The following is a 45,013-nucleotide window of genomic DNA, read 5'->3' as shown; positions in this document are numbered from 1 at the left end:
TTTATTATTTATTTAATCATTATTTGGCATGTCGCTTCCCACAGGGAAGCGTGGATTGAAATATTATGTGTCATCTCAAATATTTCATAACTACCTGTCGCTTCCCACAGGGAAGCGTGGATTGAAATAATTTAGAAACATAAGGAAAGAAATTGTCAATGGCAATTTGGCCGAATCACCACCTATCTACAATACAAATTGGCAACAATTCATTAAACCCTTTTCCGATCTGCTATTCCAAACTAAAATCAATCATAAAGACGGCTATCTTTACCTTCTTTTTGAGCATAAAAGCTACCCCTCTCCCAAGATAGCCCTCCAATTGTATCTATCATGGCTTTTAATCAGCTGGAAAACCAAGGCAATGGGCGGAATACTTTGAGACTTTTATCCGTTACATCATGAATGCCAGGAATGATTTGGAATTTCGGACGGTCTACGAGCTAGCTAAAGAGATTTCTTTGGAAAGGAGTGAAGTCGTTATGACTATTGCGGAAAAGCTAATCACAGAAGGCATGGAAAAAGGCATGGAAAAGGGTATAGAGAAAGGCATAGAAAAGGGCATGGAGAAGGGTAAGCTGGAAGTGGCAGAAAATTTGCTGAGGCTAGGTATGGGAATCGATATGATTATAAAGGCTACAGGACTGAGTGAAGAGGAAATTAGAAAAATCATGAATTGACCACAGAAACTAAATTACCCTGGGCTGCACTAAGCAGCCCAGGGTAATTTAGTTAAGAACAGTTGTGGAGGTTGTAGCCACAATTTTTTATGGGCCCGCGTATTGCCACATACTCTTATTTTCCAACAGGACATCATGGGCCAAATTCTTCAGGCAGTGCTTGTGATTATAACATACAAAAATTGAAAAAATAGACTATTTGTTCCCATTGGCTACTGCTATAATGGGTCAGCGAAGGTTAGCCATCCCTCAAGATATTTAATGAAGAATTCAGTGACAAGGTAAAGATGGATAAGGGTGATCTTGTGGGAGAAGATGGATTGTATGATCAAGATAAGGTTAGAATACTGGTTATCGGCAATTTAGCGAAGAATGAAGTAACAACCACCCTACATTCATATGGAAGTAATTCCAGACTACCCCTTGAAGTGTGAATTGGTACCGTACCTCAGAAAGGTTAGAGACTTACTTCACATCATGAAAGTAGGAATCGCAAGGTTTAGATATAGCAAAGAAACCAAAAGAAATGTAATGGTTAGGAGAGGTATGGAATGAGTTCTCTTTTGCTCCTTGGCGGAAAAGGCTCAAATTTAGGGGAACTAACAAAAATCCATGGCATACAAGTACCGGAAGGATTTTGTGTTACTACCCAGGGATATCAAAAAGCCATGGAAGAAAACGAAAGGTTCCAAGCTTTGTTGGATCAACTAACTCTGCTCAACGTAGAGGATCGAGATCAAATTGGTGATATCAGCAGGAAGATTCGACAAATCATTAGGGAAGCAGAAATCCCTGCCGATGTTGTGCAAGCAGTTGCTCACTATCTCTCCCGATTTGGGGACGAACATGCTTATGCAGTGCGCTCCAGTGCGACTGCTGAAGATTTACCTCAGGCCTCTTTTGCCGGTCAACACGAACCTATTTAAATATTATCGGAAAAGAAGCAATCCTCAAGCATATCAGCAAATGTTGGGCTTCCCTCTTTACAGATCGTGGGGTAATCTAACGAATACAAAACGGATTTAACCACAGCCAAGTATATTTATCCGTTATCGTGCAAAGGATGGTTTTTCCACAGGCTTCAGGGATTTTATTTACCGCTGATCCCCTTACTTCTAGCCGAAAGCTGCTATCAATCGATGCTGGTTTTGGACTGGGAGAAGCCCTGGTCTCAGGCTTGGTCTCTGCCGATTGTTATAAAGTACGGGAAGAAGAAATCGCTGCTAAGCTGATAGCAACAAAAAAACTGGCCATCTATGGACTAAAAGAAGGCGGAACAGAGACCCAGCAGATCGATCCTGATCGGCAAAAGACTCAAACACTCACCGACCGGCAAATTTTACAGTTGGCACGCCTGGGAAGACAGATCGAAGCTTATTTCCGTTGCCCCCAGGACATTGAATGGTGTTTGGTTGATGATACATTCTTCATTGTCCAGAGTCGTCCAATCACTACTTTGTACCCCATCCCTTCAGCAGAGACCCAAGAGAATCACGTCTATGTATCTGTCGGTCATCAACAAATGATGACTGACCCCTTGAAACCATTGGGAACGTCCATATTCCAGTTAACATCGTTTGGACCCAGGTTTACAGCCGGAGGCAGGATGTTTGTTGATGTTACACCTATGCTGGCTTCCCCTGACAGCAGAAAAGCATTATTGAAGACTATGGGAGAACACGATCCCCTTATGAAAGACGCACTCATGACCATCCAAGGAAAATCAGGAACGGATCTCTTGGATTATATTCTGGAAGATATCCATCAATTGAAGAAGATTCTATTTGACCCCAAAAGTACGAGCGTGATTATGGCTGCTATGGATGCCAGCGTCTGGCTCAATGAAAAAATGAATCAGTGGTTAGGTGAAAAAACCCAGCAGACACACTTTCTCAATCTGTGCTCAACAATATTACATCAGAAATGGGTCTGGCGCTAATGGATGTGGCAGATGTGATTCGTCCTTATCCGGAAGTCACTGCTTTTCTTAATCAATACGGAATGCGCTGTGCAGGAGAAATCGATATTACCAAACCGCGTTGGAGTGAAAAACTTAGAGCCTAAGGCCGGCCAGCGGAAATTTGCGCAAGGGCAGCGTGTTGCTTTGCAAAAAGAACAGGAGTTATTGGGATCGATTGAAGCAGCTGCCGGAGGGTGAAGAAAAAGCCCAAGAAACCAAAAGTATGATCGACCTAATGCGGAATTACATCGGTTATCGTGAATATCCAAAATACAGCAGGATTAATCGCTACTTTGTTTATAAGCAGGCTTTGCTGAAAGAAGCCAAAGAGCTCCTCCAAGAGGGCGTTATTCAGGACAAAGAAGATATTTACTACCTCACACTTGAGGAACTTCGTGAAGTCGTAGACACCCAGAAACTGGATCCCCGGATACTAAGCCTTCGAAAAGACGAGTACAAATTCTATGAAAAACTAACTCCCCCCCGGGTTATCACCTCTGATGGTGAAATCATAACAGGGGAGTGCAAGCGAGAAAATCTCCCAGCGGAAGCTCTTGCAGGTCTGCCTGTTTCTTCCGGAGTTATAGAGGGCCAGGCACGGGTGATACCAACGGAAGTGTGTCCGATAAAATATAGCAGGGTTTTTTTAGCGTAGTTCATGAATATCCTCCTCAAAAAGAAATGCTTCTTCTATTGTCAAATGAAATATTTGAGAAATTTTGTGGGCAAGGAAAATGGAAGGGTTATAGCGGCCATTTTCTAATGAAATAATCGTTTGTCGAGTGACAGTGCATAATACGGCTAATTCTTCTTGCGTGATGCGTTTATCTCTACACAGTTTTTGAATACGGTTTTTCACCAGTGGATCCTCCAAAAAGTAAAGTCAACTTTACGTATAATGTCAAGTGAATTTATCATTATGTTAGGTAAGAACCTTTTTATATTGGAGAGACAAAGTTCCCCCTATTTCGCAGAAAAGTTATGAGATGATTAGGCATATAGCGCAACGTCTGCCAAGGAAATTAAAGTAGAGGAGTTGTCAGCAACCCCGTCCCGGGACGACCTGTAAGGAAGAAACCACCAGCGAATAGACTTTGCAAGGAGAGTGATTTCATGCGTTATGAAGGAACGGTCTATCGTCCACCCAGTGAAGCCGAAAGTTTGCTGATTCAAGCGACTATTGGCTGTCCCCACAATGATTGTACATTTTGTGGTATGTATCGGAACACAAAGTTTCGAATCCGGTCCGTGGCCGATATAAAAGAGGACCTTCTCATGGCCCGAGATTTTCATGGCAACAAAGTAAGGTCGATTTTTTTCCCCGATGGGAATACGATTTTGATGAAAACAGATCAGCTTTTAGAGATTCTTCACTATGCTCGGGAAATGTTTCCCTACTTGAAACGTATGACCGTCTATGGCTCTGCGAAATTCATGAAGTTAAAAAAACTCAATGAGTTTCGCCTTCTGAGAGAGGCAGGCTTAACCCGTATACACTCGGGAATGGAGAGTGGGGATGACGAAGTTCTTCGTAGGATTAAAAAAGGCTTCACTGCAGCTGAAATGATCGAAGAAGGTCTCAAGGTGAGAGAGGCCGGTCTTGAGCTGAGTGAATATATCCTCCTTGGGATCGGTGGACGTGAGCGTACTCAAGAACATGCTTTAGAAAGTGCTCGGGTTCTTAATGCCTTTACCCCGGATTTTGTTCGGTTCCGCACTTATGTTCCTTGGAAAGGGACGCCCCTTTATGAAGACTACCAACAAGGGCGATTTCACCTTCTCAGTCCCTACGAAGTATTAAGGGAAACCCGTCTTCTGATAGCTAACTTAGAAGGTCCTTTCGAGCTGCTCAGTGATCATATCTCGAATTATGCTCCAATTAATGGGAATATACCTAATGATAAGCCAGAGATGATTGAAAGCATAGATAGACTTTTAGTGGTACCAGAAGATAACTTTAAACAAATAGATTCCGGTCTTCTTTAGGTGGGTTGAACAAGAACATTGCAGCGGCAGTAAAAGCATACAATGGAATTTACTCCTTCAATGCCGAAGATAAAGTATTAAAAATGAGCATCATCCTAGAGTGTTAATGGGTGTGCACTTTTTAGCCCTGAAGAAGCCCTCGCCATGGGACTCTTTGTTTCCTAGATTCAGAGACTTGGCACAGGGCTGGGATTTTCAGAGCAGGGGTACCGGGTGGTTGTGGTGACGGTTGACATGTTTCCGTGGGCGGTGCACGTGGAGTGTATAATAGTGGTATATGTGTGATTCCTGAAAGTCATGGTATGAGCAGGTTTAAGAGCACGATTGTCTTTTTAGGGTGACAGAGCGTAGGGGGGGAACATATTAAGCCAGGTCGTTTTTAGTGGGACGGTCTGGCATTACTGTTTCTTGGAGGAAAAATAGGACTAATACTGTTTTTTGGAAGGAATATTAAGAAAGACGTAGAAAGGTTTCTACTGACATTCAATAAGTTCGGTCGGGCTCGAATAAAGCTAAATGTGTATTGCAAAGATGAAATTAAGCTGTTAGCAAAATTTGAAGGACAGTACGTAATGTTTAGGTAGCTATAAGGGTATTATAGATTTTGTCATAAGCCCCGTAAGGCATTGCAGATATGACAATTGCTAAGGTTTTGGAATTTGTAGGAGCACGATAACCAGATGTACTGAGATTAATCGAAACCTACCAGTGTGAGTAGTCCCCGCCGGGGTGGATGTCTTGTTAACAGGCTCGTTTGTATAAACTAAGGTTATTAGTATTAGTCATAGAACGATGCAAGATTTCGCAATCTGTTCAGACCATCCATGGGTGCTTCTTGTGGAGTGCGTGGTAGTGCTTATTTGTGATTTCTGAAGGCCTTGGTATGAGCGGGACTGACGATGGCTAGAAAGATAAAAGAATAAGCCGTGAAAAATATCCGTGCCCTAAGTGCGCTAAGTATTGAAATCGAACATTAACCCAGTTAAATTAATCTTTTATTAACGCTTATGGTGGGGCAAATGGGAATAAAATCAATATTCTTTATGAGGGCAATAGCTATATGCTTAAATTCCCGCCTGTCCCAAGTCGCAATAAAACCATGAGTTACACCAACGGATGTATCAGTGAATACCTTGCCTGCCATATCTTTGCATCCCTCAGATTCAAAACCCAGGAGACCCTGTTCGATACCTATACTGATCCACGGGGGAAGGAAAAATCAGCTTCGGGACTTCTTTTGGGATATGTTTATTGCCGATGCACTGCTTGGTAATTTTGACAGGTACAATGGAAACTGGGGCATTCTTGTAGATGAACAGTCTAAGACGGCTGAAATTGCCCCCGTTTACGACTGTGGCTCCTGTCTCTACCCGCAGCTTGCAGCCAAGGATATGGGGGATGTCCTGAACAGTGAAGATGAGATTGACAGGCAGGTTTATGTTTTTCCTGCCTCGTCCATTGAGGAAGACGGAAAGAAAATTTCTTACTTCGAAATTATCTCTTCCCTGAGAAATCCAGACTGCACGGCGGCTCTAAAAAGAGTTTCTGCACGGATTGATATGGGAAAAATTCGCATGCTCGTTGATAAAACACCGACACTGCTTCCAGTACAAAAGGAGTTTTATACTGTAATAATTTCAGAGCGAAAGGCAAAAATCATTGATTACAGCATGGAACAACTCATGAAACTGGACAGACAGGAGCTGGGGCGAGAGGATTGAAGCAGTTGCCGGATGGATCCATAAAAGGCCTGGTCACCGAAGTTGGGGGACTGATGACCCATAGAGCAGTGATTGCCCGGGAATACGGCTTACCGGCAGTTGCTGGAATGGAAATTATACCAAACTGATCAAAGATGGGCAACGGATTCGCGTCCATGGAACAGAAGGGTATGTAGAAATCCTATAAAGTGGAGAAGATGTCGTCTTCCTCTTCCAACTGATATTTTACCTCACAACATATTTTTCAAATTAGGTGACAATACTACAAAGAAAAATATGTTGTGAGGTATATTGTGGATAATAAGTTATCTAAAGATGCATATGGCGGCGTAGCCGGAAAAGACTATGTACCTTTCATTTCCGGCGGTTCTAAAAAATCTGGTGGAAACGCCGCAGTATTAACAATCGGCATTGTGTTGGCGGCTTTGTTTGCAGCTTCTACTGCCTATTCAGGGATGAAATCGGGTCTTACAGTTGCAGCCGGTATTCCAGGTTCGATAATAGGCTCCGCACTTATAGCTGCCTTTGCCAAACAAAAGGGTATTCTTGGGAAGAACCTAATTCAAGGGATGTCAAGTGGCGGGGAATCAATTGCCAGTGGGATGATATTCGTTTTACCGGCCATTATTTTAATAGGTTCAAAAGCTTCTTTTTTAGAAGGTTTTGTTGTTGGGGTAGGCGGCGTCTTATTCGGTATAGCCATAGCTTCCCTAGTTCATAATTACTTAATCGTTGAAGAACACGGTGAATTAATGTACCCTGAGTCAATGGCTATCTCTGAAACACTTGTAGCTTCAGAAAGCGCCGGAGAATCTCTTAAGTACATGGGAATAGGGTTTGGAATAAGTGGTGTCATAACTATTATAACGGGTTCATTTTTAAATGTCGTTAACAACGTTATAAGCTACGTCAACGAATCCTTTTACAAGTGGAGATTTCAAGTTGAAGTTAATCCCTTATTATTAGGCATCGGATTCATAGTTGGCATGGAAGTTTCTTTAACCATGTTTGCTGGTTCGATTTTATCGAACTTCGGTATTTTGCCTCTAATTGGTTACTTCTCTGATCTGGCAAAAGGTGGCGTAACCGTATGGAATAATCCTGGAGTTGCGATAAACGCTATGAAAGTTAGTGATATAGCCGGTAGTTATGTAAAATATATCGGCGCAGGTATGATGCTTTCCGGCGGTATAATTGGTGCTGTAAAGTTAATACCTACTATAATATTTTCAATTAAAGAAACTCTCAACGCTAAGTCAGCAAACAATGATGATAGCTCATCTGCCACAAACTTAATCCTACTTTGTGGTATAATCGTAGGTCTTATTGCAGGTTTCCTGGTATCCGGCGGTAACATACTAATGGCCGTAACCGCTTCTGTTTTATCATTATTCTTATCATTATTATTTGTCATTGTTTCAGGTCGTTTAACAGGTACTATTGGAACTTCCAACCTTCCTGTATCTGGTATGACTATAGCTTCTTTAGTTCTTGTAACCTTTTTATTCGTTGTAATGAAATGGACAAATCCTGAAAGCAACAGGTCTTTACTTCTCTTTGGTACATTCATCGTTACAGCTATAGCAACAGCCGGCGGTTACTGCCAATCCCAAAAAGTTGCTTTCATAATAGGCGGAGACAAAAACGAAATGCAAAAATACTTCGCCATAGCGGGTATCGTTGGCGTTGTAGTTGTAACCGGTACTATATTATTACTTTCCAATCAACTTGCCATGACCGGTGATAACGTTCCCTTTGCCCTGCCTCAAGCTAACTTAATGGCAACCTTAACAGCTGGTATAATCTCAGGAAAATTACCTTGGGTCATGATTATTTTTGGTGTTATTATGGGAATCGTTTTATTCTTTCTAAACCTGCCTATAATGACAGTTGCTATAGGATTCTACTTACCAATTTCTACAACTTCCATAATTTTAGTAGGTGCCTTAATTCGTTCCCTCATAGAAAGAACTTCCACATCGGAAAAGGAAAAAGAAGTTAAAGTATCTAATGGAATAAGCTTATCTTCCGGGCTGGTAGCTGGTGGTTCCATAATAGGACTTATTGGTATAATACTTCAAGTATTAGGTGTTATAAAAGGAAGTGAGCCAAGGGGCTTCGCTGCTTCTAACGGTATGGCAAGTATGATATTAGTGATTCTGGTAGTTGCCACCATAATACCTATAATTACCAGTAGGGTGAAAGACGCTAAATAACAACGAAGGAAAATCAAGTATCAACTTCAAAATTTGGAAAAACGGTATGGTTTCCTCATCTTAAGAAAATGAGAGCTATGTCCAAATTATAGGGTAACAATTCTGATTTAAGGGAGGCTTAGTCCTATGAAATTCTGCTGGAGCACATTAAGGGTCGCAAATCTAGAAGAATCTTTAAAGTTTTATCAGGAAATAGTGGGCTTGAAATTAGTTAATAGGTTTTCTGCAGGACCGGGGGTTGAGATAGCCTTTTTAGGAGACGGAGAAACAAAGATTGAATTGGTCTGTAACGCAGCCAATACGAAAATTAATTGTGGGACAGATATTTCTTGGGGATTTGAAGTAGAGTCTGTGGATGAATTTATGACATTCCTGAAAGAAAGAGGAATAGAAATTCAAAGCGGACCGTTTCAGCCCAATCCTCACACAAAGTTTTTCTTCATTAATGATCCCAATGGATTCAAACTTCAATTTGTAGAGAATAAGTAATTTAGTCAATTCACCCCGTGAGGGTACCATGCCCGAGGTTCATTGGTTAAAAGGAGAAGACCTTTTGATCAAGATCGAACAGAATAATTGAGGGTGAATAAAGTGCTTTCGAATTTCTTTCTGCGAAAGAAACTAAATATACTCGCACGTTTTAAAGACCGGCTAGGCATAACAACCTAGTCGGTCTTTCCTTTTTACATTGTGTCACCAAAGGCATACTATGTTAACTTTTTTCCTTGATTAATAATCTCTTATAGATCTAATCTCCACATGCCTCCAAACTCACGGGCAAATGATTTTTCAGAAACCTTGAGCGCTTCGATTTTTCAGAAGATGTTTTTGAAAAGCTGAAGGCTGTCAGAATGGTGCTGGTTGGAATGGGCGAAGAAGCAGTACCCGATTTACAAAAGCTTGATAACCGGGAGGGGGTGCAAAACTGTGATGAAAAACTATGATGAGGCTCACGCCTCCAAACTTCATAAAAAGGTAAATATATAAGTTTGGTTGAGAATTAGTTGTAGCTTTTGCTATGTTCGGAATTACACTAATGAAACAAAGAATTCAGTAACTGCAATGGTGGAATAAAAGAAAGACAAGCATTTTAGGGTTTTAGTCACCAGATATTAGCGTGAGTAAGCCTTCTCTGTGGGAAGATTTCAGTAGGCTTCGGATGAATGCCTGAAATAGACGTAGGAAATAACGTTATCGCTATAACCTCCATAAATACACAAATAGGATAGGAACCAACATTTGTCGTTGCATGGGGATTAGTCTCTTGTACCAAATAACTATCACAATGGACAAATACGCAATCATCGCGTTGCGCTAATACGCGTGAAAGATAACCTATAAACACCTCCCAACTCACCAAATTGTCTTTCTATGAATAGAGTATTATTTTAAGTTCTGAAAATATTCAGATGTTGTCCTGAACATAAAAAAGGAAATAATTGATGATTAACAATAATGTTAAAGTAAGCAAAACACGTAGTGACGGTATGTCAGTCAAAATTAAACCTTTTCTTTATTGCTGACAATAAATTGCGTTCGATATTGTACATATAGCATATCTCCCAAGGAGTGTAAAAAGGCAGGAATTTCGAATGAATCAAACGAAATTCTCTGCTTTTTTTGTTTCTATTGGTATAAGGTGGACGATAAAAATTAACTTTGTCTACGTTAACGTTTACAAAACTGGACCACCCATCTCTTTAGCAGTCGAAGGGTGGTATGCTTGATGACTGTTGACCTGATTGCCCAATCACAGACAGGTGATAGCGGCGCGACCTTAACGCTATTAAAAAAATTCGATCCGTTGCTAAGAAAGTATGCTTATAAACTCTATTATGACGATGCCTATAACGACCTTCTTTTTGATTTCGTTGAATTTCTCTATTATTTTCGGCTTGATCGTATGCGCAATATAAGCGAAGGGACTCTGGTTTCCTATATATGCACATCTATACACAGCAACTATGTAAAACGATTAACAGCTTTAAAAAAACGTTGCGATTTTTTTCCGTATTCGGCCCTTAGTGACAGCCAACTATATTATGCTGAAGCTACATCATCTACCACTGACACATATTTCGAACTCGAATTGACAGGTATTGAAAATGCACTGACTGAATCGGAAAATTCAATTGTCAAAATGATCTATCTTTTGGGCTATACCGTAACCGAGACCGCATTTATTCATAGAATTAGCCGACAAGCAGTAAACCAAACAAAAAAGAGAGCTTTGCAAAAATTAGAGAAATGGTTTGAACAATCTTCGGACAAGGATTGGAGGAGGGATTAAAGTGGATACGGTTTTAAGTAATTTCAAAACATTGGTTGTTCTGTTAGGAGGCGTTTTGGGATGGTTATTAGGTGGCTTTGATTCTCTTGCTTATGCGCTGGTTGTGTTTCTAGCAATTGATTATATAACTGGTGTTCTGTTGGCAATTTATGAAAAGAAAGCTTCGAGTGATATCGGATTTAAAGGCATATGCAAAAAAGGAGTAATATTTACCCTTGTTGCCTTGGGGAACATTATTGATCAATACATCTTTGGTTCAGGCAGTGCTTTCAGGACAATGTTGATTATGTTTTATCTGTCCAATGAAGGCATCAGCATACTTGAAAATGCCGCAAAAATGGGGGTGCCGTTTCCACAAAATCTGAAAGATGCTCTCCTTCAGATTGCCGATACAGATAAAAAATAAAATGTTCTTAGAATAAGTCCGGCAGGCAATGATTTAATTAGTACGTTTAATGCTAACTCAAATCTGTAGGTCTTGAATTATGCAGTAATGACCAACTCTCTGCCTGGATTGCCTAAAAAACATTGGTTTTGCACAATTGTTATAATTAAATTATGTTATTATTAGTATCAAAGGAGTGATTTGATGATAATCGCCGCACTGGAAGACGATGACGATAAGACATTTATGCTGAACTTATATCAGGACTATTACGGTCTCATACGGAAGACCGTTTACAGTATTACACATGATGCGGACAATGCAGAAGACCTGATCAACGATATTTTTGTAAAACTGATTGAAAAGGTTTCTTTAATTCGAACTCTAGACGGCTGCAAAACAGCAACTTATGTTGTCTATACTTCTAGAAGTGTGGCAATTAACTTTATAAAACACAGAGACGTACAGAAAAAGCATGTGTACTACGGAGAGGGCGTTGGCTTGGCTGAAGCGATTTCTGGCCCTGAAGACACCATAGAAAACGGGATAATTCAACAGGAAGAAATAGAAGAAATGGGGAATGCCATATTAAGGCTTCCAGAGAAACAAAAAGATTTGTTATATTTTAAATACATATTGGAAATGGATGACGCGGAAATAGCAGAAATTTTAAAAATATCTCCCGATAGTGTCCGACAGTATTTGACAAGAGCCCGAAGAAAAGCAAAAAAGCACATAGATAAGGAGATGAGAACGTATGCCGAATAACAGTTCTGAACAAATTAGGAAAAAACTTTATGAAGAATATGAAGATAGTATGTTTAGATTGGTCATGCACGACGCTGCAGAAAAAGAAGGAAAGCTTTTTCTGGCAGAAAAAGAAAAGCTAAGAAATGCTCCAGAGTCTCTACCTTCCGAGGAAACATTTAAAAGATTTAGCAAACAACTGGAGGGTCAGTTAAAAAAGCATAAGGCTTATGCCAGAAGGCGGCGCATGTTTAAGGCATTGAACAAAATTGCTGTAGCCATGCTAGCTGTGATTGTTATATTGTTTACCACCGTGGTGACCGTGCAGGCAGTTAGAGTCAGGGCGCTGAATTTTTTAATGGATATCCAACCGAAATATACGTCGTTTCAATTAAAAGAAAGCGACAGCGGTTCGGACAACGGAGGTTCGGTTGTAGGCTGGACCAATGCTTATGTTCCCACCTATATACCGGATGGATATAAAGTCAGTAATAGTTCTAATGGCAAACTTTTAAAGAAAATTGAATTTAAGAATCAGCAGGGCTCACTTATCACTTATACGGAATTAAGCGAAGGCAGCAGCCCTGCATTAGATACGGAAAATGCTTCCGACTTTGAAACAGTGAGTATTAACGGGCATAAGGGAACGCTTGCCGTGAAGAACTCCCTAGTTACAATTATCTGGGAAATGAATAACGGCATGTTTATGATTCGAGCACAGACGAGTAAAGACACGGCGATGAAGATGGCAGAAGGAGTAAAATATGTAGATTAAAAAATTTGTTACCAAAAACCTTCTTTGTTGTCTTTTGTTATTGAAAAATACGAGTAGGTAATTTATTATTATAAGTTTTATCGTCAAATAGCCCTTTCTGGTGCATGGATTTCAATAGAGAGAACAGCGAACAAGTCTATACTCTGGATGGTTCTCAAATTGATTCCTTTATCGTGTATAACAACAGGGTATACACGGAGGAGTATAATAACACGTTTTTTCGTATGTATATTTCGGTTGATTTGGAGGGCGGGGAAAGCGGCGGATCTTTAATTATCGGAGCCTGGGAGGCGGGGGACAGGAAGGTAATTTCAACGGCGCGATGGATGGCATGCACATCATGGGCATAAATGTGACTCCAGTCTATTATAAGGAGTCTAAAGAAACAAGCCCACCAAAATAGGTAGGCTTGTTTCTTGGAATTTGTAGACTATTTTAGTAGATTTTCCGAACCCTTAATTTTTTATTTTACTTTGCATCAGGATTTGAAATTTTTATTTTTGGTTTCATACCATCGATAGGAATTTCTGTCTTATTACCCTTTTCATCCTGATAAATTACTTTGGTAAAAGTCTCTTCATCAGCATCCACTTGTAATAGTTTTCCTATTTTAAATTCTCCAGGACTATAAAGTTCATTTTTTTCTTTAGCATATTGTTTTGCTACCTCACGGGTCATTTTATAAGATTTTTCAATTGACTCATCTGTTTTTAAGTCATAAACTTTACCGGATGATCCGACGAAAGCTGCAATATATCCTTTTGGAACAAATGCTCTATCTTTACCGTTAATATTTCCAAAGCTGATCAATACTTCTGCTGTTTTAAATTCAGGGTCATCTTGAAATGGCTGTGAACCAAATGATATTTGTGTAACAGTAAGTTTCATGTCACTTTTGGTCATTTGATTTGCTTTAACTATAACGTTATCATCATTTGAAGCACTAGCAACAATTGGGTCGTTTATATTGGCATTAATGATGATTGCACTAGTTAAGAAAAAAATCCCTAAAACGGGAACAATAAAGATTTTTACGATTTTAGATTTCATAATTAACCTGCCGCCTTTCATTTAATTTATGATAGTGGGTTTAGTTGAAGGTAATAGTTGGATGGTGAAGTTGTCCTAAAGTTAGTGTGAACAAATACAGTTCCATCAGAATCAAAGTCATAAGCTGTCACATATATACCTCCTGAATAGTAGTTATAAAGTCTTAGATAAAGAAGGTTGGAATAAAGATACTGCCCGTACTCACCAACATTTATTGAAGCATTGGTTGGTACTTCATAGCCTGATGGAGTTTCACTTTCTGATCTGTAAATGTTTAAAGCAACTTTTGCTCCTACAGAACCAGCTGAAGCGATATTGCCATTCGACCAACCATTTACAATCGAAGATGTTGTATATTTCCATCCTCTGAGCTTTTGCCAATTACCAGAGTAATCGAGATATGCAAGAGCTTCTCCTAAACCCATAGACATAAGTACAGTTGAGCTGGAATTAGCATTTTGATATAAATTAAGACCATTATTATAAGTCATTCTCAGAGGACCATCTTGAGCAGCATAAACAGGGAGTACTTGTGATAAAAGAATGAATACAACAGAAATCATTGTTAATAAAGCTTTTTTGGATTTCATTTTTCAACAACTCCTTAATTTTCAAACAATAAGAAACTAGTACCTTCCTTGTTTTATATGTTGACCCTGGAACAAAAGCCTATACTCTCAGGGTTATTTGATTTGTAGGAGAACCTTTGAAACAATGTCAGCTACTACTTTTAATTTTGTTTTATCTATTCTGGAAATCTCGTCTGGTAAATCTTTTCCGGTTTCGTCTATAACCGGATATTGAGCAATGGTTAAGGCGGGAATGTCTGCTTTCCAAAAAGAAATATAATCACTTGTCGGGCCTTTTTGGATTGGCATATCATAATTGGCGAATAACTTGGAAACTTCATTTTCTTCGCCATTGACAGTTCCTAGAATGGCTTCGTTAGCACCCTCTTCACCGATGCAATCTAAGTTAATATTAGCAATTATATGTTGGCGTTCATCGTCTGTTAACTCGTTCACATAGTACCTGGAGCCATACAAATAATTCTCTTCTCCGGAAAATAACAAAAAACGCACTTCTTTTTGACTAGAATAATTTACGATTTGTCTTGCTATTTCCATTAATACAGCTACGCCAGATGCGTTATCTATGGCGCCTGTACTATGGATGGTTGTATCATAGTGCGCACTTACAATTATAATATCTGCACTATCTGGGGTAGCCGGTTTTTTTATTGCTATCAAGTTTTGACTTGTCCCATCGGGTTTGTCAATATTAAAGTCGAAGAACTTGCCGTCTCGAAAAGGGATATTATTGAGTTTCAAGCTTTGCAATACATAGGGAAACTCTTGAACTTCCGTAGTATAACCGTATGACTCCAACTCTGACTTCAGATCCTCACAGGCTGCTTTTTCTTCTTGGGACCCAATTGGGCGGATCGTTCGAGTTAGCTTTACTATAGTATTCATCATTTTATTTTCATCTGTGGACAAGGAACTGATATCATCAGGACTTATCAAAGACGATTTATCGGAATTTACTGTAGCATTATTTGAGTTAAGCTCAACATTTTTGGAGGAATTGCTACACCCGGTGATCATGAAAATAAGGACTGCCAATACTATGATAAATTGTGGGAGAATAAATTTATTCGTCACCATGGTTTTATTCAAAAGATTAACCTCCATATTTTGTTTTACAATTTCATGGCAAGTAAAAAAGCTACTTGGCTCCTCTCCTTTTGGGTAGTTTTCTGGAAAGCAAGACAGGTTTTGTTCAACTTTTTAATCTGGTTAGTGTGAAGAAGAGACAAGTAAGCTAACGAATATTAGAGAAGGAACTTCCTCCTTACCTAATATGCTAAGAATCTTTAATATTCCTGTATATAATTCTCATCTACATATCCCTGTAAAGTTCCCTTGTAAATAGGTGTCCATGGAGCGGGAACATCCCATGGCAATTCAGAATTATACCATACTACGTCGCCCTTATATACTTGGCCAACTATTGAATAACTCGTCCCTGGACCACTCCTGACATTCAAAACTGATGCTGTGACATGATAATGAATACTGAGGATACCTGTTGGATTGCTTGTGCTATTTTCAATTACTGAACTGACAGGGGCTGCCGTTTTATCGGTTCCGTTACTGGCGAGAGTTTCTGCCATAGCAAGGGGTGTCGTTCCCAATAATAGAGCTGAACAAAATACACCTGCAGCAATTTTATTTTTAACTCCATTTTTCATTATTCTAATCCTCTCCTTTAAAATAATTTCCAAGTGAACTCAAATTGTAGTTAGCGAGTATATCAAAGCTTCTAAAGTTCTCCATGCCCTTGATATGGGAAGCAACCGAATTGGTCAATTGATGATCGGAGAAGCACGGCTGAGTAAGTGTGATTGCATCCCCACATCGACTCCTATCCTTATGCCGGAATCTGGATTTTTTGTTTTCATGTTAACACCCCCTTAGATTATATTTATCTTAATCAAAAGCATATTGGCCTTTGATAAGAACAAAGAAACTTCTATTTTCCACCACAGTTCTGGGAGCATCTGTTTGAACGGAGTGTACATGATTCAAAAAATCAAACTGAAGCAAGTCTAGTTAGTTCCGATATGTAATGTTTTCCATAATAGGTTTTCTTATCTATAAAGACAATCTAGAAAAGCTTTTGCAACACTTATTTCTGAAAATTTTTTATCAAGTTATAATTAGCTATTTTAATAATGTCATTGTATTTTTTGCCACCAATTCTCGTCTGGATGTCTGTGAATCCTTTATCGTATCGATAAGCTATCGCTTGAATTTCTGAATCAAGGAAGCAGATAGAAATGTCAAGCACCTCAACCGTTTATCATGGACCTGATTCCAGCAAATATGCCTCTGTCGGTAGTGTAGGTCTTAATGAAGCCGTTCAAGTTTATGACATGGAAAAAACTGGTTTTTTTATCGAATACTTTGTTGGTAAATTAACCAAGAAAAGAGGCTATGTCTCGTATAAACCAGATTAACAATTCGCCAACTGTAGCTGGTAGTGTCCCCACAAGATCATTTACGGGCTATGCCGATGTTTCCAACCAAATGCTCACGGTCTTTACCGGTCCCGGAACGGCAATCGTATACCCCTCTCCGGGTACAGTCTACTCTGGTGAAGGATTCACCCACTTCAACGAGACCAGTCGCAGCTACACCTATGTTGAATACAGCACTTCATCGGGCACACAAAGGGGATATGCCCTAACCAGCCAACTAGCGGACAGAAGTATAGGTGTACTGCCCAACGTTGCATCAACTTCAACCACAGTTTTTATCGCACCCCACAACAGTTATGGAATGCTTAAAAAGGCCGTACTAGTGTGTTATGACGCTAGTACGGCCTTTTTTATACTTTAAAAGATATCCGACTAAAATTCCTTATACCGCTTCAACTGCCCATTAACCTCACTCTGGCACTCGTAAACCTTCATCTTATTCTCGGCAAATTTTTCTTCTGATATTCTGAGGACCCGCTCCACTTTGACCACATTTGCCGATGAGTCTCGTAAAATTTTAAAGACGCGGTTTACAAATACCAGCAGTCTCTCTCTTTAACAATTGAATTAGCTAATTCAAAACAATTAGTGGAAAGAAGGAAAATGAAAATGTCTACAAATGTATACGGTGGTCCTGGAAAAAAAGCATATGCTGTTGTTGGTTATTTAGATCTATTCGATTCCTACACTGTCTTATGGAATGAATATGGATGGAAGTATATTGAATATCCATCCGGAGCTAAGAAAAGTAGAGCCTACCTTGAAGGAGGCACTCAGGATCCTTTCCCCAGTTCTTTTGCATCCGGTGTTGTAGGCACAATGAGCTCGAAGCAATATGTTTATGGCGGTCCAAATATTACGACCTATACCCAAACCGGTTCTGTTTCAGCTAATGAAAAAGTAACGGTGCTTATCCCAAATACATCGAATTTTGCATTGATTGAATATAGCACAGGCAGCGGTACTAAAAGAGGTTATATACAGACTGGAACCTTTACTACAAGCACTACCGCTTTGGCTAAAATGTTACAGGATTCTCCGACCTATTCAGAACCCTATATGTTCGGTTATCAGACCGGTTTGCTCTACGAGGAAGAGTATGTTGTTATTTTACAACAAAACGATATAATGTCCTACGTTGAGTATAATACCAACAGTGGAAGAAAGCGGGCTTATGTTTTCACGTTTAGACTAGATAAAATTAATACTTCAGCCCAGGTGCCAAGCCTTGAAGTGACTAATGATTATTTCTATGCGTTTTTGGTAAACCAAGCAGACGTTTATGGTGGCCCAAGCCAAAGCAACTATGCCCTGATAGGATCTGTTGGCCCCCAAGAGGATATTGGTATGATTCATAAGGAAAACGAATGGATATATATACAATATGCAACTTCTGGAGGAGCAAAACGAGGGTATATTCAGATTTCTTCAGATTTAAGATTTTATTCTGGTCAAGGTACAGTTGCCGACCTCTTTGACAAAACTAACAGTTATACGGGATGGGCTGATCTAACAAATGCTGCGACGCAGGTATATGCGGGTCCAAGCACAAGTTACGCTTCAATTGGCAGCTTGGCAGCCAATGAAGGCGTTGCGGTTTTTGCGGGTGCAGAAAATTCTTTCTACCAGATCGAATACACAACTGCCGCTGGCCCGAAACGCGGGTTTATTCCAAACAGCGCTTTGAATCATTACAATTTGGGCGGACTGGCTATTGTTAATGACGATACAATTGTCATATATTATACCCCCGATTTGGTTTCAACAACTCCCCAATACGGGGCAATAGGCGCGGGAGAATATGTTGTTATCCTGGAGAAAAATGATAGTAGATGTTATATTGAATATAACACCTCATCCGCCAGGAAGCGGGGGTACACGACTGCTGCAGGGTATACCTTCAAAAACATGGGAAATGTTGGGCCGCTCCCCAATCTGTCAAGCGACACATATATGGCAAACGCTGACATCCCTGTCTATGCTGGGCCGAGCAGTGCCTATTCCCAAGTCGGTAGCCTAAATCAGTATGAGCCTGTCATTCGGTTAACGGCTAATGTATTGGGCTATTCCTATATTCAATATACGGGGTCAAACACAACCAAACGCGGCTATGTCCTTTCATCTGGTTTATCCTCTTATCAAGTAGTTATTCCTGATTTCACCTGTGCGAATGTTACTAAAGGGGTCTACGGGCAAAGTGGGGCCGGAAGGAATTTGGAATACTATCAGATTGGAAACGGAAATAAACGTCTGTTCTTAAACTTTGCTATCCATGGATTCGAAGACAATTTTAATCAGGATGGAGCCGAATTGGTTGATGTTGCGGGTGGTGTAATCGAGATGCTTTCCGAGAATATTGCTTCTGTAAATAGCCATGATTGGACAGTGTTTGTTATTCCAGTTGCTAATCCTGACGGGCTAATTGACGGAACTACAAATGACGGACCTGGACGCTGTACGACATGGCGTTACGGGGATACACGGAATGTACTCGTACAAGGCGGAGTTGACCTGAACCGAAGCTTTGATATCAATTTTGTTGTCAACACCAGCTCACGAAACTACACGGGGCATCAAGCAAACTGGGCAAAAGAGTCAGAAGCACTAAGAGACTTTATTATTGCTCATAAATCTATTACCGGCAGGAATGTTTTCATTGACAGTCATGGATGGTTGCAACAGATTTATACTGTAGATGGAAGTCAGGCTTATTTGTCTAGGCTCTTTAAACAATACTTTTCTCAAAATTCTCAGCTCCTATTAAATGGTGCCAATGGCTATGTATCTCTTTATGCTTACTCTTTAGGAATGGAAGCTTGTTTATTTGAATTTCCAACAAACGTAGCACATCATGCGGATATGCAGGTATTGGGCTACAAAACTGCTTTCGTAAATGCCATTTTGGACCTCGTTAACGAAGCACCATATTAATTCACTCTTAAGTGTATCCTAGATGTTTTCTTGGATGTATCCCTAAAGGGACCCTTAACAAGGGTCCTTTTCCTATCGTTTTCACCCTAAGCCTTGCTATATATAATCTCTAAAAGTCTCCTGTATCTGGAAGCTATGCTATAATATAATTATTAACTGTTGCAAAATCCGAAAATGGCTGTCTTTATAGATGGAAACAAAGATTAACCATAAGGGAGGAAACATGGATATAAATAATAATAAGAGAAATAGGCAGATTTTTAGTATTTACATAATGCTGATTTTCACTTTAATCTTTGGAGCTATTGGCTGCCAAAATTCTGGCCAAGGTCAAACTGCTTCAAACAGTAATAATTCGGGATCAAATACAGCCGCTCCACAGGAAAATGACGAAAACCTACAAGGCAATATTCCAGGTAATTTAATAAGAAACAGTTATGTGGTAGAAAAAGGAGATACGCGCTATTTTCTATCACGTGACGGCGACAGATCGAACTATCTTACACATACTGGGCTTTACCTGCAGAGTGTCGACGACAATGCTGCAAAACGGCTCATTTATGACTATATCCGAAACCCTCAAATAGCAGGAGATTTTGTCTATTATCTTAGCGATAAGAATCAATTGTGCCGTGTTAATACTAAAACCAAGGAGCCGAAACAAGAAATAATACAGCAGGGAGTCTATTTATATTCGCTTTATGACCATTGGGTTTACTATTGGAACAAAAGCGATACTTTCCTCTACCGTCTGGATTTGTCAAATATTCAGTCTGCTCCCCAAAAAATGACTGAATCTAAAGAAATGGACACTCTTATAGCGCGAGGGGATTATATCCTAGCGGTAGAAAGAAATACAGAAAGAAGCTCTCAAAACGTTAATTCAACTTTTCAGGCATGGAAACTGTCTCTCGATGGAACGAAAAAAGATCTTTTTCTGAGCATTCCACAATCAGAGCCGAACCTTATTCAGCCGCATAAAGACCAATTGTATTACCTGCAGAGTAATATTATTTGGTGTACAAATTCTTCGGGGAAAAATAAGAAACAAGTCTATTCGCCGGAAAATTCTAAAATCACTTATTTCATTATTTACGATAATCGAATCTATACAGAGGAATTTACCGATAAAGATCGTCATACGTATGTTTCAGTGGATTTACAAGGTAAAGATAAACGTCTTATCTTTACTTACCGAAGCCCCATAGATACAAATGGATCTACCGTAAATGGGACAATGGACGATATGACCATCTATAACTTTAATGTGACTCGGGATTATCTCTTTTTAACTGGAGCTTCCTATTATCACGGTGAAATCCTTACAACCCGCTTACCGATTGCCGGTGATGCCGAAGGGAAAAAGGAAGAAGTTTTTTTAAACGGAGCTTGGAGATCAATTGAGGATTATGTCGAGGAAATTGATCGTGTACTGGTTTCTAAAGGCTTAAAACAGTAAAGCTGGATTTTGGTAAGGCTGGTTTATCACTTATGTGAATTAAGCGAAGGCAGCTGCTCTGCAAGAGACACCCCTTTGAAAACAGGGTGTATCAATAACAGGTATCGGGGATCGCTTGTAGTGACAAACTCCCTAGTTACAATTATCTGGGAAAATGAATAATCGGATGTTTTTGATTCGGCACAGCCAAGTAAAGACACGACGGTGAAGATGGCCGAAGAAGTGAAATATATAAATTCAAAAAACTTGTTGCAAAAAACCTTCTTTGTTGTCTTTAGTTATTGAAAGATATTTAAAGGAGGTTTTTTGTTTATGAAAAAATTTATTAGCATGAGTCTTATTGTCCTTATAGCCCTTTTCTCCGCCGTTCCGGTTTACGCAGCTGACGAGACAAAAAGCGCAGGAACACAAGGAGAGGTAACCCCTCAATTCACCTACATTTCTTTTTTAAGTCCGGGCCTATCTATCGACTCATCAGGGAAAGCTACCAGTGTTGGGGCTGCTGCAGGCTACGATAACTTGTACAGAACAGATTTGACTGTCCAATTGCAAAAATCCAACGGCGGTGGCTGGACCGTAATCAAGACTTGGACTGCGTCAGCGACCGGGGTTTCAATCGCCGACGTAGAGGGCGATTACTACGTTGTCAGAGGCGCCTATCGAGTATGTGCTACCGCTAAAATTTATAACACTTCCGGCACTCTGTTGGAAACTCAATCATTATATTCCGTTACGGTAACATATTGAATTAGCTTTCAATGATGTTGAGTTGAGCTCCATAAATTACACGTGGTACACTATTTAAAATGTAGAGAGCCAAAAAGGATTAACAGCAAGAGTATTTGCTAATGCCGGAGAACAATCCGCCGACCTTTTATAAATTAAATAAATTATCAACGCTAAGGGCAAACCTGCCAAAAGACAGGGACGCAAAGCCATAGGGTCTAAGGTGCTTACAAGCAGCAGAGACTATATGTCTAAAACCTGCCCTTATAGAGGCAGGTTTTTTATCTAAGGGGCAACTGGTACCGATTGAAAAAGGAAATTCTGTTTCATTTTCTGGATTTGAGAATCTTAGAATAGGGAACAAGTTAAAAACTATATCTTATTGCGGTCAATAAATCGCGTTCCATAACGTACAAATAGAATACTCCAAGGGTGTGAGAAGGCAGGAATTGCGGTCGAGTTGACGCAATTTCCTGCCATTCTTGTTTTTATTGGAGAAGGTGAAAATGGTGCAAAAAAACTAATTTTTTAGGTTTATAAAGTTGGACAGCTCCTCTCTTTGACAATCGAAGGGTGGTATGCCTGATGACTAAGGACCTAATTGTTCAATTACAGACAGGTGATAACGGTGCAACTTTAACACTCGTAAAAAAATTCGATCCGTTGTTACAAAAGTATGCTTATAGGCTCTATGATGATGCCTATAACGACCTTCTTTCTGATCTCATTGAGCTTCTAAATAAAATTAGGCTTGATTGCATCCGTGGCACAAGCGAAGGGATCATTGTTTCATATATATGCACATCTATCCGAAACAGCTATATAAAAAGATTAATAGAGCTGAAAAAACTTCATAATTTTGTACCTTATTCGGCCCTTAGTGACAGCGAACTTTATTATGTTGAAGCTGCATTGGCTACCTCTGACCCATATTTCAAAGTCGAATTGACAGGTATTGAATCTGTACTGACTGAATCGGAATTATCAATTGTCAAAATGATCTATCTTTTGGGCTATACAGTAACCGAAACAACATTTATTTATAGAATTAGCAGACAAGCAGTCAACCAGACAAAAAAGAGAGCTTTGAAAAGATTAGAAAAATGGTTTGAACAAGCTTCGGACAAGCATTGATCTTAAAAAAAGACTTGAATAAAAAATTCCTCAAAAATAAATGTTGCAAAAGTTTTTTCAAATTGTCTATATAGATAAGAAAACATTTAAAAGAAAAAAAGCGAAATATTGCATATCAAAACTATTTAGACTGTTCCATTTTGATTCTATGAATCATCTATTATTCGAAAACTATCCGTGTGTTCTATGCGAGTTACTGGCATACGGATTGTTTAATATTAAAAGGAGGAGTTATCATGAGAAAAAAAATTCTAAGTTGTTTCTGCGCATTAGCTTTATTGTTGTCTTTGGCTGGGCCAACAATAGCCTATGCGTCTGAAAAGACAAGTTCCACAATAACACCTCGATCAGCACCAGCTACCTTCACTTTTGCTCTTAAAAGAGGCGCTGCATCTTCGAAGAGCGATCTCGCTCCGAAAAATGATACTACAGCCGCAGAAGTATATGCTCAAGGTGGGTATATGGCCACAGGTGATATAATTCACTTCCGAGTAAGAACCAGCGATGGCGTATCAGCTACTAATTTGTATGATATTGAATCTCCGACAGAATCTATTCCTGCCTTGTGGTACATCAATAATTTAGGAGTACCAGGAAACTTCTACTTATATGCCAACGCAGATGCTAGTAACTACAGCCAAACGGTTAATGTCCATGGGACATGGTATCCGTGATAATCAAAACGAAACGATACTAATACAAATCACCGGCATACTCGCTGCTGGTGATTTGACGAAAAAGGGGATTATTAAAAGATGCTAAGAACAAGATCATTTTTATGGCTTGCTATTATATTTTTACTACTGGTGTGTACGGCCTGCCAACATCAGAATACTGACAATTCCGCACAAAGCTCTATTGCGGCAACTTCCGGGAACGACTCCGCGCAGCACATCCAAAGAACCTTGGACACTAATTTAAGTATAAACGCCGAAGTGAGCGCACCCTCTAATGTTGAAAAACTTAATACACTCCTCGTTAATCCGCTTAAAATGAATACTCAACAGGTGCAGGCTCTGAAAACTCAACTTATTTCCAACAGTAACATCACACAAAATAATCACGGATTCATTCAGACGGTTGACGGAAAAGAATTATTTAATGGTACCAATAATTTGAATTTCCATACAAAAAAATTCACATATATTAAACCTGTATTCTGCTTTCTTCCCAATGAACTGTATTATAACGCCGACAAATTCAAGCGAAATCAGGATCTGTCTTTTATGCCATATCAAAAGGCAGTTGAGGAAGTAAAAATAGCTCTTACTTCCCTGGGCATTTCTTTGGATGACAAAGTGGAAACGTACTCATTGGATTACCAAACGATGCAAGCTCAGGAAAAAATAAAAAAAGCGAACGGCGAATTGACCGATCCCAGAGACGGCAGTATCACGCTTAAAGATCGTTGGAGTGAGGAAGATAATTGTTATTTTATGATTTTCCGCAGCAGCTTAGATTATGTCCCTGTTTATCCAAAAAGTCACGGACATGTTGAAAATAATACATTGGTGTCAAGTGACTATATCTATGCCTGTTATTCCAAAGATGGATTAGAGTATCTTTCAATTAATTTTCCCTATCAAAAAACTTCTATTGATCAGAAAGACATGAAGATTATCAGCGTTGAAGAAGCACTGGCTGCGGTTAAGCGTAAATACAGCAATGTTATCCTAACCGATCCAACTACCATTACCGACATTGAGCTTTATTATGTGCCAACGCTCATTAGTCAGTCAAGAGATGAATTTCGAATGGTACCCGCCTGGTGTTTTGAACTGGGAGAAGGAATTACATACGGAGATGGTACACATCAAACAGTTCCTAACACTGTCATTATTGACGCAAATACTGGAGGTGAAATTCTTTGAAGAAACTGTTTGGCAATATTAGAATAGACTTCTGCCGGGCCTTTTTTTCCGTCAGTCTCTTACTGGCAGCCGTGGGTATGTGTGCAGCCCTGTTCTCCAGCATCAGTACAGAAGTCAGTTCTTTAGCGCACGGCGAAAAACTAGATGTGTTATATCTTTTCAGGGTTGCCGGAATGCAAGGATTTTCCTTGCTTTCAGTAATTTTTGCCACTCTGCCTTATTCGACAAGTTTTTGTACGGATTGGAGCAACCAGTTTATCCGCTCATCCGTCATCAGGACAAATATTAATAGTTATAGCATTTCTAAAGTATTCACCTGTGCTTTTGCCGGTGGCAGTGCGGTGGCTATTGGTGAGATTCTTTTCATGCTTATACTGCATATGAAATTACCGTTGGTCGACAGTGAAAGCCATATGTTTGCAAATGCTGTTTCAGCCCCGATATATGGCAGTCTGCTTTCAGACGGGAATTATATTGTTTATTTTGCTGCTCAGATTGTCATTGTTTTCTTTGCGTCTGCCTTCTTTGCTGTTTTGGCTTTATGTATTTCTACTTACCTTCCCAATGTGTTCGTTACAATGGCTTCGCCTGTACTCTTTTTCTATTTCTTTATCAGAATACCTCAGCTAATGGGACTCTCGACATTATGGTTTCATAAGGCTTTGTTTGGAACATTTTATCCAGGCAGACCATATTTATCTCTTCTGTATTCCATTTTCATCTGCAGCTTATTGTGCGTTCTGATGGGAATTCTGATTGTGCGACAAATAAAAAGGAGGCTGGAGCATGGGTAACGTTAGCAAAATAATCACTTGTTGCATCCAGAACTTACGTAAATGGTCCGCTAACCCCCGGCTTTATGTACTTGGATTGCTTATTATCGGGTTTTTGTGTGATTATATCCCTCCGATCACCAAATTTTCTATGGCTGTTCAAGTACCGGCTACCCCATGGGTTTTTCCCTATCTCACACTTGATGCTATGTTGCTCTTTATGCTTATGCTGGGGATTGTCCTGCTGTTTTGTGATGCGCCTTTTATCGATGCCCATCAGCCTTATGTTATCATCCGCTCTGGTAAAACAAATTGGCTGTTGGGTCAAATAAGCTATATAATGCTGGCTTCAGCACTCTATTTCCTCTTTATCGTTTTTGTTTCCGTTTTGATGCTGCTTCCCAATTTGACCTTTTCTTTTGAATGGGGAAAGATTTGGGGAACCTTGGCGCTAACCAATGCGGGAAATCAATTTAAAATCATTTTGCCCGTCAGTTATCAGCTACAGCTTAACTATACGCCAATTGCGGCTATGGCCTGGAGCTTCCTTCTAAATTGGCTGATCGGCACATTTTTGGGGTTGCTCATCTTTGTGCTTAATATGCGTTTCACGAGGGAAATAGGAGTTATTGTCTCTTCCGCCCTGGCTTTTTTACCGTACTTTTGCTTTGATGTAAACAGCTTTTTATTATTTAGGCTATCACCGGTATCTTGGGCAAGTTTGGGTATTCTTGATACCACTCATACTACAGCTTTACCATCCATCACTTATGCGGTCAGTGTTTTAATCGGGCTAAACCTTATTCTAATCTTACTGGCGAATATGTTCATCCGTAAAAAGGATATTAATGTATTGCCGCCAGTTTAAAAGGAGTAGTGAAAAATGGCTGAAAATATACTGGTTATTAAAGACGTGACGAAGAAATTTAAAAATGACACAGCGCTTGACAATGTATCTATTTCCTTTGAAGCAGGGAAAATTCACGGCATCATCGGACGCAATGGTTCGGGTAAAACCGTTCTGTTTAAATGCGTTTGCGGCTTTATGCCTCTTACCTCGGGTCAAATTTATGTGGAAGGCAAACAAATCGGTAAAGAAATTGACGTGCCCCAAGATATTGGCATCATCATCGAAGCTCCCGGGTTCCTGCCCCATTACAGCGGCTTCAGAAATCTTAAGCTCCTATCGCTAATCCGCAGGAAAGTTGATGACACAAGAATTAATGAAACAATGAAACGAGTAGGCCTAGATCCTGACAGTAAAAAGTGGGTTAGCAAGTATTCACTCGGGATGCGGCAACGACTAGGAATCGCCCAAGCGATCATGGAAGACCCTTCGATCCTTATATTAGATGAACCAATGAACGGTTTGGATAAGCATGGAGTAGAAGATATTCGGCAACTAATACTGAATCTTAAAGCGGAAGGGAAAACCATACTAATCGCTTCGCATAGTTCTGAGGATATTGCAAAATTGTGTGATACGGTATGTGAGATGGATGCAGGGGTATTGACATTCATTCGATAATGTTTTTTGAATTCCTATTTGTATATCATGGATGAACACATTATGTAATCTAAGTGATTTTTGCTAATTTTAAAGGCCGGACGGGAACCCGTCCGGCCTTTAAAATTATTATTGTTACATTGCTATTGTCAAACGCAAAAGCATATCGATTTCCTTTTCAATCCAAGGCCCATAGCTAGGCAGAAGAATGATCCTCCATACGTTTTGGTCTTGAGCATCCTGAATCCCCAAAAAACCGTTGTCATGATTGTTAGGATCTATATAAACTATCAGATCCTTATGTTCCCAGCCATTCATTCCTTGGTCAGGTGTAAAGGGTTCATAATTAAGCCTGATCCAAACATCCTTATTGCCACCCGTGTCCTCAAACCAAATATCTCTATTTATGCCAGTAGTTTTATTGCTTTCCTGAATGACGGGAAGCTCCGTAACCTTTTTTTCCTCTGTTTCGCTATCTAAACCTCCACCACCACGGGATGCTATCCACAGCAGATTTTCAACATCGGATACAATTCCATAATGTCCAAATGTTTTTAGTTTATCAGAAGAATCATTTTGAAGGACTACACGCACACCATCCCGCCCTCTCTGGACAATAATATAGTTCAGAATTTTCTGTTCATGCGTTGCGTTTTCTGTAGACTGCACTGGTGCTGACGCATCTGAGGATGATAAGGGCGTTTCCCCAGTGGTATTTAGTGTATTTTGAGTTTTGCTGCAGGCAGTAAGAAGTGTTAGGGTAAATACCATCATCAAGAATAACGATAATATTTTTTTCATGACAAGTTCCATTCATTTCGCTGTGCTCAAGGCACAAAAATTTATTGAAAGTGTTCCCTCACCGCTTCTATGTAGGCTCAATGTATTTGGATAAGCAGATACACTATAGAGCACGGGGCGGTGAGTGGTGCAGTTACGATCTTCTTTTTGATTTCATTGAGCTTCTAAATAAAATTAGGCTTGATTGCATCCGCGGCACAAGTAAAGGAGGTCACGAACATGGCAACAGGTAAGGCAGTTAACCAAACTTCGGTCTATTATGGGCCGAGTAGCAGCTTGTACCCATCTGAGAGCAGCTCCGTAGGCCCCAACGAGACAGTGACCATCGTGTGGCAGGAAGGCAGCTGGTATTATATTGAGTACTTTGTGGGTACTACAACCACTAAGAAAAGGATGTATATCCCCACCTCGCCCTTATCCAGTATTAGTGGAAGTGTCACCTCCAGAGGTCTTTCGGGTACTACCGAAACATCAAGCCCTGCAACCACTTACGCAGGTCCTGGACCGGGTTACCCAGTGGCTGGTTCTGTGGGCACAGAGCAAGTAACCGCCTATAATGAAACGGCAGGAAATTACACTTTCATTCAATGTGACATCTCCGGTGGCCAAAAGAAGAGAGCGTATATTAAAACAATCTTAGTGGCGACGGAAGCTCATTGGATGATAGCTTAGGCAATATTCTTGCAAATTTAAATGATAGCAGTTGTTATGGAACAACAAACTGCAACGGAAAATTCAACCAATATCAATGCACTTGGTATTGCTGGGGAAGAGCAAAGGAGAAAACCAGAAAGAGTCTCTCGTTTAATGGAAGTGCAAATGGATTTGAATGGTATTCAAATATTAACACATCAAATGTTTCAAAACGAGCCGCTTCTTTAGATCCAGCAAAAAACTCTATTGCTTCATTTAGCGGCGGGTCACAGGGTTATGGTCACGTCCTTTTCATTGAAGATGTTGCCAATGGCTATACGTACTTTACAGAATACAACTTTGTCCAAAGTCAAAATGCTAAACTACAAAAAACACCAACCTCAAGTTTTGCAACCTTCCGGTTCAATTTCACACTAAACGGTTATATTGTGATATGAGAGTAATGTACTAGACTATCAGACAATTAGGAAAGAACCGTTGCAATACAGTGGTTCTATCCAGTTCATAAAAGCAGATCAGCATTAGATTTTTACAATGGACAAATATTGGTAGCCACTCGCTGTAAAGCAAATCGTATAAACTTTTGTATAATTTACATTTTTGTAAGTATCATCATAAAAGTCAGCGGTTACTCTCAATGTGTTATCTGAGATTGTTTCTTTTTTGGATAATTTAGGAAAACGCTCGCCGCCAAAGCCTTGCAAGCCAGTTACTATCTCCTTGGTTTTCGCATTGTAACCGTTAATCTTCGTAGCATCAGAATTAATGCCGTTAAAATATTTATTCAAAATATCTGTAATTTCGCTCACTGGTACATGGAAATTATTATCGGCTTTGTTGTACCATTTACTGACATAATCCATCCTATATTCTTTGCTGGACGTGATATAGTTGAAAAATGTGAACAATCAGGTATCCCAACAAAGCTCCTTTTGCGAATCCATCTTTTGTGTTTAAGAATTGAATTTGACAAGGTGATATTCTTGAAGCCTGTACCGTTTCAAATTGCCTTGACCAGTTTTTACCTCCGTGTTCAGTTGATAAAATACAATAGTCTTTTTATAATTTCTTCTTATTTTTTAGCATCAATCGTTTTTGCGTCTCTCTAGATAAGGGTGTAATCGACAAACGGTAAATGTATTAAAATCAATAGAAGGAATCGAAGATGTCTATACCCCGTATCATTCTTAGGTATTTGACAGATACTCGGTACCTTATTTATAATGGTGCTCTTGAATATTGTGTAATATGTAACAAGGAGAAGGGAAAATAATGAAATGCTAAATGGTTATCTATTAATAATTCTCGCAGCTATAGGCTATGGGGCTTTGCCCATATTCGTAAAATGGGGGTATAACCTGGGTTTAACCATGGATCTCATGTTATTTTCGCGATTTTTCATAGCCAGTAGCTTAATGGTTTTTATCCACTTGGTCAGTCGAAAAAAGGGCTTAAAAATATCCAAATCATGTCTTTTTCTATTAACCCTCCAGGGATTACTGTTTTTTGGCTGTTCATATGCCTACTTCCTATCCATTAAGTATATGTCAGCCACCATTACTAATATATTACTTTACACCTATCCTCTAATGGTTGTACTTATGTCCGCCATGTTTTTTAAAGAGAAAATATCCTTGGTTAAGGGCGTAACTTTACTTATTGCCTTTTTCGGTTGCTTGCTGGTTGTAGATGTTGTAAATATATCAGGGCAAAAAATCAGCATGCCGGGCTTTTTTTATGGCGTTTTATCTGCGCTATTTTATGCGTTATACAATATCCTTGGACAGTATCTTTCCGAAAAGGCGGATCCATTGACCGTATCCGCTTCTACAAGCATCATATGTTTGTTGGCTACTATGGCCATTTATCCTCCGACCAATGTCTTTTCAGGTCACTCCCAGTCAGCCCTGTGGATCGTAGGTCTTGGAACAGCAATATTATGTACCGTTATCCCTCTTTTTTCTTATCAAAAAGGGCTATCCCTTTTAGGGGCCAGCCAAGCTTCTATTTTAAGTACCATGGAACCGGCAATAACCATCGTATTAGCTGGCTTCATTCTGGGAGAAACACTGACAAGCAGCCAACTGCTAGGAGGCTTGCTTGTGATATGCGGAGTATTGTTGCTTAAATTAGATAAATTGGAACGACCCTATCCGTTCAAACGTCATTTGAACCACAAAGCATAATAATTGGCTACCATTTCAAATGGTAGCCAATTCAACCTACACGTTTAGAATATGACTCCTAATGCAATAAGAATTAAAATAGCAATCGCGATAATTCCTGCACCGACTCCGCCTCCGCCATACCCATAACCAGCGACTGGGGCAACGGGAGGAGGACAGCATACATTACTCATTCCGTACATAATGTTTCCACCTTTCTAACTTAAATTAGAATACAATTCCTAATGCGATGAGAAGAAGAATTATTATTACAACAGCTGCAATGCCAGCTCCAAATCCTTTTCCATGATCACAACCGCAAGCGACTCCATCGACGTTACCAAATGCTATTTAATTTACCCCCTTTAACTTTGACTCAATCCATATCCCTGTGGATTACAATTTCCAGTGCTTTTATTCCAAAATCATAGCTATATAGCTTATGGGAAATTTAAGAGTCAGAGCAGCTTCTTTCTTCTAACATTGTTGGTCTTGTTTACACTCTGTTTAAAAACCTATATTATCGTAAATATGTGTTTTAGGAAATGAGGTGTGGCAATGATTAAAATATTGGTGGTTGATGACGATGCTTATATTCGCAGACTGGTAAGTACCATATTGAAGGATGCCGGTTTCGAGGTTTACGAAGCTACAGACGGCCGGGACGCACTTCTGAAACTCGACGAAAAAAGAATAGATCTTTGCGTTGCTGATATTATGATGCCTAATATGGATGGTTTGGATTTTTGCCGGAATGCCCGCAATTATTACAAGGATATGCCGATCCTTATGTTGACGGCGAAAAGTGAAATAGGCTCAAAAATTGAAAGCTATGGAGCGGGTGCGGATGATTACCTGACAAAACCTTTTGAAGCGGAAGAATTGTTACTCCGCAGCAGAGCCCTGCTGAAACGCTATAAAATCGCTTCCCAACAAACCATTGGGATAGGCCTTCTTACCGTGGACAACACCAGCCATACAGTTTCCGTCAACGGAGAACGCCTAAGTATTCCCCTGCGGGAATTTGAACTTCTTTTTAAGCTGGGCAGCTTCACGGGAAAAACCTTATCCCGCAATCAGCTGCTTGAGGATATATGGGGGTTCGATTTTGACGGCAATGAACGCACTTTGGATGTTCATGTCGGACGGCTGCGGGACCGATTTCCCCCCGAAGGATTCGGCTTTCAAATTCTCACCATCCGCAGCTTGGGTTATCGTCTGGAGGTGATTTCTTGAAAGAAAAGAGCTGGTTGCAAAATTTGCTCTGGCTGTGTTTTGTTGCGTGCATGCTGGCGGCGTGTTTTGTGGCGAGCTATCTGCTGATGCTGCTGATTTACCGGTTCATAGGAAGACCGCCGGAACCGTGGTCGGATATGCTCTACGGTACTATCAATTTAGTCCTAATTGTCGGAAGTATTATGGTAGTGGCTATTATACATAAAGACGATCGGTCCCGCCTTGCGCGGAGAACCCTTGAAGCTTTGGAGAGAATAGCCCAGGGTAATTTTGATGTGTTTATTGAGCGGGATAAACATGGGCATTTCCTTGAAATCACTGACAGCATCAATAAGATGGCCAAAGAACTCAGCTCCATGGAGCAGCTGCGGCAGGATTTTATCTCCAACATATCCCATGAGTTTCAATCGCCCCTGACATCCATCAGCGGCTATGCCGCCCTGCTGCGAAAGAACGGCGCGGCGACTCTTAAGCAGCAGGAATATGCTACGATCATCGAAGAGGAAAGCAAGAGATTATCTAAACTGGCGGATAATCTTTTGCGGCTGTCGGCCTTGGAAGGGGAGGGCAGCTCGATCACGAAAGCCTCGTTCCGGTTGGACAGACAACTTGAAAACGTTGTCTTACTCTTAGAACCGCAATGGAAAGCCAAAGATATTATTCCCGAAACAATCTTGCCTAAAATAACCGTCTGTGGAAACGAGGATCTGTTAAAGCAGGTTTGGATCAACCTTTTGGTGAATGCTCTAAAATTTACTCCTGAAAATGGGGAGATTAACGTCAGCTTAGAACAAGAGGGTGAAACCGCGGTTTGTATCATTTCCGATAAGGGTATCGGTATAGGGCCAGCTGAGCAGATGCATATTTTTGAGCGATTTTACAAAGTAGATAAATCCCGTGACCGCTCATTGGGTGGAAATGGGCTGGGACTTGCCCTGGTGAAAAAGATTATAAATATACACCAGGGTAAGGTTACTGTGGAAAGTGAGTTAGGAAAGGGAACAGTATTCCAGGTTAAATTACCCATCAATAAGTAAACAGAAAATCGGGCGAAAACGGCGCAGGAACTGTCCTGCAGCCGTTTTTTTGTTAAATCAGAAAGTCAAAACTTTCGTAATTTACTGCAACAAGGTTAACTCGTGCGAAGACAGTGTCTGCAAGAAGGGTTAATCTGTGCGAAGACAGTGTCTTCGCATGTGTGTGGGGGGGGGCTCCAAGTTTCTTTAGTTATAAAAGCTTTTCGGAAATTGTATTTCCGTTTACGCTCCGTTTAAATTCCTATTCTATGCTGAGTTCAGGAATGCGCCGATTTTCGAGGGGAGCGAGTTACGGTGCTCAAACTAGTGTTCAATTCATACAGGGAGGAGTCAAACAATGCTAACGAAGAAAAAAGTGATTATTTCTATTGCTGTTTTGGTTGTTCTGATGACAGGTGTTATGTTGTTAGGCAATCAGGAGGGAGCAGCTGAAGCGGAAAATAAGCAAGTTACTATTGAAGCTGTAAATAATAAGGTTTATGTCATAGTTCAGCAAGTGAATTTTATTGAAAAAGCAGCAGAAATTGAATTCAAGGCTTCCTTGGAAGCGTCGGAGGAAGGTATCGTAAGCAGTAAAGTCGCAGGAAAGGTTGAGCAAATTCTGTTTGAAGAGGGTGAGTACATACATCAGGGAGAGCCTCTGGTTAAACTTGAGGAAAAGGAGGCCAGAAATAATCTTAGAGCAGCAGAAAGTCAACTGTCTGCCGCTCAAGCAAGTTTGACAAGTGCGGAAGTGAATTTGGAATCGGAACAAGGTAATTTTGAGAGACTGAAAGTACTATTTGATCATAATGGAATTGCTAAGGTTGAGCTGGAAAACTCAGAGATAGCTGTAAAGGTGGCGAAAGCAAACCTCGAGGCTTTAAAAGCAAATGTCCTTACAGCGCAGGTCAATGTGGAAAGTCTTACGGATTCTTTAGCCTATACCACTATTAGTGCACCAATCAGCGGAATGATGGATGAAAAAAGTGTGAGTCTGGGTCAGAATGTAGATTCGGGAACTATACTTGGGAAAGTTAAGAACATTTCCCCGATTAATGCAGTTATAGAAGTGAAGCAGACAAACCTGGAGGATATCAAAGTCGGGCAAAAGGCTAAAGTAACCATCGGGGAGAGGGATCCATTAGTCTATGAGGGGACGCTGAAAAGTATTAATGGGTCCGCTGACCCATCTTCACGGGTTTTTAAAGGCCAGATTCAATTGGATAACCCAGACCAGGCCCTCAAGCCCGGAAGTTTTGCCAAGGCGGAAATAGTTAATGACCAAAAGGTTGAAATAGCTACAGTTCCCCTTGCAGCTTTAGCAGGCAATGAAGACAGCTGCTACGTTTACGTTAATGACCAAGGGATTGCCCGTAAACGCAGCGTAATCATTGGTGAAACGGAGGAAAATGTGGTAGTCATCAAATCCGGTGTGCAAAAAGGCGAGAGCGTAATTTGTACTAATGTGAACACATTGCAGGATGGAGACGCTATAGCGGTAGTTGAGGAATAGGGGGGATAAGGATGATTTTAGCTGATGTCAGTATTAAGCGACCTGTTTTTATTACGGTTATTTTTGTAGTCCTCCTGGTAGTTGGTATTCTCTCCTACAATAGGTTGACGGTCAATGATATGCCTCAGGCGGATATACCTTACGTTACAGTAACTGTTGAGCAAAGGGGAGCATCGCCGGAGCAGCTCGAAACTAAGGTGACGAAGATTGTAGAGGAAGCAGCAGGACAGATTTCCGGAGTAAAGCATATAAGTTCAACCATCACTGAGGGAGTGTCTAATACAGTCCTGGAGTTTTCTATGGATAAATCCGCAGATGTGGCGGTTCAAGAGGTGCGGGATAAAGTTGGCTCCATACGAGGGCAGTTGCCTCAAGAGGTTGAGGAGCCGGTTATTGCCAAATTTGATATGTCTGCCGAAGCTATTTTTTCTCTGGCAGTATCCGGGACAGGAGAAACTGAAGAGTTATCTCAATTGGTCAATGATGTTGTAAAAAAGGGTCTCTATACGGTTAAAGGCGTTGGTGCAGTAAACATCCAAGGTAATACAGAACGTGAAATACATATTCTGCTGGATAAGGAAAAGCTTGCTTCCTTTGGCTTAACTACGTCAGAAGTAGTCAATAGCCTGCAAAGTGATAATCTTGAGATGCAGGGCGGTAAGGTGACGGATGCAAGCACAGAAATTTCCCTTAGTACAACCAGTAATATCAATAAAGTTGAGGATTTTAATAATATTCTGATTGCCAAACGGGCCGGATCTGAGATTAGGGTGGGTGATGTAGCAGAAGTGAGGGATGGAATGAAGGATAGGGAATCTCTTTGCTTTTATCAAGGCAAGCCGGCCATAGGGATTGATATCATCAAACAATCAGGTGCCAATACAGTGTTGGTATCAGAAAACGTTAAAGAAGAATTGACGCGGATTGCCGGACTGCTGCCTGAAGGAGTAAAGGTTGACATTGTTCGTGATAATTCCCAGGCAGTAAAGGACACGGTCAACAATGTTAATAAAACTGTCCTGGAAGGGTGTATCCTGGCAATTGCCATTATCTTTCTCTTCTTGAATAAATGGCAAAGCACCTTGACCAGTGCAATTTCTCTTCCTATCTCCATCATTACCACGTTTATTGCCATGAAGCTCATGAATTTTTCCATTAATACCATGTCAATGATGGCCATATCACTATCCGTCGGACTTTTGATCGATGACGCAATTGTTGTCATAGAAAATATAGAGCGCCATCTGGGTATGGGTAAATCTCCCTTTCAAGCAGCCCAAGATGCTACTTCTGAAATTGGTCTGGCAGTCCTGGCCACCTCCCTGTCCGTCGTCGCTGTCTTTCTCCCCGTTGCCCTGGTTAGCGGATTTATCGGGAAACTATTTATTGAGTTTGGCCTGACCGTCGTTTTTAGTATGTTGGTTTCATTGTTCGTTTCCTTTACTCTGGTACCCATGATGTCTGCTAAACTGCTTAAGGCAGAGGATAAAAAGGAGAAATGGATCATTGGTAAGTTTTTAGGGTGGTTTAACCAAAGGTTTGATAAACTTGCCGGAAATTATTCACAATTACTTAAGGTAGTCCTCCGCCACAGGCTGAAAACCCTGGTCTTGGTTTTCGCTATGTTTGCGGGAAGTATCGCTTTAGTTCCCGGGCTGGGGTTCACCTTTCTTCCTGCCACAGACTTGGGGGAACTTACCATTGATGTGGGGCTGGACTCAGGTTTATCACTGGAGGCGGCGGGACAACAAGCTAAGGACCTGGAAAGTATTGCTTATAAATATCCTGAAGCACGGAGTATGTATACTACAGTAGGAAAGGATCAAGTCTCGATTTTCGTAAAGCTGTCTGATAAAAAGGAACGAAAGGACAGTACCAGAGAGATCGCTGAGAAAATGAGAAATGACTATATAAAAGTTCCCGGGATAGAGTTTGCCATTTATACAGCTTCAATGGGGTCGGGCACCGAAAAAGATGTCACCTTTAATATCCGGGGGAATGATTACGAGCAGATGCAAACTATTGCCCTTGCAGCTAAAGGAATATTGAGGGAGGATCCCAGTGCACGGGATGTAAGCCTTAGTTATAAGGCAGGCAAGCCTAAGCTACAGCTGGATGTGGATCGTGATCAGGCAGCAGATCTGGGAGTCAATCCGGCTGCAGTAGGAGAAACCCTAAATACCCTCTTTGACGGTGTCGCCGTGAGCAAGTTTAATGGAGCAAAAGACCGCTATGATGTGAGGGTTTCCCTGGAAGATGATCAGCGCGTGGACTTAGGCAGCTTGAGCGGGATCTATGTCTCAGGATCAAATGAGCGTATGGTTGCCTTGGATCAGGTGACCCGCAAGGTTTTTGCAACCACCTCTTCCACCCTGCAGAGGTATGACAGGACTGGACAAATTGAACTCTCAGCCAATGTTACAGGGATTTCCATCGATGATTTTTCAGCTTCAAATTTGAAAAAGCTCAATCATGAACTACAGATGCCCAAGGGTATTTCTCTTGTGCTGGCTGATGATCCAATGGGAGATGGCTTTATTGAGCTGGTGATAGCCTTGGGAATGGGGATTCTCTTTATATTCCTGGTTATGGCAGCCCAGTTTGAGAGCTTTATTGACCCGGTAGCGATTATGTTTGCTCTTCCATTGGCTATTATCGGAGCAATACTTGGACTATTTATTGCCGGCAGTCAGCTCAGCGTCATGTCTTTGATCGGGGTCATTTTGTTGATGGGCCTGGTTGCCAAGAATGCCATTTTGCTTGTTGACTATGCCAGACAGAGGAGAAGCGAAGGAGCAGAGATCAATAATGCCTTGGTGGAAGCCGGACTGGTAAGGCTGCGTCCCATCGTGATGACCTCTTTGGCGATGATTTTCGGCATGCTGCCTTCAGCATTTGCTCATGCAACCGGCTCGGAGATGTACGCACCAATGGCGCATGCGGTTATTGGGGGATTAATTACTTCAATGATTCTTACCTTGTTTGTAGTACCGGTTATTTACACCTTGTTGGATGATTGCAAAAAGGTGTTCAGAAGGGAATCCTCGGTAATCAGTGTGAAAGGATAAGTTGAAAAATATACCGGACGTATTAGTTCGTTCATGAAGGAATTAAAATTCGACGGGTTTGAGGTGACTAATCTAGATTAGTCACCTCAAACCCGTCGAATTTTTAAATTAAAGAAAAAGATTTTAAAGGCTACCATTTTTAAATGGCAGCCAATTCAACCTAGAGTTTTAGAATATGACCCCTAAGGCGATAAGAATTAAAATAGCAATCGCGATAATTCCGGCACCGACTCCGGCACCGACTGCGCCATACCCATAACCAGCAACTGGGGCAACCGGAGGAGGACAGCATGCTTGACTCATTCCGTACATAATGTTTCCACCTTTCAAACTTAAATTAATTTAGAACACAATTCCTAATGCGATAAGAAGAAGAATTATTATTACAACAGCTGCAATGCCAGCTCCAAATCCTTTTCCTTGATCACAACCGCAAGCGGCTCCATCGATGTTACCAAATGCCATTTAACTTACCCCCTTCAATCTTAATCTAATCCATAATATGGGAATAACGGCAATTTGAAATTTGTCTAAGTAGAAATATTTGGATCAGTGAAGGATCTGAAATCCTAAACGAAGATTTAAACCCACCTATGTAAAAATGTGATGAGGATGATCTACGAAGGTTGCTCTTGACAGACTAAGTGAAAAGTTCTATATTAAACAAAGTAACTAACTAGTTACTTACTTACTTACTTACTTCCCTGGACATTAATTAATAAGCGAAAGCAATCTATAGCAAATGAAAGTGGTGACATGAAAAGTGAAAGGTAACCCGACACATCCACTTAATCCTGAAAAAAGTGGTGACCTTACTCGTTCGGAGGAAAGTAAACAACGAATACTTTTAGCCGGAACAGCGATTTTTGCCCAAAAAGGACTGGAAGGTTCAAGAGTTGATGAAATTGCTGATGAAGCACATATTAATAAGCGCATGATCTACCACTACTTCGAGAGCAAAGAAAACTTATATGTGGAAGTACTCCGTTACAATTATACTAAGCTCTATACAAGAGGGTCGTCAGTAATCCAGTCTGGAACCGACCCTGAAATAGTGATTAAGCAGGCCATTCGGGAATACTTCTATTATTTGGCAGAGCACGATGAGTTTGTGCGTCTAATGAGCTGGGAGGCTTTGAACCAGGAGAAATATGCCAACAGAGTCCTTCCTCAACTAATAGACCCTGCTGAGCCTGTGCTTCGCCAGTTTTTGCAGGTAGGCCAGCAGGCGGGTCTGATACGTAAGAATATTGATATCCGTCATCTTCTGGTGAGTGTTAATGCTCTATGTCTAGTTTATTTTTCAAGACGGGAGATGCTTCAGACCTTCTGGAAGGAGGATATAATGGCGCCTTCTATGCTCGAAGAGCGCTTGACACATATCCAAGACATTATCTTTAATGGAATACTAAATTATGGGGAGGAAGAAATGTGAGCATGCAAGACATTAAAAAAGTAACAAGAGTCATTGGTTTGTTGATCTTGACTGCAACCCTGACAGGGTGTGCTTCCTATTTTCCGATAGGAGTAGCTATTGCTAATCAACAACAATCCGCTACAGATTTCACTGGAAATGCAGAAGCACAAGAAGTTAGCGTTAATACCAAAATTCCCGGCCGGGTAGTCAAGTTAAATGTCCAAGAAGGTCAGCTGGTCAGGGCGGGAGACATAGTGGCCCAAATAGACGACAGTGATCTTAAAGCAAAGGAAGAAGCAGCACAGGCTGCGGTAAAGGTGGCTCAGGGAGACATTATCAAAGCAACAGCCGCAATGTCCGCTACAAACAGCGCAACCACTGCTGCCATCACTAAAGCACAAGTTGGAGTTGAGAAAGCTAAAACCGACGCGGAATTAGCTCTGAAGACATATCAACGGATGCTAGATCTACATAAAGCAAAGGTTATTTCGGATCAAGATATGGATGGAGTGGAAAATAAATATAAGCTGTCATTAGTAGGGGTGGAAGCTGCTGAAGCCGACTTAGGAATGGCTCAGGCGGCACGTGCGCAACTCGACGTTTATGCTGCAGATATTCAAAGAGCACAGGCTTCCCAGGCTGCTGCCGAAGGGCAACTGAAGGAGATCGAAAATAATCTTGCGGAGGCTCAGATCAAAGCACCTTGTGATGGGACAGTTACTTCGCTTAACGTAAAAGAAGGGGAAATGGTCTCCCAGGGACTGCCCCTTATGAGTGTCACGAATTATTTGGACAATTGGGTTAACGTGAAGGTAAGTGAGAGTGTGTTGACTGATCTAAAGTTAGAGCAGGAAGCTGCCATTTTGATCTCCAGCCAGGAGGATAAGAAACTTAGTGGGAAAATTATAGACATTAGCCGCAAACCAGAATTTGCCACCACCCGAGCTACCAATGACCGAGGGGAAAAGGATATCGTTTCTTATAATGTTAAAGTTCAGGTTAACTCGCCAGACTTAAGGCCGGGTATGGAGGTTAGTGTAAAATTTAATTAGGGTGAGGAGTCTGAACAATGGGTATTCTAAAAGTAGCCCTCCGTGAACTCAAGTATATTATTCGAAACAAACGAATGTTGGTAGTGATATTCATGATACCGCTGCTATATATGATACTATTTGGTCTGATGTATAGTACTCATGTGGTCAAGGACATCAAGACTGTAGTTCTGGATTATAATAACACGGCCACTAGCAGGGCTATCGCCCAGGGGTTTCGGGATTCTGAGAAGTTTGATGTTGTTGGCCAGGTGGCAAGTGAGACTGAACTACGCAGCGAGATGGAGAATCGTAAAATCACTGCGGGCATCGTTATCCCAGCCGATCTGGATGCTAAGATAAAAACCGGGGAAGGCAGTACCGTTTTAGTGATTGTCAATGGAACGAACCTATTATTCAGTAATGCTGTACTTTCTGCGGCTAATGAAATTGTAGGCACTTTTTCCGCAGGGGCAAGTATCAAGGCCCTGGAGAGCGGAGCCGGCCTGCTTCCGGACCAGGCAGCCTCAGCCGCCCTGCCCGCGCGATTGGCTCTTAGAATATGGTATAATCCAACCTTCAACTATGCGAATTTTTTGCTGCTAGGCTTAGCGGGTACAGTGGCACAGCAGATTGCCTTACTCTATGTAGCAAGTGCTTTGTCAAGAGAAAAGAGCCTTGGAACGATTAATGAACTGAGGCCTTATAATGCAATCGAAGTAGTCTTGGGGAAGTTAACTGTCCACTTTCTGCTTAATATGTTGAGCGCTAACTTAGTCTATTATCTCTGCATTAGTTATTTCCAAGTGCCCTATCACGGCAGCATATGGACCTTTGAGCTGCTGATTTCCGTCTTTCTCCTGACCATCATGTCCTTAGGAGTGATGCTATCTATTATTTGTAAAAACGAACTTGAAGCCACCCAATTAGCTATGCTTTTTGCGGTCCCTTCCTTCCTGATATCCGGCTTCACTTGGCCCCTTCAGGCAATGCCTGATTTTGTGCAGATGATTTCGAAAGTTCTTCCCCTTACCTATTTCGTCTCGGAAGTTAGGGATTTGGCCTTGATGGGAATTAGTTTGGAGCAGGTTCTACCTAACATCTGGACACTGCTAAAGATGACAGCGGTCTTTCTGCCGGTAGCCATAGGATTAGTCCATCGTCAACTTAAAAAGGAATTTCGGCAGGTAGAAGAAAAGTTCACAGAAATAGCGGGATAGATGCGAGGCCCTTGAAATATGTTGAATCCAACATATTTCAAGGGCCTTAAGGTAGCATTGGCTAATACAATTATATAGAGATGGGAATATATCGGATAGTTGATGTCTGAAATATCCCGACTTGACTATGGATAAGTACTCTGGGCTTTAACTATTGTCAGGGAGGGATATTTATAATATAATACTGCTTTATTATCAAACAATAAGTCATTGTAACTAAATTTGGAGGATGGGAAAATTCAACGTCAGGTGGGTGGGGATAACCTTGTCAATACTCTTTAAATGCCTCTGATAAATCTATACGTATTGACCCAGATATCTCAAATTGTATTATATCAGTTTCGCAATAGATGTCGGGGCGACCGAATTTTCCTTCTTTATCCAATTTAAAAACTACGACAGTTTTTTGTTCGGGGTAGATTATCCAATATTGATTGACCCCCGCTTTTTCATAGAGATAAAACTTATCCTTAATGTCTTTACGTAGAGTTGATGGAGATGTTACCTCAATAACGAGATCAGGGCCACCAACACATCCATGATTATCCAGCCTATTTCGATCACAGATAATAGCTAGATCAGGTTGTACAACAGTGAAGATATCGTCACTGTTTTTTTCCTGTTCTGGCAATCTTACATCAAAGGGGGCACCAAAAACTTGGCAAGGACTGTCTTTAAGGGCGTTGTAAAATTGAGCTATGAGCGTAGTAACAATTTTCTGGTGTTGTGTCGATGGAGAGGGAGTCATATTATAAGGAATTCCGTTAAGGAGTTCCCACTGTTCTTTTTCCGACCAAGTTAGATAGTCTTTATAAGTGAATTTACGGTCAAGATTCTGTTTAGGTCGGCTCATCAAGGATCATCTCCTAAGAAGTAGATTAAAGAGTTCTATTTCTATTCTGTCAAGTTCCACATTTTCCCTTAATTAATCATAACATAGAGGTTACCTAGCGGCAAGCGCCAAAATTCGGGTCCATGCAACACAAGGGTATGTAGAAGTATTCTAATTGCGCCTTATGAAAATCATTCATTATCATCCTTCTAATCGAAGAAAAGAGCAGACATAATGATGCAAACAAGTTAGAATTAAACAATAGAATTTAAGAAGGTATTATTTTATACTTAACTCAAATTATTAAGCACCTTATGAGGAAGGGCCTTAAATGATATGCTTACAAAAGAATTACTAAGTTACATACTGGATATTGGAGAGCAAATGCTTGTCAGCGGTGCTGAAGTAAATCGCGTGGAGGACTCCATCAGTCGTATCTGCAAAGCATATGATGCAAGGCGGGTGGATGTATTTACTATCACGTCTAGCATCGTCGTATCTATTCAGTTGAAAAGCGGAAATACCCTCACTCAAACCAGGAGGATCTTAAAATACTCAACGGATTTTGATAAGTTAGATGGGCTTAATAATCTTTCCTACTACGTTTGTAAACACACACCCGAGGCAGAATATATTAGAAATGAAATAGAACAAATCGGTATTACACGCCTATATGATTGGGTTGTCCAATATTTAGTCTATGGTATGATTGCTGGATCCTTCACGATTTTCTATGGAGGCGACTTGAATGATGTAGCTGTTTCTGCGGCTATCGGTATGATATTGAAATTTGCGATCACTTTTATCCAAAGAGTTGATAAGAATGTTTTTTTTGTAAATATACTGTGCTCCTTCGTTGTAGGCATTCTGGTGTTTCTGCTAGTTAGAATCGGGATAGGTCATAGCTTCGATAAGATTGCAATCGGAAATATCATGCTGCTGATACCTGGATTGGCTCTCACAAACTCAATAAGGGATATTATAAGCGGAGATACGATAGCAGGACTACTGCGCCTTTCTGAAGCTATTCTTATAGCTTTGTCCATCTCTTTTGGATTCGGTTTGGTATCAGTTTTTGTTGGAGGCATGGTTAAATGATTCATACATATCAAATCATTACAGCTTTTATGGGTTCACTTGGTTTTTCGATTCTGTTCAATATTAAAGGAAGGAAAATAGGGTATGCTGCTTTCGGTGGTATGTTAGCATGGGTGATATACTTACTCGGTGGTCTCTGGCTAAGCGGGGAAATGATGCAGTACTTCATATCCTCCATTATAGTAACCTTTTACTCGGAGATCTGCGCCCGCATCGAGAAAACGCCAGCTACTACTTTTTTAACAGCTGCTATAATTCCACTGGTTCCTGGTCGGGCCTTATACTACACAATGAGCTATGCGATCAATGGTAGGTTTGGAGATTTCGCCGAATATGGCTCTTATACGGTAAGTATTGCAGTTGCCATAGCAGCCGGTATTATGGTCGCATCTTCGCTGTCCAGAGTTTTTTTCGCATTACGCTCTTATGAATTCCGTCATCACTCAATGTAAAAAAGAGGGACTTTTAATGCTTGGTTGTGCTGCGATTATTAGCTAACTTTGAGATAATTGTTGACTGATTAGCTAAATATATGCATAATGGAATATATATAGCTAAAATGGAGGGATTATTTTGAGAGTTCCTTCGACGGAAGTACAGAATAATTTTGGCAAATACTTAAAATTTGTGGAGGTCAACGAAGAAATAATTGTGACCAAAAATGGAAGGGATATTGCCAGAATACTGTCATGCGATGACCCGAATAAAAGCTTCGTGGTTGAAGGTGCTGCAGAATATCAAACTCGTGAGGGAAAGGTGACTTATGAGGAGTTTCTGGAGCTCGTGGAAGCTTCCGAGCTGCGGTTTGAGCTGATTGACGGCGTCATATATAATCTCTCATCGCCCTCTTACGAGCACCAATATGCTGTAAACGAAATTCATGGCACCTTTTATAACTGGTTTAAGAATAAAAGTTGTATCCCCCTCACTTCGCCTTTTGATATTACCCTTTTTAAGGCAGAGGACAACATTTGTGTTGTTCAACCGGATATCATCGTTATCTGCGACAGGGACAAAATAGGCAAAAATGGTAAGTACAAAGGAGTTCCAACCCTGGTGGTTGAAGTCCTTTCACCCTCTACCAGAAGTAAGGATACGCTCAAGAAGTTGGAGCTTTACAAGCAATGCGGTATTAAGGAATACTGGATGGTTGATCCCAAAAATAATCTGGTATATATTTATATGCTTGATAAAAATGAAATAACCGACAGCATCGCCTTTCAAAAAGATGCCTATGAATATGTTGAATCAGCATATTTCAAGGGTCTGAAGGTAACATTGGCTGATATGTTTTTATAGAGATGGGAATCTCGGATAGTTTAGGTGTTGAGAAATCGGCACCTTTTTTTGGGTTTTGGGTTTGTCACTCTTTTCCAACCAGTTCATATGATGAAACATGGACTAGCTTTTACTCATAAGCGTTTGCCGCCGCTGGAAGAGACGATTGCCAAGCAGAGATGGGGAAAGGAGAAAATAATGTCTATCAAGTCAACACACGCTGAAACGGCTATGGTGGTGCGCTATCAGACCGGATTGAATGCCGAGGGCCAGCCTCTTATCCGCCAGAAATCCCTGGCAAAAGTAAAAGAAAGCGCTGCTTTAGAAGAGGTTTACGCCGTTGCCACAGCACTTTTCAGTTTACTGGAATATCCCATTGTCGAGATACGCCGCAACAGCAGTCATATTCTCACCGAAGAATAAGTGT

47 protein-coding genes, 3 pseudogenes and 1 riboswitch are annotated in these 45,013 nt (G+C 40.6%); of the genes and pseudogenes, 39 read left to right on the top strand and 11 right to left on the bottom strand.

Going from position 1 to position 45,013, the window contains the following annotated elements:
* Positions 1-166 precede the first annotated feature (166 nt).
* The 4 genes and pseudogenes from LJE72_RS21590 to LJE72_RS21575 all read left to right on the top strand — a co-directional run.
* Positions 167-382: an Rpn family recombination-promoting nuclease/putative transposase gene (locus LJE72_RS21590; protein WP_229250054.1), complete on the top strand. Its 216-nt coding sequence runs from the start codon at positions 167-169 to the stop codon at positions 380-382.
* Positions 383-482: 100 nt separating this feature from the next.
* Complete coding sequence (locus LJE72_RS21585) at positions 483-680, top strand: RpnC/YadD family protein (RefSeq protein ID WP_229250053.1); 198 nt, start codon at positions 483-485, stop codon at positions 678-680.
* A 287-nt stretch (positions 681-967) separates the two neighbouring features.
* Positions 968-1,114, top strand: a complete 147-nt coding sequence (locus LJE72_RS21580; protein WP_229250052.1) for a hypothetical protein — start codon at positions 968-970, stop codon at positions 1,112-1,114.
* A gap of 117 nt (positions 1,115-1,231) precedes the next feature.
* A pseudogene (locus tag LJE72_RS21575) lies at positions 1,232-3,247 on the top strand (phosphoenolpyruvate synthase); the annotation flags it as partial.
* 39 nt (positions 3,248-3,286) lie between these two features.
* Here the strand turns inward: LJE72_RS21575 and LJE72_RS21565 are convergent.
* Entirely contained in the window at positions 3,287-3,499 is a 213-nt protein-coding gene (locus tag LJE72_RS21565; protein ID WP_229250050.1) for a helix-turn-helix transcriptional regulator, read from the bottom strand.
* Positions 3,500-3,753: 254 nt separating this feature from the next.
* On the opposite strand from LJE72_RS21565, the gene LJE72_RS21560 reads away from it, so the two are divergent.
* The 10 genes and pseudogenes from LJE72_RS21560 (at position 3,754) to LJE72_RS21515 (ending at position 13,110) form a co-directional block, all read left to right on the top strand.
* A complete protein-coding gene (locus LJE72_RS21560; protein WP_229250049.1) occupies positions 3,754-4,626 on the top strand; it encodes a radical SAM protein in 873 nt (290 codons plus the stop codon).
* A gap of 997 nt (positions 4,627-5,623) precedes the next feature.
* A pseudogene (locus LJE72_RS21555) lies at positions 5,624-6,347 on the top strand (CtkA family protein).
* A gap of 17 nt (positions 6,348-6,364) precedes the next feature.
* Positions 6,365-6,534 (top strand): annotated as a pseudogene (locus tag LJE72_RS21550) (PEP-utilizing enzyme); the annotation flags it as partial.
* Positions 6,535-6,640: 106 nt separating this feature from the next.
* On the top strand, positions 6,641-8,563 hold the full coding sequence (locus LJE72_RS21545; protein ID WP_229250047.1) for an OPT/YSL family transporter: 1,923 nt from the start codon (positions 6,641-6,643) through the stop codon (positions 8,561-8,563).
* Between the two features lie 126 nt (positions 8,564-8,689).
* Entirely contained in the window at positions 8,690-9,052 is a 363-nt protein-coding gene (locus LJE72_RS21540; RefSeq protein ID WP_229250046.1) for a VOC family protein, read from the top strand.
* A 1,237-nt stretch (positions 9,053-10,289) separates the two neighbouring features.
* On the top strand, positions 10,290-10,853 hold the full coding sequence (locus LJE72_RS21535; protein WP_229250045.1) for an RNA polymerase sigma factor: 564 nt from the start codon (positions 10,290-10,292) through the stop codon (positions 10,851-10,853).
* A 1-nt stretch (position 10,854) separates the two neighbouring features.
* A complete protein-coding gene (locus LJE72_RS21530) occupies positions 10,855-11,259 on the top strand; it encodes a phage holin family protein (RefSeq protein WP_229250044.1) in 405 nt (134 codons plus the stop codon).
* A gap of 183 nt (positions 11,260-11,442) precedes the next feature.
* Positions 11,443-12,006 carry an RNA polymerase sigma factor gene (locus tag LJE72_RS21525; protein ID WP_229250043.1) on the top strand — a complete coding sequence of 188 codons (564 nt, stop codon included), beginning with the start codon at positions 11,443-11,445 and terminating at the stop codon, positions 12,004-12,006.
* The gene (locus LJE72_RS21520; protein WP_229250042.1) at positions 11,996-12,760 is read left to right on the top strand and encodes a DUF4367 domain-containing protein; all 765 of its coding nucleotides are present in this window, start codon (positions 11,996-11,998) and stop codon (positions 12,758-12,760) included. The genes LJE72_RS21525 and LJE72_RS21520 overlap by 11 nt, the downstream gene beginning before the upstream one ends.
* 104 nt (positions 12,761-12,864) lie before the next feature.
* Positions 12,865-13,110 (top strand): hypothetical protein, encoded by a 246-nt coding sequence (locus tag LJE72_RS21515; protein ID WP_229250041.1) that lies wholly within the window; start codon positions 12,865-12,867, stop codon positions 13,108-13,110.
* 118 nt (positions 13,111-13,228) lie between these two features.
* Here the strand turns inward: LJE72_RS21515 and LJE72_RS21510 are convergent, their stop codons facing one another.
* The 4 genes from LJE72_RS21510 to LJE72_RS21495 all read right to left on the bottom strand — a co-directional run bounded on the left by LJE72_RS21510 (position 13,229) and on the right by LJE72_RS21495 (position 16,064).
* Entirely contained in the window at positions 13,229-13,810 is a 582-nt protein-coding gene (locus tag LJE72_RS21510; protein ID WP_229250040.1) for a hypothetical protein, read from the bottom strand.
* A gap of 26 nt (positions 13,811-13,836) precedes the next feature.
* Positions 13,837-14,400 carry a hypothetical protein gene (locus LJE72_RS21505; RefSeq protein ID WP_229250039.1) on the bottom strand — a complete coding sequence of 188 codons (564 nt, stop codon included), beginning with the start codon at positions 14,398-14,400 and terminating at the stop codon, positions 13,837-13,839.
* A 93-nt stretch (positions 14,401-14,493) separates the two neighbouring features.
* Entirely contained in the window at positions 14,494-15,489 is a 996-nt protein-coding gene (locus LJE72_RS21500; protein ID WP_229250038.1) for a M28 family peptidase, read from the bottom strand.
* Between the two features lie 197 nt (positions 15,490-15,686).
* On the bottom strand, positions 15,687-16,064 hold the full coding sequence (locus tag LJE72_RS21495; RefSeq protein ID WP_229250037.1) for an SH3 domain-containing protein: 378 nt from the start codon (positions 16,062-16,064) through the stop codon (positions 15,687-15,689).
* A gap of 588 nt (positions 16,065-16,652) precedes the next feature.
* Here LJE72_RS21495 and LJE72_RS21490 point away from each other — a divergent pair.
* The 11 genes from LJE72_RS21490 (at position 16,653) to LJE72_RS21440 (ending at position 27,275) form a co-directional block, all read left to right on the top strand.
* Complete coding sequence (locus LJE72_RS21490) at positions 16,653-16,832, top strand: hypothetical protein (RefSeq protein ID WP_229250036.1); 180 nt, start codon at positions 16,653-16,655, stop codon at positions 16,830-16,832.
* Positions 16,810-17,214 (top strand): hypothetical protein, encoded by a 405-nt coding sequence (locus LJE72_RS21485; protein ID WP_229250035.1) that lies wholly within the window; start codon positions 16,810-16,812, stop codon positions 17,212-17,214. Before LJE72_RS21490 ends, LJE72_RS21485 begins: the two co-directional genes overlap by 23 nt.
* A 248-nt stretch (positions 17,215-17,462) precedes the next feature.
* On the top strand, positions 17,463-19,784 hold the full coding sequence (locus tag LJE72_RS21480; RefSeq protein ID WP_229250034.1) for a M14 family zinc carboxypeptidase: 2,322 nt from the start codon (positions 17,463-17,465) through the stop codon (positions 19,782-19,784).
* Between the two features lie 223 nt (positions 19,785-20,007).
* On the top strand, positions 20,008-21,243 hold the full coding sequence (locus LJE72_RS21475) for a DUF5050 domain-containing protein (RefSeq protein ID WP_229250033.1): 1,236 nt from the start codon (positions 20,008-20,010) through the stop codon (positions 21,241-21,243).
* A 312-nt stretch (positions 21,244-21,555) separates the two neighbouring features.
* Positions 21,556-21,990, top strand: coding sequence for a hypothetical protein (locus LJE72_RS21470; RefSeq protein WP_229250032.1), 435 nt, complete (start codon positions 21,556-21,558; stop codon positions 21,988-21,990).
* Positions 21,991-22,137: 147 nt separating this feature from the next.
* A riboswitch (cyclic di-GMP riboswitch) is annotated at positions 22,138-22,200 on the top strand.
* 354 nt (positions 22,201-22,554) lie between these two features.
* Positions 22,555-23,103 (top strand): RNA polymerase sigma factor, encoded by a 549-nt coding sequence (locus tag LJE72_RS21465; protein WP_229250031.1) that lies wholly within the window; start codon positions 22,555-22,557, stop codon positions 23,101-23,103.
* A 236-nt stretch (positions 23,104-23,339) separates the two neighbouring features.
* A complete protein-coding gene (locus LJE72_RS21460; RefSeq protein ID WP_229250030.1) occupies positions 23,340-23,777 on the top strand; it encodes a hypothetical protein in 438 nt (145 codons plus the stop codon).
* An 81-nt stretch (positions 23,778-23,858) separates the two neighbouring features.
* Positions 23,859-24,974 (top strand): hypothetical protein, encoded by a 1,116-nt coding sequence (locus LJE72_RS21455; RefSeq protein WP_229250029.1) that lies wholly within the window; start codon positions 23,859-23,861, stop codon positions 24,972-24,974.
* Positions 24,971-25,768, top strand: coding sequence for a hypothetical protein (locus LJE72_RS21450; protein WP_229250028.1), 798 nt, complete (start codon positions 24,971-24,973; stop codon positions 25,766-25,768). Before LJE72_RS21455 ends, LJE72_RS21450 begins: the two co-directional genes overlap by 4 nt.
* The gene (locus LJE72_RS21445) at positions 25,761-26,615 is read left to right on the top strand and encodes a hypothetical protein (RefSeq protein WP_229250027.1); all 855 of its coding nucleotides are present in this window, start codon (positions 25,761-25,763) and stop codon (positions 26,613-26,615) included. The genes LJE72_RS21450 and LJE72_RS21445 overlap by 8 nt, the downstream gene beginning before the upstream one ends.
* A gap of 15 nt (positions 26,616-26,630) precedes the next feature.
* Positions 26,631-27,275, top strand: coding sequence for an ATP-binding cassette domain-containing protein (locus LJE72_RS21440; RefSeq protein ID WP_229250026.1), 645 nt, complete (start codon positions 26,631-26,633; stop codon positions 27,273-27,275).
* 114 nt (positions 27,276-27,389) lie between these two features.
* On the opposite strand, the gene LJE72_RS21435 is transcribed toward LJE72_RS21440, so the two are convergent.
* Entirely contained in the window at positions 27,390-28,055 is a 666-nt protein-coding gene (locus LJE72_RS21435) for a hypothetical protein (RefSeq protein ID WP_229250025.1), read from the bottom strand.
* Between the two features lie 219 nt (positions 28,056-28,274).
* Between LJE72_RS21435 and LJE72_RS21430 the strand changes: the two genes are divergently transcribed.
* Together LJE72_RS21430 and LJE72_RS21425 are read left to right on the top strand one after the other, a co-directional pair.
* Positions 28,275-28,727 (top strand): hypothetical protein, encoded by a 453-nt coding sequence (locus LJE72_RS21430; RefSeq protein WP_229250024.1) that lies wholly within the window; start codon positions 28,275-28,277, stop codon positions 28,725-28,727.
* The gene (locus tag LJE72_RS21425) at positions 28,712-29,146 is read left to right on the top strand and encodes a CHAP domain-containing protein (RefSeq protein ID WP_229250023.1); all 435 of its coding nucleotides are present in this window, start codon (positions 28,712-28,714) and stop codon (positions 29,144-29,146) included. The genes LJE72_RS21430 and LJE72_RS21425 overlap by 16 nt, the downstream gene beginning before the upstream one ends.
* 84 nt (positions 29,147-29,230) lie before the next feature.
* Here LJE72_RS21425 and LJE72_RS21420 read toward each other — a convergent pair whose 3' ends face one another.
* Complete coding sequence (locus tag LJE72_RS21420; RefSeq protein WP_229250022.1) at positions 29,231-29,572, bottom strand: hypothetical protein; 342 nt, start codon at positions 29,570-29,572, stop codon at positions 29,231-29,233.
* Between the two features lie 414 nt (positions 29,573-29,986).
* Between LJE72_RS21420 and LJE72_RS21415 the strand changes: the two genes are divergently transcribed.
* Positions 29,987-30,895 carry a DMT family transporter gene (locus LJE72_RS21415; RefSeq protein WP_229250021.1) on the top strand — a complete coding sequence of 303 codons (909 nt, stop codon included), beginning with the start codon at positions 29,987-29,989 and terminating at the stop codon, positions 30,893-30,895.
* A gap of 44 nt (positions 30,896-30,939) precedes the next feature.
* Here the strand turns inward: LJE72_RS21415 and LJE72_RS21410 are convergent, their stop codons facing one another.
* Entirely contained in the window at positions 30,940-31,077 is a 138-nt protein-coding gene (locus LJE72_RS21410; protein WP_229250020.1) for a hypothetical protein, read from the bottom strand.
* A gap of 355 nt (positions 31,078-31,432) precedes the next feature.
* Here LJE72_RS21410 and LJE72_RS21405 point away from each other — a divergent pair, with 355 nt between their 5' ends.
* The 4 genes from LJE72_RS21405 (at position 31,433) to LJE72_RS21390 (ending at position 37,710) form a co-directional block, all read left to right on the top strand.
* The gene (locus LJE72_RS21405) at positions 31,433-32,110 is read left to right on the top strand and encodes a response regulator transcription factor (protein WP_229250019.1); all 678 of its coding nucleotides are present in this window, start codon (positions 31,433-31,435) and stop codon (positions 32,108-32,110) included.
* Positions 32,107-33,147, top strand: coding sequence for a sensor histidine kinase (locus tag LJE72_RS21400; protein WP_229250018.1), 1,041 nt, complete (start codon positions 32,107-32,109; stop codon positions 33,145-33,147). The genes LJE72_RS21405 and LJE72_RS21400 overlap by 4 nt, the downstream gene beginning before the upstream one ends.
* A gap of 337 nt (positions 33,148-33,484) precedes the next feature.
* A complete protein-coding gene (locus LJE72_RS21395; RefSeq protein ID WP_229250017.1) occupies positions 33,485-34,642 on the top strand; it encodes an efflux RND transporter periplasmic adaptor subunit in 1,158 nt (385 codons plus the stop codon).
* A gap of 11 nt (positions 34,643-34,653) precedes the next feature.
* Positions 34,654-37,710, top strand: coding sequence for an efflux RND transporter permease subunit (locus tag LJE72_RS21390; protein ID WP_229250016.1), 3,057 nt, complete (start codon positions 34,654-34,656; stop codon positions 37,708-37,710).
* Between the two features lie 168 nt (positions 37,711-37,878).
* On the opposite strand, the gene LJE72_RS21385 is transcribed toward LJE72_RS21390, so the two are convergent.
* Both LJE72_RS21385 and LJE72_RS26355 read right to left on the bottom strand, forming a co-directional pair.
* Complete coding sequence (locus LJE72_RS21385) at positions 37,879-38,022, bottom strand: hypothetical protein (RefSeq protein WP_229250015.1); 144 nt, start codon at positions 38,020-38,022, stop codon at positions 37,879-37,881.
* Between the two features lie 30 nt (positions 38,023-38,052).
* Positions 38,053-38,175 carry a hypothetical protein gene (locus LJE72_RS26355; RefSeq protein ID WP_282437941.1) on the bottom strand — a complete coding sequence of 41 codons (123 nt, stop codon included), beginning with the start codon at positions 38,173-38,175 and terminating at the stop codon, positions 38,053-38,055.
* Positions 38,176-38,473: 298 nt separating this feature from the next.
* Between LJE72_RS26355 and LJE72_RS21380 the strand changes: the two genes are divergently transcribed.
* Genes LJE72_RS21380 through LJE72_RS21370 form a run of 3 tightly spaced genes read left to right on the top strand, consistent with a single transcriptional unit; the run spans position 38,474 to position 41,378 of the window.
* The gene (locus LJE72_RS21380; protein ID WP_229250014.1) at positions 38,474-39,145 is read left to right on the top strand and encodes a TetR/AcrR family transcriptional regulator; all 672 of its coding nucleotides are present in this window, start codon (positions 38,474-38,476) and stop codon (positions 39,143-39,145) included.
* A gap of 2 nt (positions 39,146-39,147) precedes the next feature.
* A complete protein-coding gene (locus LJE72_RS21375) occupies positions 39,148-40,179 on the top strand; it encodes an HlyD family secretion protein (protein WP_229250055.1) in 1,032 nt (343 codons plus the stop codon).
* 17 nt (positions 40,180-40,196) lie between these two features.
* Entirely contained in the window at positions 40,197-41,378 is a 1,182-nt protein-coding gene (locus LJE72_RS21370) for an ABC transporter permease (RefSeq protein ID WP_229250013.1), read from the top strand.
* 268 nt (positions 41,379-41,646) lie between these two features.
* Here the strand turns inward: LJE72_RS21370 and LJE72_RS21365 are convergent, their stop codons facing one another.
* On the bottom strand, positions 41,647-42,231 hold the full coding sequence (locus tag LJE72_RS21365; RefSeq protein ID WP_229250012.1) for a Uma2 family endonuclease: 585 nt from the start codon (positions 42,229-42,231) through the stop codon (positions 41,647-41,649).
* A 315-nt stretch (positions 42,232-42,546) separates the two neighbouring features.
* Between LJE72_RS21365 and LJE72_RS21360 the strand changes: the two genes are divergently transcribed.
* The 4 genes from LJE72_RS21360 (at position 42,547) to LJE72_RS21345 (ending at position 45,009) form a co-directional block, all read left to right on the top strand.
* Positions 42,547-43,308, top strand: a complete 762-nt coding sequence (locus LJE72_RS21360; protein ID WP_229250011.1) for a threonine/serine exporter family protein — start codon at positions 42,547-42,549, stop codon at positions 43,306-43,308.
* A complete protein-coding gene (locus LJE72_RS21355; protein WP_229250010.1) occupies positions 43,305-43,760 on the top strand; it encodes a threonine/serine exporter family protein in 456 nt (151 codons plus the stop codon). Before LJE72_RS21360 ends, LJE72_RS21355 begins: the two co-directional genes overlap by 4 nt.
* 121 nt (positions 43,761-43,881) lie before the next feature.
* Positions 43,882-44,607, top strand: a complete 726-nt coding sequence (locus LJE72_RS21350; RefSeq protein ID WP_229250009.1) for a type II toxin-antitoxin system Phd/YefM family antitoxin — start codon at positions 43,882-43,884, stop codon at positions 44,605-44,607.
* Positions 44,608-44,631: 24 nt separating this feature from the next.
* The gene (locus tag LJE72_RS21345) at positions 44,632-45,009 is read left to right on the top strand and encodes a DUF1659 domain-containing protein (RefSeq protein WP_229250008.1); all 378 of its coding nucleotides are present in this window, start codon (positions 44,632-44,634) and stop codon (positions 45,007-45,009) included.
* Positions 45,010-45,013: the final 4 nt, after the last annotated feature.

The sequence above is a fragment of the Desulfosporosinus shakirovi genome (genome assembly GCF_020595055.1).
Taxonomy (GTDB): domain Bacteria; phylum Bacillota; class Desulfitobacteriia; order Desulfitobacteriales; family Desulfitobacteriaceae; genus Desulfosporosinus; species Desulfosporosinus shakirovi.
The sequence above is the reverse complement of the archived record's forward strand: the minus strand, read 5'-3'. Positions and strand labels throughout refer to the sequence as shown.

Coding starts and splice junctions, on each gene's coding strand:
- LJE72_RS21585 (WP_229250053.1), top strand. CDS start 483: ATGACTATTGCGGAAAAGCTAATCACAGAAGGCATGGAAAAAGGCATG.
- LJE72_RS21580 (WP_229250052.1), top strand. CDS start 968: ATGGATAAGGGTGATCTTGTGGGAGAAGATGGATTGTATGATCAAGAT.
- LJE72_RS21560 (WP_229250049.1), top strand. CDS start 3,754: ATGCGTTATGAAGGAACGGTCTATCGTCCACCCAGTGAAGCCGAAAGT.
- LJE72_RS21540 (WP_229250046.1), top strand. CDS start 8,690: ATGAAATTCTGCTGGAGCACATTAAGGGTCGCAAATCTAGAAGAATCT.
- LJE72_RS21535 (WP_229250045.1), top strand. CDS start 10,290: ATGACTGTTGACCTGATTGCCCAATCACAGACAGGTGATAGCGGCGCG.
- LJE72_RS21525 (WP_229250043.1), top strand. CDS start 11,443: ATGATAATCGCCGCACTGGAAGACGATGACGATAAGACATTTATGCTG.
- LJE72_RS21520 (WP_229250042.1), top strand. CDS start 11,996: ATGCCGAATAACAGTTCTGAACAAATTAGGAAAAAACTTTATGAAGAA.
- LJE72_RS21515 (WP_229250041.1), top strand. CDS start 12,865: ATGGATTTCAATAGAGAGAACAGCGAACAAGTCTATACTCTGGATGGT.
- LJE72_RS21510 (WP_229250040.1), bottom strand. CDS start 13,810: ATGAAATCTAAAATCGTAAAAATCTTTATTGTTCCCGTTTTAGGGATT.
- LJE72_RS21505 (WP_229250039.1), bottom strand. CDS start 14,400: ATGAAATCCAAAAAAGCTTTATTAACAATGATTTCTGTTGTATTCATT.
- LJE72_RS21495 (WP_229250037.1), bottom strand. CDS start 16,064: ATGAAAAATGGAGTTAAAAATAAAATTGCTGCAGGTGTATTTTGTTCA.
- LJE72_RS21490 (WP_229250036.1), top strand. CDS start 16,653: ATGTCAAGCACCTCAACCGTTTATCATGGACCTGATTCCAGCAAATAT.
- LJE72_RS21485 (WP_229250035.1), top strand. CDS start 16,810: ATGTCTCGTATAAACCAGATTAACAATTCGCCAACTGTAGCTGGTAGT.
- LJE72_RS21480 (WP_229250034.1), top strand. CDS start 17,463: ATGTCTACAAATGTATACGGTGGTCCTGGAAAAAAAGCATATGCTGTT.
- LJE72_RS21475 (WP_229250033.1), top strand. CDS start 20,008: ATGGATATAAATAATAATAAGAGAAATAGGCAGATTTTTAGTATTTAC.
- LJE72_RS21470 (WP_229250032.1), top strand. CDS start 21,556: ATGAAAAAATTTATTAGCATGAGTCTTATTGTCCTTATAGCCCTTTTC.
- LJE72_RS21465 (WP_229250031.1), top strand. CDS start 22,555: ATGACTAAGGACCTAATTGTTCAATTACAGACAGGTGATAACGGTGCA.
- LJE72_RS21460 (WP_229250030.1), top strand. CDS start 23,340: ATGAGAAAAAAAATTCTAAGTTGTTTCTGCGCATTAGCTTTATTGTTG.
- LJE72_RS21455 (WP_229250029.1), top strand. CDS start 23,859: ATGCTAAGAACAAGATCATTTTTATGGCTTGCTATTATATTTTTACTA.
- LJE72_RS21445 (WP_229250027.1), top strand. CDS start 25,761: ATGGGTAACGTTAGCAAAATAATCACTTGTTGCATCCAGAACTTACGT.
- LJE72_RS21440 (WP_229250026.1), top strand. CDS start 26,631: ATGGCTGAAAATATACTGGTTATTAAAGACGTGACGAAGAAATTTAAA.
- LJE72_RS21435 (WP_229250025.1), bottom strand. CDS start 28,055: ATGAAAAAAATATTATCGTTATTCTTGATGATGGTATTTACCCTAACA.
- LJE72_RS21430 (WP_229250024.1), top strand. CDS start 28,275: ATGGCAACAGGTAAGGCAGTTAACCAAACTTCGGTCTATTATGGGCCG.
- LJE72_RS21420 (WP_229250022.1), bottom strand. CDS start 29,572: ATGGATTATGTCAGTAAATGGTACAACAAAGCCGATAATAATTTCCAT.
- LJE72_RS21415 (WP_229250021.1), top strand. CDS start 29,987: ATGCTAAATGGTTATCTATTAATAATTCTCGCAGCTATAGGCTATGGG.
- LJE72_RS21410 (WP_229250020.1), bottom strand. CDS start 31,077: ATGTACGGAATGAGTAATGTATGCTGTCCTCCTCCCGTTGCCCCAGTC.
- LJE72_RS21405 (WP_229250019.1), top strand. CDS start 31,433: ATGATTAAAATATTGGTGGTTGATGACGATGCTTATATTCGCAGACTG.
- LJE72_RS21395 (WP_229250017.1), top strand. CDS start 33,485: ATGCTAACGAAGAAAAAAGTGATTATTTCTATTGCTGTTTTGGTTGTT.
- LJE72_RS21390 (WP_229250016.1), top strand. CDS start 34,654: ATGATTTTAGCTGATGTCAGTATTAAGCGACCTGTTTTTATTACGGTT.
- LJE72_RS21385 (WP_229250015.1), bottom strand. CDS start 38,022: ATGTACGGAATGAGTCAAGCATGCTGTCCTCCTCCGGTTGCCCCAGTT.
- LJE72_RS26355 (WP_282437941.1), bottom strand. CDS start 38,175: ATGGCATTTGGTAACATCGATGGAGCCGCTTGCGGTTGTGATCAAGGA.
- LJE72_RS21375 (WP_229250055.1), top strand. CDS start 39,148: ATGCAAGACATTAAAAAAGTAACAAGAGTCATTGGTTTGTTGATCTTG.
- LJE72_RS21370 (WP_229250013.1), top strand. CDS start 40,197: ATGGGTATTCTAAAAGTAGCCCTCCGTGAACTCAAGTATATTATTCGA.
- LJE72_RS21365 (WP_229250012.1), bottom strand. CDS start 42,231: ATGAGCCGACCTAAACAGAATCTTGACCGTAAATTCACTTATAAAGAC.
- LJE72_RS21360 (WP_229250011.1), top strand. CDS start 42,547: ATGCTTACAAAAGAATTACTAAGTTACATACTGGATATTGGAGAGCAA.
- LJE72_RS21355 (WP_229250010.1), top strand. CDS start 43,305: ATGATTCATACATATCAAATCATTACAGCTTTTATGGGTTCACTTGGT.